This is a genomic window from Streptomyces sp. NPDC003456 (assembly GCF_042878735.1).
Lineage (GTDB): Bacteria > Actinomycetota > Actinomycetes > Streptomycetales > Streptomycetaceae > Streptomyces.
In genome coordinates this window covers 1-56,057 of the sequence record NZ_JBIAOK010000009.1, presented here as the reverse complement: position 1 = coordinate 56,057, position 56,057 = coordinate 1, and the positions used below count along the sequence as shown (strand labels likewise).

Sequence of the window (56,057 nt, the reverse complement as noted above, 5' to 3'; positions counted from 1 at the left end):
CACCACCAGTTCGGGCACCACCGAGGCGTCCGCGCCCCGCAGCGGCTCCTCGCCCGTCCGCAGCCGGGCCACCTGCTCCACGGCCAGCCGTCCCAGCCGCACCTTGTCGATGTGCAGGGTGGTCAGGGCGGGCTCCACCAGTTCGCCCAGGGAGAGTCCGTCGAAGCCCAGGACGGCCAGGTCGCCCGGGACCTGCCGGCCGTGGCGGCGGGCGGCGCGCATCGCCCCGACCGCGATGAGGTCGTTGAAGCCGAACACGGCGGTGATCCCGGGCCGTGCCCGCAGCAGCCGCTCCATACCGGCCTCACCGCCCGCCACGCTGTGCTCCGGGCACGTCACGACCCAGTCCTCGTCCACCGGCAGCCCGAGCCGCCGTACCTGATCCAGGAAGGCCTGCCGCCGGGGCCCGGGCCCGTGCACGCCGTCCAGCATGCCGATCCGACGGTGCCCGGTGCGGTGCAGATGCCCGAGCCCCGCGGCGACCCCGCCGGCGGCGTCGATCCCGACGCCGGCGAACCGGGTCTGCCGGGGCCCGCGCTCCAGCAGCACCAGCGGTACGCCGCCGATGTGCCGGGTGAGGACCTCGTCCGGGTCCCTGAAGTAGCCGATGACCGCGTCCGCCTGGTGGGAGAGCACGTCGAGGGCCTGCCGCTCGCGGGCTTCGTCGATCCGGGAGTCCCACACGACGACCTGCCAGCCGCGCTGCTCGGCGGCCTCCAGCACCCCGGCGGCGACCTCCGGGAAGAAGGGGTTGCGCAGGTCGGGGATGACCAGGCCCGCGGTGACGGCGCCCTTCTGCACCAGGCCGCGCGCGAACCGGCTCGGCCGGTAGTCCAGGAGCCGCACGGCCTCCAGGACCCGCTCCTTGGTACCGGGATCTATCTCGCCCTGGTCGTTGACCGCCCGGGAGACCGTCTGGCGGGACACACCGGCCATGCGGGCGACGTCGTGGATCGTGGCCCGGCGCCGCGCACCGCCGGGCCGTTCGGCTCCCGGCTCCGCGCGCTGGTCGTCGGTCCACACGTCCAGCACTGTATCCGGCGCCGGGCACCCGCCGGCAGGGACGGCCGGGCGGGCCCGTCAGTCGCCGAGTTCGGTGAACAGCGTCAACTGCAGGGCGCCCGGGGCTTCGAGCCGGGCGTTGAGGGAGTTCCACGGGGTGCGGACCGGCTCGGCGACGACCTCGGCACCGGCGGCCTCCAGCCGGGCGGTGACGGCGGCCGAGTCGTCCACCTCGAAGGCGACGCGGATGTGCCCGGCCACGCGCCGCCCCACCTCCACGTCGTCGATGAACGCGGCGTGGTGCGGATCGGTCAGCTCCAGGGTGGCCCGCCCGGCCTCCAGGATCGTGACCCGGCCGCCCTCGGAGGCGAACGCGCCCCGCTCGGGCAGGCCGAGGACGTCCCGGTAGAAGTGCAGGGCGGCCTCGTAGTCGTCCGCGGTCACGACCAGGCGGAGCTCCCGGACGGCGGGTGCGTCGGACATGGCGCCTCCTCGGCGACGTCGGCTCACCGCCGGCGGCCGCGGCGGTGTCGTCCCGCCGCTGACAACGCACCCGCCGTCCGGCCGATTCCCGCAAGGCCCGCAAGGCCCCTAGAACAGGGCGCTGTAGGCGTTCAGGGCCGGCTGCCCGCCGAGGTGGGCGTAGAGCACGGTCGCGTCGGGGCCGATCTCGCCCCGCCGTACCAGGTCGACCAGGCCGGCCATGGACTTGCCCTCGTAGACGGGGTCGGTGACCATCCCCTCGGTGCGTGCGGCGAGGCGCATGGCGGCCAGGGTGGTCTCGTCGGGGACGCCGTAGACGCCGGCGTGGTACCGGTCGTCGAGTTCGACGTCGGCCTCGGTCAGCTCGCGGGCGACCCCGATCAGCCGCCCCGTGCGGTCGGCGATCCGGGCGATCTGCGTACGGGTGGCGGCGGGTGCGGCCGAGGCGTCGATGCCGAGCACGCGCCGGGACCGTCCCCCGGCCTCCTCCAGCGCGGCGAAGCCGGCGACCATGCCGGCCTGGGTGGACCCGGTCACCGAGCACACGACGACGGTGTCGAAGAAGACACCCAAGTCCTGTTCCTGCTGCGCCACTTCGTGGGCCCAGGCGGCGAAGCCCAGTCCGCCGAGGGGGTGGTCGGAGGCGCCGGCGGGGATGGCGTAGGGCTTCCCGCCGGACTCCTCGACCTCGCGCAGCGCCTGTTCCCAGCTCTCCTTGAAGCCGATGCCGAACCCGGCCTTCACCAGCCGTACGTCCGCCCCGGCGAGCCGGCTGACGAGGATGTTGCCGACCTTGTCGTACACCGCGTCGGGCCAGTCGACCCAGCTCTCCTGCACGAGCACGCACCCGAGTCCGGCGCGGGCGGCGACGGCGGCGACCTGGCGGGTGTGGTTGGACTGCACGCCCCCGATGGACACGAGGGTGTCGCAGCCCTGGGCGAGGGCGTCGGCGACGAGGTACTCCAGCTTGCGGGTCTTGTTGCCGCCGTAGGCGATGCCGGAGTTGCAGTCCTCGCGCTTGGCCCACAGGGCGGCGCCGCCGAGGTGGGCGGTGAGCCGTTCCAGCGGGTGCACGGGCGACGGGCCGAAGAGCAGGGGGTAACGGGCGTACGAGGAAAGGGACATGGGTCCTCCCGGTCGGGTTCCGGTCCGTCAGTCGGCGAGTTCTTCGAGCCCTCGCCAGATCTCCGCCGTGACGCGGACCGCCCCGGCCGCGTCCCCGGCCTCGCACGCCTCGATGAGCCGCTCGTGCAGCCCGGCCGAGCGGCAGCTGCCGCCCTCGCCGAAGCGCCGGCGTTCCAGGCGGCGGATGAGCGGGGTGTAGCGGGCGGCGGTCGCCGCGGCCGCGCGGTTGCCGCCGGCGCGGACGAGGACGTCGTGCAGGGCGTCGTCGGCGCGCAGGGCCGCCTCGACGTCCCCGCTGTCCACGGCCGCGGCGAACCGCTCGTTGGCGGCGCGCATGGCGGTGATGTCGGCGGCGGTCAGCCGGGGCACGGCGGCCCGGGTGGCGAGTTCGTGCATGGCCCCGACGACGGCCGCGGCGTCCCGGACATCGGCGGCCACCAGCGGGGTCACCCGGGTGTAGCTCTGCGGTTTGCTCTCCAGCAGCCCCTCGTCGACGAGCCGGGAGAAGGCGTCGCGCACCGGGGCGCGGGACAGCCCGAGCCGCTCGGCGAGGTCGGCGTCCCGCACCACCGCACCGGGTTCGATCTCCCCGGCGACGATGGCGTCCCTGATCGCCTCGTAGGCCCGGTCCCTGAGCAGGGTGCGGGGCACGGGCCGGATGGCTTCCACGACTGAAATGTTAGATGTCAACGCAGGACCGGACAAGAGGCCGTCCGCCACCGGCGAGGCTGCGGGAGCGGCGGGGCGGCCGGGGCCCGCACTCCCCACGCGGTGCGGGCACCGGCCGCTCAGGCCGCCCAGGGCCAGTCGGCGTCCCGGGCGGCCTCGATCAGCGGGACCATGCCGAACGCGGCGTCCGACAGGCCCCCGAAGGTGTGGCGGTTCGCCGCGCCCGACGGGCCGTGGCCCGCCGGGTGTCCGGCCAGGTTCCAGGTGTAGAGCGGCACGTCGGCCGGCACCTGTTCGGCCGGGCCGCCGCGGTGGTGGTGCGTGTACTGCTCGTCGGTGACGATCAGCACCCGGTCGTGCCCGTCGTAGTACCGGCGCACCGCTTCGGTCGTGTCCGTCCCGCCGAGGCTGTGGAAGCGGTCGAGGACCTTCAGCACCGACTCGCCCGTGCGGAACGGCACGCGGTCGCTGGTGGAGCCGAACTCGACCAGGTCCGCGCGCTCGGCCCGCAGCGCGACGGCCGTGCCGAACACCGCGGCCGCGTCCGCCCAGGTGAGCGCCGAGCGGTCGGTCAGCCGCGACCAGAACATCGAACCCGAGCGGTCCACGAGCACCAGCGTCCGGCCGGGCAGCGCCGGCACGTTGGCCAGCGAGTGGCCGAGCGCCCGCTCCAGGGCGTACGACCAGCGCAGGGAGGGCGCGTGCTGGTGGGCGGCGAGGTAGCGGAAGGGGAACTGCCGCGAGCGGGCGACCTCCGCCGGGTCGCTGATCCGTGCGCAGACCCGCTCGGCGACCTCGTCGCAGACACCGGCCTCGTCGAAGTTGCGCAGGTTGCGCAGCAGTGCCATCGGCCCCATGGACGGGATGACGGCCTCCCAGGCGGCCTTGTCCATCGGCCCCTGCAGCCAGCCCGCCAGCGCCTCCCAGGTCATGCCGGCCTCGGCGAGCCGCTCGGCCGCGTCCTCGGCGGTCACGACCGCGCGCCGCTGCGCCACGGGCAGGGCCGTCAGCGCGCGGTGCGCGGTGAGGACCGGCTCGGAGGCGGGCGGCACGGCGGTGTCCGGGTGGTGCCGGCGGTCGAGGGCGTGGCGGAACAGCTCGCCCTGCCACGGCTTGTCCGGATCCGGAGCCGCGTGCACGAGGTTGAGGATGTCCCCGAAGCGGTAGCCCCTGGAGGCGGTGTCGTACTTCAGCAGCGCCTTGCCGTGGTAGAGGCGGCGTACGGCGTCGGCGACGCCGCGCTTGACCGGCTTGGGCACGCTGCGGCCGTACGTCGTGGTCCAGTAGGCGAGCAGTTCACCGGGCTCGTCGGGCCGCCGCAGCACGGAGTCGACGACCTGCCGGTTGGACGGGCCGCCGGTCGCCCCGGCGTCCAGGCGGGCCTTGACGTACTCGGCGGCGCCCACGACGGAGGCGGTGCGGAGGTTGCCCGCGCCGCGCAGCCAGCCGAGCAGTCCGGCCGTCCACTGCGGGTCGGTGACGGCCAGTTCGCGCACGAGCCGGCGGAACCGGTCGTCGCGGTCGGCACCGGTCTCGTAGAAGCTCCGCTGGGAGACGAGGTGGGACACGGCGAGCAGGAACAGCTCCGAGCGCGGGTCGCGCTCGGCGCCCCGGCCGCCCTCGTAGGTGCGCAGCACGCGTCCCGTGGAGGTGACCCGCGAGGCGGGACGGGCCCGCGCCGCCTTGCCATTGAATCGTGCCATGGTGAATTCCCCCGAATTCTTCTCGTGTTCGAGGGAGTCGCGGCAGAAAGGGGGTGGGTGCCCGAGGACAGAAGTCGGCGACGGACTTTTCAGGCGCTCTGCCATTTGAGCTACGGCGACCCGAAGTCGCCGACGGGACTCGAACCCGCAACCGCCCGATCCCAGGAAGTAGCCGTTGCCTGCGCACCGGGCACCCACCGTGCCGCGCCTCCCGAGATCAAGTCGGCGGCGGCGTCGGATTCTTCGGAAGAGAAGGAGCCGCTGCCATCGCACCGGGAGGTGCGTGACGTCGTGATCTCACTGTAGGAGGCGCGCGGCGGCGGCTGCGAACGAATTTAGCGCTTCTTCTGCCGCTTCCAGGGACCGGTGATGGCGAGCAGGATGCCGGGCGTCTGGATGCTCGCGAAAAGGGTCCGGCCGTCGGGCGAGAAGGTGACTCCGGCGAACTCGCTGTACTCCGGCTCCTCCTCGGTGCCGAGGTTCAGCTCGTTGCGGGCGATCGGGTAGGTGCGTCCGCTGTCGGTGGCTCCGAACAGGTGCTGCACGCCCTCGCCGTCCTCGGCGATGACGAGACCGCCGTACGGGGAGACGGTGATGTTGTCGGGGCCGTCGAGCGCGCCGTCCGCGGACGGGTCGGGGTTCACACCGAGCAGGACCTTCAGCGTCAGGGTGCGGCGCTTGGGGTCGTAGAACCAGACCTGGCCGTCGTGCCGGACGGGGCTCTCGTCACGGGCGTAGGAGGAGACGATGTAGGCACCGCCGTCGCCCCACCACATGCCCTCCAGCTTGCGGGCGCGGGTGACGTCGCGGTCGCCGAACTGCTTGCGCACGGGGGTGGTGCGGGCGTCGCGGTCGGGGACGTCCACCCAGTCGACGCCGTAGACCGTGCCGATGCGCGTGGCGCGGGACAGGTCGTCGACGAACCTGCCGCCGGAGTCGAAGCACTTGGGCGCCTGCAGGACGCCGGCGTCGTCGGCGAGCGTGCGGAAGGTGCCGGGGCCGTAGGCGAAGCCCTTCGGCGGGGTCCAGCGGAAGAACAGGCCGTTGGGGCCGGAGGCGTCCTCGGTGAGGTAGGCGTGGCCGCGCTTGGGGTCGATGACGACGGCCTCGTGGTCGTAGCGGCCGAAGAACTTCAGCGGCTTGGGGTCGCGGTTGGCGCGGCGGTCGCTCGGGTCGACCTCGAAGACGTAGCCGTGGTCCTTGGTCATGCCGTTGACGCCGGCCTTGTCGGAGTTCTCCTCGCAGGTGAGCCAGGTGCCCCAGGGGGTGCGGCCGCCGGCGCAGTTGGTGGAGGTGCCGGCGATGCCCACCCACTCCGCGACGCGTCCGTCGGGGCGCACCTCCACGACGGTGCAGCCGCCGGCCGCGGCCGGGTCGTAGACCAGGCCCTCGGTGAGGGGCACGGGGTGCGCCCACTTGGCGCGCGGGCCCTTCAGCTCGTGGTTGTTGACGAGCAGGGTGGTGCCGCGGGGTCCGGCGAAGGCGGCGGTGCCGTCGTGGTTGGAGGGGGTGAACTCGCCCGACTCCAGCTTGGTCTTGCCGCTGTGGGTGAGGACGCGGTACGTGAAGCCGGCGGGCAGGGCGAGGATCCCCCGGGGGTCGGGGACGAGCGGCCCGTAGCCGACGCCGTGCCGGACGTCCGCGGCGCCCTCGGCACCCTCGGCGCTGTCGGAGTCGTAGGACGCGAGGGCGTTCGGGGCGGTGGCGAGGGCCCCGACACTGCCCGCCAGGGCGACACCGGCACCGGTGATCGCGGTGTTCCTGGCGAAGTCCCTACGGGTGAGCGGCATGGAGTCTCCTGAGACGGTGAGGGTGCCGTGGGAGGTGGCGGACCTCGTTCGGCCATACCGTCCCGCTCAGCCGTGAACGCGAGTTGAACTCCGCCCGAAGGGGCGCGGGGCACTGTGCGACCAGCCACAGCACCGCCGCACCCGGACCGCGGTCTCAGCCGCCCTGCTGCGACCGCGCCTTGAACGCGGCCTTGCGTGCTTCCTTCGCGACCTTCTTGTCGGGGTGCAGCCGCCCCATCGCCTCCAGCACGTCGGCGGTCGCCGGGTGCTCGACCCGCCACACGGCGGAGAAGAACCCGCTGTGCTGCTGGGCCAGCCCGGCCACCAGGGCCCGCAGTTCCTCGGAGTTGCCCTCGGCGGCGAGCTGCGCGGCGACCGTGTCGATGGTCAGCCAGAACACCATCGCCTCGGAGGGCGCGGGCACGTCGGCCGCGCCCTGCTCGGTCAGCCAGACACGGGCGAGCCCGCCCAGCTCGGCGTCGTCGAGCACCTCGCGCAGGGCGGGTTCGGCGGAGGGTCCCACCAGCGACAGGGCCTGCTGGCAGCGCAGCCGCCGCAGCGGCGCCCCGGCGTCGGAACCCCGCGCCGCCGCCAGCAACTCCCGCGCCGCGTCCAGCGGTTCGCGCCGCTGGAGCCACTGCTCGGTCTCGGCCTGCGCGGCCCCGGGCGGGTAGGCGGCGGTGCCGTCGAGCAGCGCGTCGGCCCCCTTGTCGGCGAGGCCGCCGACGGCGGGCGCGTCGAACCCGGCCTCCAGCAGCCGGGCGCGCATCCCGTAGAGCCCGAGCGGGGTGAGCCGGACCATGCCGTAGCGGGAGACGTCGGTGTCGTCGACGGGCGCGGCGGGCTCCTCGTCGGCGTCGGCCATCAGCGCCTCGTCGACCGGCTGGTACGCGACGAAGCCGACCGGCTCCAGCATCCGGAACTGGTCGTCCAGCCGCATCATCGCGTCCGACACCTGCTCCAGGACGTCGTCGGTGGGCTCGCCCATGTCGCTCGGCACGATCACCGAGGCGGCCAGCGCGGGGAGGGGCACGGGGGCGCCCGGGGTGTCCTCGCCGGCGGTCAGCAGGTAGAGGTTGCCGAGGACGCCGTCGAGGAACTCGGCCTCGGCCTCCGGGTCCCAGTCCAGGGCGGAGAGGTCGATCTCGCCGCCCTCGTCGAGGAGTCCGTCCAGGTCGGGCACGCTCGCGTCGGCGAGCACGGTCTCCAGGGCGGCCAGCCAGACGGCCAGGACGTCCTGCGGGGAACCGCCGGTGAGCAGCGCGAGGTCCTCGCCCGCCGTGACGGTCCCCTCCTCCTCGTCGACGACCTCGACGAGACCGGCGTCCACGGCGACCCGCCAGGCCTCGCTCGCGTCGGCCGCGGCGTCGTCGCCGCTCAGCCCGAGCGCCTCGGCGGCGGCGGGAAGCTGCTCGTCGACGAGACCGCCCCCCGCGTCGACGCGGGTGTCCGGCCCGGCCCAGCGGGCGAGCCGGGCGGCCCGGGACAGCAACGGTGTGGACAGCGCGTCGCGCGCCAGCTCCGCTTCGCTGTGCAGCCGCACGGGCGGCAGGGGGGAGCTGTCTGACATCGGCTGGTTCTCCTAGCGCGCCTCAGGTGACTCAACCGCTCAGCCTAGACGGATTTCCACCCATGCCGCCCACTTCATCTCCCCGACAGCCTCCGTACATGGCCGAAACCTTGACAAGTGACATGAACAGGCTGGAGATTGACGCGCGTAGAAGTCGGCGGACACTTGTTCACCGGACCGACCCCACCCCGTCCACGCCTCCCGCCACCGTCTACGCGCGTCACCGCCCCCGCCCCACCGGGAGCGGCCAGCAGTCGTCCCACTCGTTCGCCCTCGTCCCGGCGCCCTGTCACGTCCCCGGAGGGAATCCCGTTGCCGAGCAAGTCGTCCGCGCGCCTCGCCGCGCTCACCGTCGCCGCCGCCTGTTCCGCGGCATCCACGATCGTCCTCACCACCCCCGCGCACGCGGAGTCGGTCCGCATCCACGACATCCAGGGCAGCACCCGGACGTCCCCCTACGCGGGCAAGCAGGTCACCGACGTGGCCGGAATCGTCACCGGCGTCCGGACCTACGGCTCTTCGCGGGGCTTCTGGATCCAGGACCCGGACCCGGACGCCGACGCGGCCACCAGTGAGGGCGTCTTCGTCTTCACCAGCTCCACCCCCAAGGGTGTCGCCGTGGGCGACTCCGTGACGGTGAGCGGCACGGTCACGGAGTTCGTCCCGGGCGGCGCGAACTCCGGCAACCAGTCCGTCACGCAGATCACCAAGCCGACGACCACCGTCGTCTCCGGCGGCAACGCCCTCCCCGCCGCGACGGCGATCACCTCGGACTCGGTCCCGGCGGCCTACGCCCCGGCCGGTGACGCGGCCGCCGGAGGTTCGGTCAACGCCCTTCCGCTGCAGCCCGGCACGTACGCCCTGGACCACTACGAGGCGCTGGAGGGCATGACCGTCCGGGTCACCGACACCCGGGTGGTCGGCGCCACCGACCCGTACACCGAGCTGTGGGTGACGGTGAAGCCGCAGGAGAACCCCAGCCGCCACGGCGGCACGGTCTACGGCTCCTACGAGGACCAGAACACCGGCCGTCTGCAGATCCAGTCGCTCGGCACGCCCGCCGCCTTCCCCAAGGCGAACGTGGGCGACACCCTCGCGGGCAGCACGGCCGGCCCCCTGGACTACAACCAGTTCGGCGGCTACACCCTCGTCGCGAGCGAGCTCGGCACGCTGGAGAGCGCGGGTCTGGAGCGCGAGACGACCCGCAAGCAGCGGTCCGGCGAACTCGCGGTCGCCACCTACAACGTCGAGAACCTCGACCCGTCCGACGACACGTTCGCCGCGCACGCCGCCGCGATCGTGAACAACCTCCGGTCGCCCGACATCGTGTCCCTGGAGGAGATCCAGGACAACAACGGCGCGACGAACGACGGCACGGTCGCCGCCGACCAGACCCTGAAGAAGCTGATCGACGCGATCGCCGCGGCGGGCGGCCCGGCGTACGACTGGCGCGCGATCGACCCGGCCGACGGCACCGACGGCGGCGAGCCGGGCGGCAACATCCGCCAGGCGTTCCTGTTCAACCCGGAGCGGGTCTCCTTCGCGGACCGCGCGGGCGGTGACGCCACGACGGCCACCGGCGTGACGAAGATCCGCGGCAAGGCGCACCTGACGCTGAGTCCGGGCCGGGTCGCGCCGGCCGACGCGGCGTGGAAGAACAGCCGCAAGCCGCTGGCGGGCGAGTTCGTCTTCCGCGGCCGCACGGTCTTCGTGATCGCCAACCACTTCAACTCCAAGGGCGGCGACCAGGGCTTCACCTCCCAGTACCAGCCCCCCGCGCGCAGCTCCGAGACCCAGCGCCACCAGCAGGCCACGGTGGTGAACGCCTTCGTCAAGGACATCCTCGACACCCAGAAGAACGCGGACGTCATCACGCTGGGCGACATCAACGACTTCGAGTTCTCGAAGACCGCGCAGCTCCTGGAGGGCCGCGGCGAGCTCTGGTCGGCGATCAAGTCGCTGCCGCGCAGCGAGCGTTACTCGTACGTCTACCAGGGCAACAGCCAGGTCCTGGACCAGATCCTGGTCAGCCCGTCGATCCGCCGCGGCTGCGACCTGGAGTACGACAGCGTGCACATCAACGCGGAGTTCCACGACCAGATCAGCGACCACGACCCGCAGATCCTGCGGTTCCGCCCGTGACACCGCGCGTGGGGCCGGCCGCGCCGGCCCCACGCCCCTCACCCGGGCACCAGCCCCAGCGCGTGCGTGTAGCGGCTGCCGACGACACGCGCCACGCCGTCGTGGGTCCGCACCCGTTCCCAGGTGTCGGTGGACGGCGCGGCCAGGGCCCGGTCGTAGGCCGCGGCGCTCTCCCACTCGGCGTAGTTCAGCACGTGCCCGCCGTCCGTGCTCAGGTGGAAGTGGGCGGACACCAGTCCGGCGTGGCCCTCGGCGTCGTCCTCCAGGGCCTTCAGCACCAGGTCGACCCACTCCTCGCGGCGTCCGGCGGCCGCGAAGTCGATGCGCACGGTGACGATCAGGCCCGGGACCCGCGCCTCCCCCGCCGCTCGCTCCCGGCTGCGGTACCGGCGGTACCGCCTCAGCTCCACCCGTTCGATCCCCGGCACCGCCGTGTCGATCTCGTCGACGCGCTCCTGCCGGTGCGTCTTGACGAACGCCTCGTAGTCCTGCTCGCTGCTCCACCGGGAGTGGTGCAGCAGCGTCGACCCGTCGAGCCCGGTGTACACGTGGTAGCCCAGCAGCCCGTTCGCGGGCCAGGGCCGCCGTTCCCAGGTGCGTGCGACGGCCTCCACCGTCAGCCGCTGCCGCTCGGGCGTGCCGACCCGCCAGGTGCTGAAGAAGGGGGCACCGACGCGGGGGTCGGTGAGGTCGGGGTGCTCTCGGGTTCGCATGGACCACTCCAGTCGTAGCGCCGCTCGGTGTGCACCCCTCACCCTGCGACCTCGACCGTGCTTGAGGTCAAGGACACCGGAAGCCGCCTGCCACCGCGTGCGCGTACGCGTCGACGCCCGTGGCGGATCGGGGCGGAGCACGCGCACCCGCACCCGCTCCGCGGCGGACGCGCCGCCCGCCCACGATCCGCTCGGCCGACCGGCCCCGTCGTCAGTGGTGGCCGTGGACGTGCCTCCAGCGCAGCACCCCGACCGCGACCACTCCGGCGGCCGCCCCGGCCACCAGCACCGGCCGCGGATGGCGTACCCCCGCCTGCACCAGCGTCCGCACCGGGCCCGGCCCGGCGTGTGCCGCGCGTTCCTGCACCGCGTGCCCCGCCTGCGCCGCGCTGCTGCGCAACTGCACCGACATCGCCCCGGCCTTGTCCCGCAGGTCGGCGGCCCGGGCGAGGGCCCGCCCCTTCACATCGGCCTTGCCGGCCAACTCCTCCACCGTGTTGCCGAGTTCACCGCGCGTCTGCTCGATCTGCCGCCGCAGTTCGTCGGGCCCCTTGGCCCCGCCCGTCGGCTTGGTCATCGGTGCGCCCTTTCCTTGATCTCCTCCACGTCGGCCTTGACGCTGCCGATCGCCCTCTCGGGCGTCGGTGGCGCGGCCTGCCGCAGCTGCCCCCGCCCGAGGGCGGCCAGCACACCCGCGATCACGAACAGCACCCCGGTGACGATCAGCGCCGCCGCCCACACGGGCAGCACCAGGGAGAGCGCGGCGACCCCCGTACCGGCCAGCGCGATGAACCCGGCGTACGCGACGGCCCCGGCCGCGCCCAGCAGCCCGCCGCCGCGCCCCGCCCGGCGGCCTTTCTCGGCCAACTCCTCCTTGGCGAGCGCCACTTCCTGCCGTACGAGCCGGGAGGCCTGCTCGGCGGCCTGGTTGACGAGTTCACCCACGGAGCGGTGCCCGTCGCTCACGACTCGATGATCCATGGTCCCGGTCACGCTTCCGCCTCCTCTCGAACGCCTCTCGGAGCAGCAAGCCGAGTACCCGGCCGCCCGGTCCGCTACCCCTGCGGTCCGGCGCCTTCACCCCGTCCGCCGACCCGGGCGGGCCGTACGCGCCACCCGGCTCTCACCTCGCAGCAGCACTGAAGAGTATCCGGTAGAAGATTTAAGTGGAGCTACACAATGAAGGGGACGACACTACTGCCATGACGTCACCTTTCGGCCGCGCGCTCTGCGCGATGATCACCCCCTTCACCGAGTCCGGGACCCTCGATCTCGACGGCGCCCAGCGGCTCGCCGCCCATCTGGTCGCGGGCGGGTGCGACGGCCTCGTCCTGTCCGGCACGACGGGTGAGTCCCCGACCACCACGGACGCCGAGAAGTCGGCCCTGATCACCGCCGTGCGCGAGGCCGTCGGGGACCGGGCGGCGATCGTCGCGGGCGTCGGCACGTCCGACACGCGCCACACCGCGGAGCTGGCGGGAGAGGCGGAGAAGGCGGGGGCGGACGGCCTGCTGGTGGTCGCGCCCTACTACAGCCGCCCCCCGCAGGACGCGATCGAGGCGCACTTCCGCGAGATCGCCGACGTGGCGGGGCTCCCGCTCATGCTCTACGACATCCCCGCGCGCACCGGCGTCCGCATCGAGGCCGAGACGCTCCTGCGCCTTTCCGCGCACCCCCGCATCACCGCGGTCAAGGACTGCTCGGGCGACTTCCTCGCCGCGCAGAAGGTGCTGTCCCGCACGGACCTGGCCTACTACGCGGGCTGCGACGAGCACAACCTCGCCCTGTACGCCGTGGGCGGCGCCGGTTACGTCAGTACGGTCGCGAACGTGGTCCCGGACCGTCTGCGGGCCGTGCTGGACGCCTTCGACGCCGGCGACACCGCGCGGGCGGCCCGCCTGCAGCAGCGTGCCACCCCGCTCATCGAGGCGATGATGGCAGCCGGCCTGCCGGGCACCGTCACCACCAAGTCCCTGCTGAACGCCCTGTCCCTGCCGGCGGGCCCGGTCCGCCCTCCCCTGTGCGCCGCGGACCCGGACACGGCCGCCGATCTCGCCGCGCTGCACGCGGAGCTGCGCGCGGCCTGAACCGGCCGACGGCCGACGGGGACGGCCCGTGCCGCCGGTGTGCGCGGCACGGGCCGTTCCCGTCGGCAGTGCCGCCGGCTCAGTTCCAGGCGTACCCGTCACCGAACAGCAGCGTGTGCTCCAGGACGTCCTCCGCCGGATCGTCGATCTGGCCGACCTCGACGTTGAGCAGGCCGATCCGGTGCCCGTTGCGCGAACCGGTGTTGGTCTCGTCGGCGTGCGCGCCGCCCACCGGCACCCAGCACACCGCCAGTGCCGCGACGGCCACCGCCAGACGGCGCGCCACGGCCCGCCCCCGCTCGTTCCTCATGTCCCGGTCCTCGTTTCGTCGTTTCGGCTGCTGATCGGAGACTGCCTCCACCCGTTCATCTGCCGAAACCACCGCGAGGTCACGCCGGGTCATCCGTACGGGAAGGCCCGGGCCGGCCGGAGACCGCCCCGGGCCGCCCGGGGCGTCAGTTGTGGCTGAACTGAGCGCAGTCAACACGGGGCGAAGCGCTGCCCGACGGCAGTGACGGCAGCGCTGACGGCAACGACGGCGGACGGCAGCATCACTCAGCGGCCCAGCACGGTGCCAACGTAAGCCGATCGGGTGCATCTACCAGGGCATGCCCGCATCTTCTAAGCGCTTGGCCGCAGGTTCGAGTCCTGACTCTCGGTCGCGTCGGCCGCAGGAATGCCCTGGTCGCTCTTGGAGAGCAGCTCGGTGAGCTTCTTCCGAGCCTCCTCCCAGGTATGGCCGGAGACCCGTCGGCGCGTTGAGTACTGCAGTCGTGTCACGTCGGCCGGTCCGCCCCGATAAGACACGGACGCCTCACCGCAACGCCGAGCACCCTTCCGGGTCGTGCCGCCCTTGGGGCGTGGAAGGGCGTTCGGTGCCGACCAACGACACAAGCCCCGACATGCCCGTACACGCGCTATTCCCTCGCGCACCCAGGCCGCCTATCCTCGCGATCACGCAACCTGGGGGGGTGGCATGGCTGCAGAGGCGACGAGCTGGCAGAAGGAGCAGGTAAGTCGTGCGTACGTGCATGCCTTAGCCACGCAAGGCGGGTACACGCTCTGTGACTGGAATGTGGACAAAGACGGCGTAGACGTCACTCTCCGCTCACGAGGCCTTATGGTCGACATTCAGCTCAAGTGCACCCAGAGCCCGCGCACTGTGCGGAGCGGCTACAGCTTTGACCTGGACATCGAGACCTACGACAAGTTGCGTGACCCGGAGCGCTCAGCACCTGGGCACTTGGCCCTACTCATCGTTCCGCCCGACATAGGGCGGTGGGTCACCCATCAGTCCGACTCGATAGTCCTTGCCTGCCACGGCTACTGGGCCTCTCTCCATGGCATGGGACATGCTGCCGGCAGCTCCACCACCGCAATTCACCTTCCTGAGCACCAGGAGCTCACCGTGAAGGCCATGGGCACCATGTTCGATGCGGCGCGACGCATGACCAACAGCGCTGGTCTGGGGTTGAACTGACATGGTGGACAACGGCCCAGACTTTGGCCCCGGAGAGATCCGCAGCTACTTGAAGGTCACCGGGTGGGCTCCCGTATCGGGCGGAGACGTCGCCGAGCTGTGGAGCCTCCCCGGGCCGGCGGATGAAGTCGTCCTAGTCCCAATGAAGCCCGGCGCACCAGACTTCGCTAAGCGGACACGGATCCTCCTCCAAGACTTGGCAAGGGTCGAGTCCGAGGAGGTTCAGACCGTCCACGACGCCATTGCCACCGTTTACCACGACGTCACTGATCTCAGAGCGTCTCACCCATCACTGAGCGACGGGTCCATCCCGCTTGAATCCGGCTACGAGCTCTTTGTCTCTGCCAAGCGCCTTCGTGTCGCTTCCGCTGCAGCAACCATCCGGCGTCAAGGACATTTCCGGAACTTCCCGACCCGGGCGCGTGACCAAGCGCGAGAAGTCCGTCTAGGCCAAACCCGCCGCGGCTCCTACATCGTGCCTATTATCAGCCAGGCGCGGTCTCAAGAGGATGTATATTCACCACGTCAAGACCACATCGACGTGCAGGTAGAAGAGACTCTCTTCGACCGCCGAGTAACTGCCACCATGTCCCGTGCACTAGGCGTACTAGAGGACATGGCAGGCGCCGAGCGTGAACCGACCCGGAGTGAAATCAACGACTCCATCGGCGAGGGAGTTTCCTACGAACTGTGCCAGGCTCTAACCAGGGTTGTGAATACCGAGTCCGTAAGCGCAATTGACGTATCTTTCAACTGGTCTCGCGTCGCCGCCCCACCGCCTGGCACTCCGGCACGGGTTGAATTCAACGGCGATGCGATCAATATCGTCGACCGCGTGTCGGAGCAGCTCAAGACCAAGGTTTACACGAGTGAGCATGTGATCTACGGCGTGGTCACCGATCTCAGCCGCCACCCTGAGGACGACACTGGTCGCGTCGGAGTGAAAACGCTCATTCAGCGCCGGAGCCGCACTGTATGGATGAATCTAGCTGACGGCGACTACCACACGGCCGTGCGCTGCCACGACGCAGGAATTCCCGTTCGCGTGCGCGGGACATTGACGAGTCCTCCTGGGGGCCAGGCTCGAATGAATGTGGCTGGCTTCGGCCCTGATCCATCTTTGGGAGCGGACGACTAGGCACGGGCCGTCCTCGGGCCGTGGAAGGGCGCTCAACGTTGACCAACGTCAACAACTACCGACAGCTCAGCAGAGCCACAACTGATCACCCACGGCCGTGACCTGCGGTGCTGAACGTCACGGATGCCGGGAGATGGCTACGGCGAGTGGCGCCAGCGAGCAGGCGCATCAGCCGAGCCGGCACGCTGCATGATCGGGACCAAGCCGTCAGCTGGGCTGCTGGGCGGCGAGCGATTCGATGATTGACTTCTGGCGGCGAATGTCGGCGGCTTGGTCGGGAGTGGCCTCGTAGCCGGACAGGCTGCCGATTTCGGCCCGGGCGGCGGCGATGTCTCCGAGCCACGCGAGGACGACCGCACGCTGGGACCGCAGGCCGACCATCATCTCCTGCAGGTTGAACTCCTTGGCCATCGCAAGTAGGCGGTTGAGGATGCTCAGAGCCTGCTGCATATCGCCAGCGTTCATCAGGATGTCAACCACTTCTTGTCCAGAGTCGACGGCCTGACGCCAGCAGCCAGTGAGTTGGTACAGATGCATTGCTGGGATGGCCGAAAGAGTCTCGGGGCCACTGACCACGCCCTGACTGCGACGGGCCCTGACGGACAGCGAGAGACAGTCGGCGAGCCGCTTGTAGTCGTCCGGGTCCTCGCTGGAGCCGACCCGTGCCTCCAGACCAATGATTGGTCCGGTGAGCTCGCTGGGGCTGAGACCGAGGTAGGCGCAGTAGTCTGCAGCCAACCTGGTCGCCACCACGTCAGCACGGTCGAACTCACCCGCTTGGTACAAGCCGTTGGCGAAGTTGTAGCGCAGAGCATGCTCCTCCCGCGATCCGTTAACCACTTGAGCCAGGCCAGCGGTGAACGCCGCCGTCAGGCGATGAGCATCTTGGGCGCGGCCGTAGAGGATGAACTGGCGAATGGCCAGGAGGACTCTCTCCCGCGGGCCGATGCTGCTGTCACCGCCCTCTGCGGCCAGCTGTTCCATGACGTTCACGTGACTGGCGTACGCCTCCTGGTCACCTTCGGAGTAGGCCAAGGTTGCCAGGGCGTTGTGGGCTTCGAACCGGATGCAGTTGTCCTGGGCGGGATCCTGGGCGGTCTGCGCGATCGTGGCGTGGATCTCGCGGGGGTACCCACCCTCGTAGAACGCCTCCATCGTGGTGAGGTCGAGCAGTTGCTCGATCCGGCCCGTCTCGGCCAGCAAACGCATCCAGCGTCCGACCTGCGGAAACCCGCGCTGTCCTTCCAGGAGGTCGAGGAGTGCTTCGCGTACCCGCTGGGCGGCCTCATCGGGTAGGTCCTCCGAGGCGGACAAGGCCACGGGACGCACCGCATCGTGCAGCGTCACCCTGCCATCAGCGAAGTCCTGCGTGAAGCCCCAACCAGACAGGTCACGCACAGCCTGCGCGGCATGAGTAGGGCGCATGGAAACCGCTTCCGCGAGCCGCTGGAGCTCGGTGCCGGTGAGAGGCACCTCCGCGACCGCGAGGATTCCGGCAACGGCTCGTGAACGCGGCGCAAGGCGGTCGAGTACCTGCCTCAGGATCATTTCCTGGGCCGTGGCCTTGCTGTGCGTCTCGGCCTGCACGGAGTCGCAGAAGGCGGCACCGTCTCCGGCGTATGCAGTGCGGGTCAACTGTGCGGAGTTGAGCACGTACAGGGGGAGGCCTGCCGTGAGGGAGAGGACACGTTGAGCGGTGCCATAGTCCAGGATGCAGCCTTCGCTGTCGAAGACCGCGGCGATGGTGTCGATGCCCCAGCCGTCCAGCGACTCCGTGGTTATGCCGAGGTGTGCGGCGAGAGGGATCTGTTCCGGTCGGGGATGCCCCAACATGATCAGCCGGGCCGTCGGCAAGGCATCGACCAGCAGTCGCACATCCTCGATTTCGAGCAAGTGGACGTTGTCTACGACGACAGCGACCTCAATTTCTGCCTGGACGAGCAGGGTATGCACAGCGCGCAGCACCTCGATGCCCGCAGCGGCCGGCAAGGAACCGGCCTCGGGCCTGAAATGCCGGGCGGCTAGCTCCCGCGCCAGCGCGCCCGGCACGGAGGCGGCCTGGTATCCGGCGACGTCGAAGTAGGTCACCTGCTGGGGACAGTGTGCGGCAGCGTTCGCCGCCCACGTGGTCTTGCCGGCCCCCGAGAAACCGACCACCAACCTCACGGAATCGTCGTTCGCGAGCTCCGGCTCACCGCTACGGTGCCGGTAGATTGCGGGCAACTGGGGAAACGCCTGCAGTTCCTCCACGAATTGCTCGTACAACTGCGGCAAGTCTGCGGCAGCGAACTCATGGCCGTGAGCACCGGTGCACGCGTACTGAACACGTGCGGCGAGCTTCCACACCAGGGTTTCGGCGCTCAGCGACCCGAAGGGAATGTGCTCAGCCTGGTCAGTGCAGTTCTGCAACATGGCAGCTAGGTCGCTCCCTGGGGCCGGCAGCCACGTCTCTGCGGGGTGAGGCCTACCGGGCCCAACAATCGCCACGTCCACAGGCCAAGACGCTTTTCGCGTCCTGGTGAGCAGGTCCGGCCCCAAGCCCGCGTTGGTTACCACGACCAGGTGCGGGGTGCCAGAGCGGCGGCCCGCCGTGTGCTCGTCCCGAATGCTGCGGAACTGGTCGACCGCACCTTCCACGTCGCCCCAGGTCAGGTTGCCTCGACGAGTCTTGACCTGTAGGTAGAGCCAGCGGTTGTCGAATTCGACTTCCACGTCTTCGTCGCGTTCTACGCGCAGGCGCCGGACCTCCGCCGCCTGTAGCCGCAGTAGGCAGCCGACGGCGTACAGATGCTGGTAGGTGAACCCGCGATGCAACGATGTGATTCGCCTCAGTTGTTCGGCGCTGAGCACATCATTCTGCGGTTCGGCGCCTGCGGCTGCCTCAAGCGATCGATCTTCCGCCACCGCCCCAGAGTAGTGGCCGCGCACCGGCACAGCCCCGTTCTCGCTCCGCCAAGCGAGCCCTGTGACTCATAGCTATGAGGCCCTGGCTGCACTCCGCTTCGGCGGACAGGCCGATGCCCAGCGGGGGAGCGGCCGGCACGGGATGGCCGGGCGGCTTCGGACGCCGGTCCGCAGGGCAGGGCCAACTGAGGGGGCACGCGGGCTAGGCCCGGGAGGCCGCTGTCTAAACCAGGCCAGGTTCAAGAGCGGGCACCATCGCTGTGGCTACTGCCTCAGGAAGGACAGCTCGTCGTTGTCCAGGATGGCGCGCAACAGCTTCATCGCAGCCCCTTCCCACGCAGTACGGCCTGCTGCCAGCTTTCCGGTCGCAGGCTCGATAAGGGTGCCGACGAAGATGCTGTCGTCTTCGGTCAGCGGCTCGTCCGCGGTGGCCTTCTTGATCTTTTCTTCAGGGATGCGCGCAAAGTCGACGTCGTCCAGCGCCCTGATGGCCAGCGGGATGGTGTTTTCGATCTTCTCCTTGAGGTCCGCGTCAGCGGAGTCAGTCATGAGCGATGCCACACCGTTGGCCGTGTAGACGGCGAAGGCGATGGCGTAGAGCACGCCGGCCGAAAGCAGGTAGGTCGCCTCCCGGAGTTCCGCGCCCTTCACTTCGCCCTCGATCACGTCAGCGAACCTCGCCATCTCACCCAGGGCGGTCCAGAAGGCGATCAATTCGGCACGTGCCTCCGTCGCGCTGTCCCCCTCGAAGCGAGCATTGACCGCCTTGTCCATTGTCGTGGGCGTTCGGTACTTGTTGCCCACCAGCAGGAGCCCGGACACGTAGCGGACGGTCTTGAAGGAGAACAGCTTCGCGGAGAGCTTCCCGGGGTTGTCCTTGAGGTACTCGACCCGATCCTCAAACACGGGGATGGTGTCGAACAGGTCGCTGAGCTCCCGGTTGATCGGCTGACGGCGGTCCATGGACTGACCGAGCGACTGAGTCGGGGCCTTGACGTTGCGCTGAAGGTCGGCAAAGTCCTGCGCCCGGCGCTTGTGGTCGTCTTCGATGACGATGATCAGAGGTTGGCCTGAGTCCTTGAGCCGCTCAATGATCGGGTCATCGTCGTCACGGCTCTGCACAATGTCCTCGTACGCCCCGATGCGGTGCTGACCATCGCCGATATCGAACTTGGCACCGATATCCACAGAGAGAAGCCCGACCTGGGCTGCGTCATACTCCGTCGTAACACCGGGGATCGCGTGTGGCGTGAACGAGGCCTCCTTGGACGTCAGGTAGAGCACCGCGGCACCAAGGACAAAGTGCTCCTCATCCTCCAGGTACTTCACGATGCCCTTGAGGTGAGCGGTGTCGCGAGGACGGTTACCGTGAGCGTCCGTCTTGACCGGGTTCCATGCGGCCGGCTTCGTCACCATCGTCACCAGGTCGGGCGCGCTCATCGCGGTCGTCATCATCTGACGCCCACCCTGCATGTAGCCGATCACGGGAATGTGGATCTTAGGCAAGGTTCCCCCTTGAGCACGCCAACGGAGCCCCCCTCGGGAACTGATTTGCCGTCAGCGCGTAGGCGTGAAGCTACAACGCAAGAAGTACATCAGCAAGTCACCTTTTGCTATTGATCGATTGATGGCCGGCTTCGATCACAACGCGGCAAGTCTGGCGTAGGTTCACCTACTTCCTGCGTAGTCGATTGAGATTCCTGCGTAGCACGCCTATGTTGACGCTCGGAGCTGATCGGTCCACAGGTGGACGACTGCGGCCGACCGGTGACGCTCCTTGGAACCCCAGACCTGCCCCGCGGGTCTCGGCGACCCTTGCACCCACGGTTCACATCGAGGGTGACTGCGGTGCTTGGTGCCCACGAGGCGCCGTTCGTGTCCCGCAGACAGCGCCCCACCTACAGTCAGCCACTAGATGTAGTAGGCGGATATGGAGTAGCCACCACATGTTGTGGTGACTGGCGATGCTTGTGGTGTAGCTTGCTGCTAACGGCTCGTCATATTGTAAGTGAGAGGAGTGAGATGCCTGCGCGTCGGCTCGTTCGGGCGTACGTAGACGAAACTGGCGATCGCGGGCTATCCCCCACGGCGTCTCAGTTCTTTTCCTTTGCTGCTGTGCTGGTCGCTGACGAAGATGAACCCGCCATGCGTGCAGCGCTGTCGCAGCTTCGACGGGACCTGAGGGTGCCGCACGGCAAGGCGTTGCACTGGAAGGATCACGTCAAGGTCTACCCTCGTCGCCAGTACGTGACGACGAAGCTTGCGCAGCTCACGGGTGTTCAGATCACCTATGTCGTCGTTGAAAAGGCGGCGATCCCGGCACATGCGGGGATGCGGCGCGACCAAGTGATCTTCTACAACTTTGCTGCCGGCATCATTCTCGAGCGACTTCTCCTTGCGGCGCGAGACTGGCCCGGAGGAAGTCGTGACCTTCTCATCAAGTTCGGGCATGTGCGAGGCTTTGATCACCGCACTACTTGCGAATACTTCAAGATCAAGCCTCAGCTGGGGCCTGGGTGGGTGCCATGGGGCCTGCTTCAGGGACAGCCGACTTTCCAAGATCAAGCCAAGTGGGATGGTCTCCAGGCCGCTGATCAATATGCAGGTATGCTGAGCGCCGCGATCCGGTCTGATCAGTACGGCGGCTATGAGCCGTCACATCTGCTCGGGGTGCGGCATCAGATTCGCCGCAGTGCCCAAGGGGTCAGCCGTAACTACGGCTTCAAGATCCTTGGCAACGAGGCAACCTTTACATCCTTGCCCTGGTGGCCCCCTGAGGGGCTGTAGTTGAGACATGCAAGGGCCACCTTAGAGGCCCGGGGCGCTTCAACCGACATATCGGAAGGGTCTGGCAGCAGACCAAGCGTTCTCCCCGCGACCACTTAGGTGGCCCTTGCATGTCTCCTAGCCTACCGGATTCGCTTCTCCAAGCCCACACCGCGTACGCGACGAGTCCCAATTTTGATGCCTGAGTGCGTCTGCCAATGCGCACAGGGTGACTCGCCGTGATGGTGTGGCGCAGGGCCCTGGAGGAGTCGCCGTGCGCGCCCCAGCATCACTTCCCGCTGCGTACCTCTGACGCCCGAGCGCCCTCCCGGGCCGTCCTGGGGCCGTGGAAGGGCGCTCAACGATGACCAACATCGACAGCTACCGACAGCTCATCAGCAGGTCAGGGCGTTGATCGATAAGACGGCTGCAGGTCACGACCGCCTGTGATCAGTTGTGGCTGTGCAGGATCTCGTTCAGGCCGCCCCACACCGCGTTGTTCGGCCGGGCCTCGACGGCGCCGGTGACCGAGTTGCGGCGGAAGAGGATGTTGGAGGCGCCGGACAGCTCGCGGGCCTTGACGATCTGGCCGTCGGGCATGGTGACGCGGGTACCGGCGGTGACGTAGAGGCCGGCCTCGACGACGCACTCGTCGCCGAGGGCGATGCCCACGCCCGCCTCGGCGCCGATCAGGCAGCGCTCGCCGACGGAGATGATGACGTTGCCGCCGCCGGACAGGGTGCCCATGGTGGAGGCGCCGCCACCGATGTCCGAGCCGTCACCGATGACGACGCCGGCGGAGATGCGGCCCTCGACCATCGACGTGCCGAGCGTGCCGGCGTTGAAGTTGACGAAGCCCTCGTGCATGACGGTGGTGCCCTCGGCGAGGTGCGCGCCGAGGCGGACCCGGTCGGCGTCGGCGATCCGCACGCCCTTGGGGGCCACGTAGTCCGTCATGCGCGGGAACTTGTCCACGGAGGTCACCTGCAGGTGCAGGCCCTCGGCGCGGGCGTTGAGCCGGACCTTCTCCAGGTCGTCGACGGCGACCGGGCCGAGCGAGGTCCAGGCGACGTTGGCGAGGAAGCCGAAGATGCCGTCCAGGCTCTGGCCGTGCGGCTTGACCAGGCGGTGGGAGAGCAGGTGCAGGCGCAGGTAGACGTCGTGCGCGTCGATCGGCTTCTCGTCGAGCGAGGCGATGACCGTGCGGACCGCGACCACCTCGACGCCGCGGCGGGCGTCGGGGCCGACCGCGGCGGTGGCGCCGCCGCCGAGCAGCTCCGCGGCACGCTCGGCGGACAGTCGCTCGGTGCCGGACGGGCCGGGCTCGTCGACGAGCTCGGGCGCGGGGAACCAGGTGTCGAGAACGGTGCCGTCGGCGGCGATCGTGGCGAGGCCGGCGGCCACGGCGCCGGTGGTGCGGGGAGCAGTCGTGTCGGTCATGAGGGCAACCTAACCGGCGGACGCCGCTCGATGCGAACCGGTCCCCGGACGTCTCACGAGCCGGTCCCCCGGCCGGGCGGACCTGCACCGACCGCCCCGGGCACCCGGGCGACCGAGCCCGCCGCGCGGGGGCTGCCGGCCGGCGGCACACGCGTTCCCCGGGCACCCGGCCCGCCCCTGCCCTCGCCGCCTCAGCCGATCACCCGCGACAGGATCCCTCGCGCGTACTCCTCGTCGTACGGCACCCCCGTCAGCAGCACCTGGAGGCAGATCCCGTCGACGACCGCCACGAGGGCCCGCGCGGTGACCGGATCCGTACGGCGGGACAGCTGCTCGGCGACGCTCTCGGCCCACTCGGCGGCGACGGGCCGCAGCGCGGGCCGGCGCAGCGCGGCCAGGTACAGCTCGTACTCCAGCTCCACGCCCGTGCGGTCGCCCGACAGCCACTGCCCGATCCACCCGGCGAGGGCGGCGGCCAGGTCGGTCCGGTGGTCGTCCAGGTCACCGCACGAGGCGATCACCTCGGCGAAGCCCTCGTTGGTCTGCCGCAGTGCGGCCACCAGCAGTTCGTCGAGGGTCGCGAAGTGGTACGTCGTGGAGCCGAGCGGGACGTCGGCCTCGGCGGCGGCGCTGCGGTGGCTGAGACCGGCGATGCCCTTGGCCCCGACGACCCGGATCGCCGCGTCGATGATCCGCTGCCGCCGCTCGGGGTCGTGCCGCCGGGGCATCAGTGCGCACCCCCCAGATTCAACACCACGACCCCGATGATGATCAGCGCGATCCCGGCCGCCTTGGCGAGGGTGAGCCCCTCCCCCAGGAAGGCGATGCCGATCGTGGCGATGGCGGCGGTGCCGACCCCGGCCCAGATGGCGTAGGCCGTGCCGACGGAGACGGTCTTCAGCGTCTGGGCGAGCAGCGCGAAGGAGACGACGTAGCCGAGGAGCGTGAGCAGCGAGGGTCCGAGCCGGCTGAACCCGTCGCTGTACTTCATGGCGGTGGTCGCGCCGACCTCCGCGGCGATGGCCCCGGCCAGCAGCAGGTATCCCATGTGTACGAGCGTACACATCATCTGTACGGGCGTACACAAGCGCGGTACGGACCTGTCGGCAACGGCTTGATATCGGCGGGAAACCGCTCTCCCCAAAGGAGTCTCGGCGGTCTCACCCGTCCATTACGGTGTCACCGATCACACGCCGGGCCGCCACAACTGCGCCGCCGTCAAGGGTGCCCGGCCGGAGGAACCGCGCATGTCGGAAGAGAAGTCCCGCCCGCCCCAGGACCGCCCCTGGGAGAGCGGCTGGGCCCCGGACACCGCCCGGGCCCCGGGAACGCGACGGCTCTGGCTGGCGGGTGCGCTCGCGCTGGCCACGGTCGGCGCGTGCGTCACCGCCGTCGCCCTGACGGGGAACGGGTCGGCGGAGCCGGTCGGCCGGCCGGACCGGCCCTCCGCCCTCGGCGGCTCGGCCCCCGGTGGCCTGATCTCCTTCGCCACGCCCTCGAAGAGCGGGAGCGCGTCCCCGGGCGCGCGGACCGGCAGTCCGTCGGCCGCGCCGACGGCGAGCCCGTCCGCGCGGAGCGGTTCCCCGAGCGCGGAGTCCGGGAAGCGGACGCCGGCGCCGTCCGTGACCCCCCGCCCGTCGAAGCCCGCCGCGCCCGGGCCCCCGGCCGCGGGCGGCATCTCCGTACGCTCGGTCAACTACCCCGACCACTACTGGCGGCTGCGGGACGGCTCCGTCCGCCTGGAGCCGGCCGGCCGGGGGCGGCGCGAGGACGCCACCTTCCGGCGGGTGGCCGGTCTCGCGGGTGCCTCCTGCTGGTCCTTCGCCACGGCGGACGGCCGCTACCTGCGCCACCGCGACTTCGTCCTGGTCGCCGGCGCCGACGACGGCTCCTCCCTCTTCCGGCAGGACGCCACCTTCTGCCCGCACGTCCGGTCCCGGTCCGGCGCGCTCCTGCTGGAGTCGCTCAACTACCCGGGCCACTTCCTGCGCCACCGCGACTTCCAGCTCCGCCTCGACCCCTACGACCACAGCCGCCCGTACCGGGCGGACGCATCGTTCCATCTGGTCACCGGGCTGGGCTGAACGCACCTGAGGGCGGCACCCGGCAGGGGTGCCGCCCTCAGACGTGTCAGCGGGCCCCGGTCGAGGCCCTTCGACGTGGATCCCGGACGTCCGTGTCAGACGTTGAAGCCGAGCGCGCGCAGCTGCTCGCGGCCGTCGTCGGTGATCTTGTCGGGGCCCCACGGGGGCATCCAGACCCAGTTGATGCGCAGTTCGCTCACGAGGCCGTCCGTGGCCGACTTGGCCTGGTCCTCGATGACGTCCGTCAGCGGGCAGGCCGCCGAGGTCAGGGTCATGTCGAGCGTCGCGATGTTCGCGTCGTCGATGTGGATGCCGTAGATCAGGCCGAGGTTGACGACGTCGATGCCCAGCTCGGGGTCGACGACGTCGTACAGCGCCTCACGGACCTCTTCCTCCGAGGCCGGCTTCATCTCAACGGTCTCGCTCATGCCGTCGTCTCCTTCTCGGCGTCGGCTCCGCCCAGCACCTGGGCCGTCGCGTCCTTCCAGGCCATCCAGCTCAGCAGGGCGCACTTGACCCGGGCCGGGTACTTGGACACCCCGGCGAACGCCACCGCGTCCTCCAGGACGTCCTCCATCGCGTCGTCGGGCTCGATCCGGCCCTTGGACTGCATCAGCTCCAGGAAGGTCTCCTGGATCTTCCGCGCGTCGGACAGCTCCTTGCCGACCAGCAGCTCGTTCAGCACGGACGCCGAGGCCTGGCTGATGGAGCAGCCCTGGCCCTCGTAGCTGACGTCCTCGATCGTCGTGCCGTCGTACTTCACGCGCAGCGTGATCTCGTCGCCGCACGTCGGGTTGACGTGGTGCACCTCGGCGTCGCCATCCCTCAGACCACGCCCGTGCGGGTTCTTGTAGTGGTCCAGGATGACTTCCTGGTACATGGAGTCCAGCTTCACTGTCTCAGCTCACGCCCTTCAGCCGAAGAAGTTCCGAACGTGCTCCAGGCCGTCGACCAGCGCGTCGATCTCGGCCGGCGTGGAGTACAGATAGAACGACGCTCGCGTGGTCGCAGGAATTCCGTACCGCAGGCAGACCGGCCGCGCGCAGTGGTGACCGACCCGGACCGCGATGCCCTGCTCGTCCAGGACCTGGCCCACGTCGTGCGGGTGGATGTCGCCGAGCGTGAAGGAGATCGCGGCGCCCCGCTCCTCGGCCGTGGTCGGGCCGATGATGCGCAGGTCGGGGACCTCCAGCAGCCGCTTGACCGCGTACTCGGTCAGCGCGTGCTCGTGGGCGAGGATCTTCTCCATGCCGATCGACTCGAGGTAGTCGATCGCCGCGCCGAGACCGACCGCCTGGGCGATCGGGGGCGTGCCCGCCTCGAACTTGTGGGGAGCCGGCGCGTAGGTCGAGGAGTGCATCGACACCGTCTCGATCATCTCGCCGCCGCCGAGGAACGGAGGCAGGTCCTCCAGCAGCTCCTGGCGGCCCCACAGGACGCCGATGCCGGTCGGCCCGCACATCTTGTGGCCGGTGAAGGCCACGAAGTCGGCCTGGAGGGCCTGCACGTCCAGCGGCATGTGCGGGGCGGCCTGGGAGGCGTCGACGCAGACCAGGGCGCCGACCTCCTGGGCGCGGCGCACGATCGCCTCGACCGGGTTCTGGGTGCCGAGGATGTTGGAGACCAGCACGAAGGAGACGATCTTCGTCTTCTCAGTGATGACCTCGTCGATGTTCGACAGGTCCAGGCGGCCGTCGTCGGTGAGGCCGAACCACTTCAGCTTCGCGCCCGTGCGCTGCGCGAGCAGCTGCCACGGCACGATGTTGGAGTGGTGCTCCATCTCCGTGATGACGATCTCGGTCTCGGAGTCCACGCGGTAGGGCTCGTCGGCCCAGCCCAGCATGTTCGCCACGAGGTTCAGCGACTCCGAGGCGTTCTTGGTGAAGATCACCTCGTCGCGCGAGGGCGCGTTGATGAACTCCGCGACCTTGTCGCGCGCGCCCTCGTACAGCGCCGTGGCCTCCTCGGCGAGCACATGCACACCGCGGTGGACGTTGGCGTTGTAGCGCTCGTAGTACTCACTGAGTGCGTCCAGCACCTGGCGCGGCTTCTGGCTGGTGGCCGCGTTGTCCAGGTACACGAGCTTCCGGCCGTCGTGGACCTGGCGGTCCAGGATGGGGAAGTCCTTGCGGATCGCCTCGGTGTCGAGGAGGCCCGGCAGCTGTGTCACGCGGATGCGCCACCCTTCGTGTATGCCTCGTAGCCCTCGTTCTCCAGCTTGTCCGCGAGCTCGGCACCGCCGGACTCGACGATCCGGCCGCCGGAGAAGACGTGCACGTGGTCGGGCTTGATGTAGCGCAGGATGCGCGTGTAGTGGGTGATCAGCAGGGTGCCGACCTCGCCCGTCTCGCGAACGCGGTTCACGCCCTCGGACACGACGCGCAGGGCGTCGACGTCCAGGCCGGAGTCGGTCTCGTCGAGGATGGCGACCTTCGGCTTGAGCAGCTCCAGCTGGAGGATCTCGTGGCGCTTCTTCTCACCGCCGGAGAAGCCCTCGTTGACGTTGCGCTCGGCGAAGGCGGGGTCCATGTTGAGGCGCTCCATGGCCTCCTTGACCTCCTTCACCCAGGTGCGCAGCTTGGGGGCCTCGCCGCGGACGGCGGTGGCGGAGGTGCGCAGGAAGTTGGAGACGGAGACGCCGGGGACCTCGACCGGGTACTGCATGGCGAGGAACAGGCCGGCGCGGGCCCGCTCGTCGACGGACATCTCCAGGACGTCCTCACCGTCGAGGGTGACGGTGCCGCCGGTGATCGTGTACTTCGGGTGACCGGCGAGGGAGTAGGCGAGGGTCGACTTGCCCGAGCCGTTGGGGCCCATGATGGCGTGCGTCTCGCCCTGCTTCACGGTGAGGTCGACACCCTTGAGGATCTCCTTCGTGCCGTTCTCGACCTCGACGGTGACGTGCAGGTCTCGGATTTCAAGCGTAGCCATGGGTGCCTCAGGACTCCTGGGTGAGGGAGACGAGCACGTCGTCCCCATCGATCTTTACGGGGTATACGGGGACGGGGCGCGTCGCCGGGAGGGCGTCGGGCTTGCCGGAGCGCAGGTCGAAGCGCGAGCCGTGCAGCCAGCACTCGATGTGGCAGTCGTCGACCTCGCCCTCCGACAGGGAGACGTTCGCGTGCGAGCAGATGTCGTGGATCGCGAACACCTCGCCCTCGGTCTGCACGATGGACACGGGCGTGCCGTCGAGCTCCACCCGCTTGGGGGTGTCCTCCTCCAGCTCGCCCAGTCCGCAGGCGCGTACGAAGGTCATGCGACCGCCGCCTCCAGCTCCTCCTCGATCTTGCTGATCAGGCGCTCCTCGATGTCGGCGACCCCGATCTGCTGGACCAGCTCGGCGAAGAAGCCGCGGACCACCAGACGGCGGGCCTCGTACTCCGGGATGCCGCGCGCCATGAGGTAGAAGAGCTGCTCGTCGTCGAAGCGGCCGGTCGCCGAGGCGTGGCCGGCGCCGACGATCTCGCCGGTCTCGATCTCCAGGTTCGGTACGGAGTCCACGCGCGCCCCGTCGGTGAGGACCAGGTTGCGGTTCATCTCGTACGTGTCGGTGCCCTCGGCCTTGGCCTCGATGAGCACGTCACCGATCCACACGGCGTGCGCCGCGTCGCCCTGGAGGGCGCCCTTGTAGACGACGTTCGACTTGCAGTGCGGGACGTTGTGGTCGACCAGGAGGCGGTGCTCCTGGTGCTGGCCCCGGTCGGTGAAGTACAGGCCGAACAGCTCGGCCTCGCCGCCGGGCCCGGCGTACTGCACGCGCGGGTGGAGCCGGACGACGTCGCCGCCGAAGGTGACGACGACCGACTTGAAGGAGGCGTCGCGGCCGACGAGCGCGTTGTGCTGCGCGACGTGCACGGCCTTGTCGTCCCAGTCCTGCACGGAGACGACGGTGAGCTTGGCGCCGTCGCCGAGCAGGTAGTCGACGTTGGCGGCGAGCACCGCGTCACCGGTGTGGTCGATGACCACGACGGCCTCGGCGAAGGCGCCCAGCTCGATCACCTGGTGGCCGAAGGCGGTGCCGCCCTCGCCGTGCACCGCGATGCGGATCGGCTCGGTGAGGACGGTCTCCTTGGGGACGGTCACGACCGAGGCCTTCTCGAACGCCGAGTAGGCCTGGGCGGCGACGCGGTCCACCGGGGTGCCGGCCTTGCCGAGCCGCGCGTCGTCGCGGCCGACGGCCTCGACGGTGACGCCCTCGGGGGCCTGGACCTCGACCTTGACGCCGTTGCCGGTGGCGACGGCGGTGCCGTCGTGCAGGCCGCGCAGGCGCTCCAGCGGGGTGAACCGCCACTCCTCCTCGCGGCCGTGCGGGACCGGGAAGTCCGCGACGTCGAAGGACGGCGGCGCGCTCATGCGCGTGGCGACGGTCGACTCGGCGGCCACCGCGATCGAGCCCGCGGTGGTGGAGCCCACGGGGATGTTCTGAGCCTCAGCCATGGCTGTCGTAATGCTCGCTTTCGTTGCGTAAGGGGCGTGACGGGGGCGGGGCGGCGGGGGTCAGCCGACCGCGCCCTCCATCTGCAGCTCGATCAGCCGGTTGAGCTCCAGCGCGTACTCCATGGGGAGCTCCTTGGCGATGGGCTCGACGAAGCCGCGCACGATCATCGCCATGGCCTCGTCCTCGCTCAGGCCGCGGCTCATCAGGTAGAAGAGCTGGTCCTCGGAGACCTTGGAGACGGTCGCCTCGTGGCCCATGGACACGTCGTCCTCGCGGACGTCCACGTAGGGGTAGGTGTCCGAGCGGGAGATGGTGTCCACCAGCAGCGCGTCGCACAGGACGTTCGACTTGGAGCCCGGGGCGCCCTCGCCGATCTCGATGAGACCGCGGTAGGAGGTGCGGCCGCCGCCTCGCGCCACCGACTTGGAGACGATGTTGGAGGAGGTGTTCGGGGCCATGTGGACCATCTTGGCGCCGGCGTCCTGGTGCTGGCCCTCGCCCGCGAAGGCGATGGACAGGGTCTCGCCCTTGGCGTGCTCGCCCATGAGGTAGACGGCCGGGTACTTCATCGTCACCTTGGAGCCGATGTTGCCGTCGATCCACTCCATGGTCGCGCCCTCGTACGCCACGGCGCGCTTGGTGACCAGGTTGTAGACGTTGTTCGACCAGTTCTGGATGGTCGTGTAGCGGCAGCGGGCGTTCTTCTTGACGATGATCTCGACGACCGCGGAGTGCAGCGAGTCCGACTTGTAGATCGGGGCGGTGCAGCCCTCGACGTAGTGCACGTAGGCACCCTCGTCGACGATGATCAGGGTCCGCTCGAACTGGCCCATGTTCTCCGTGTTGATGCGGAAGTAGGCCTGGAGCGGGATCTCCACGTGCACGCCCTTCGGCACGTAGATGAAGGAGCCGCCCGACCACACGGCGGTGTTCAGAGCCGCGAACTTGTTGTCACCGGCGGGGATGACCGTCCCGAAGTACTCCTTGAAGAGCTCCGGGTGCTCCTTCAGCGCGGTGTCGGTGTCGAGGAAGATGACGCCCTGCTCCTCCAGGTCCTCGCGGATCTGGTGGTAGACGACCTCCGACTCGTACTGCGCGGCGACACCGGCGACGAGGCGCTGCTTCTCCGCCTCGGGGATGCCGAGCTTGTCGTAGGTGTTCTTGATGTCCTCGGGCAGGTCCTCCCAGGACTCCGCCTGCTTCTCCGTGGAGCGCACGAAGTACTTGATGTTGTCGAAGTCGATGCCCGACAGGTCCGAGCCCCAGTTCGGCATGGGCTTCTTCTCGAACAGGCGCAGGCCCTTGAGGCGGAGCTTGGTCATCCACTCCGGCTCGCTCTTCTTGGCGGAGATGTCCCGGACGACGTCCTCGTTGATGCCGCGCTTGGCGGAGGCGCCGGCCGTGTCGGAGTCGGCCCAGCCGTACTCGTACTTGCCCAGGCCCTCCAGCTCAGGGTGGGCAGTCTCCGTGGGGAGAGTCATGCGGGGTTCCTCCCGGCCGTGCTTGCAGATGCGTTGTGGGAAATCTTGGGGATGAACGTCGTGCAGACGCCGTCGCCGTGGGCGATGGTGGCGAGCCGCTGGACGTGCGTACCGAGCAGCTCCGCGAAAAATTCCGTCTCCGCCTCGCACAGCTGCGGGAACTGCTCGGCGACATGGGCGACCGGGCAGTGGTGCTGGCAGAGCTGTTCACCCTGTTGCGGGTGGGGCGCGCTGCGCGCCGTAGCAGCGTACCCGTCGGCGCTCAGCGCCTTGGCCAGGGCTTCGGTCCGCTCCTCGGGGGAGGCGGACTCCACCGCGGCGCGGTAGGCGCCGGCCTGTGCGGCGATCCGGGCGCGGGCGAACGCGGCGATCGCCTCGCCGCCGCCCTCGCGGTCGGCGATCCAGCGCAGGGCGTCCGCCGCGAGCTTGTCGTAGGACTGGTCGAAGGCGTCCCGGCCGCAGTCCGTCAGGGCGAACACCTTGGCCGGGCGGCCGCGGGTGCGCGTGCCGTAGACCCGCCGCTCGCGCGCCTCGACCACGCCGTCGCCCGCGAGGGCGTCGAGGTGGCGGCGCACGGCCGCCTGGGTCAGCCCGAGGCGCTCGGCGAGCTCCGCGACGGTCGAGGGGCCGTGGTCCAGGACGGACCGCGCGACCCGGTTGCGGGTGGACCGCTCCCCGGTCGCGAGCTCCTCCTGCGGGGCCCCCGTGGGGGTCTCCCGAGCCTCGCCGACGTTTTTCACAACGCCATTGTTGCGTAATTCACCGGAGCCGGGCAAGCGGCCTGCGCGGCACCCGACGGTGCCCTGCGTCACTTAGGTAAACCTAAGCCGACCTGCGGAAACGATCTCTGATCGATCAAAGCGGTGGCATGGCGCAGCCCCTTCGGGGACACTCCACAACCATGCCGACACCCCCTCCGACCGGCCCACTCGTCACCCGCGAGACACTCCGCGACGAACTGCGCGAACTGGGCGTGCGCCCCGGCGAGACCCTCCTGGTGCACTCCTCGCTGCGGGCGCTCGGCTGGGTCAACGGCGGACCTGTCGCGGTGGTCCAAGCACTCCTCGACGTCCTCGGCTCCGAGGGCACGCTGGTGGTCCCGACCCAGACCGGCGACCTGTCCGACCCGGCGCTGTGGAGCAACCCGCCCGTGCCCCCGCAGTGGTGGCCGGCCATCCGCGCCACGATGCCCGCCTACGACCCGGCCGTCACACCCTCGCGCGGCGTCGGCATCGTCCCGGAGACCGTGCGCACCTGGCCGGGGGCGCTGCGCAGCGCCCACCCGCAGACCTCGTTCGCCGCGCTCGGGGCCCGGGCGGCCGAGGTGGTCGAGGGGCACGCCCCCGACTGCCGGCTGGGCGAGCGCAGTCCGCTGGCGACCCTGGAGGCGATGGGCGCGCGGGTGCTGCTGCTCGGCGCGGGCTACGCCTCCTGTACGAGCTTCCACCTCGCCGAGTACCGCATACCGTCCCCGCGGGTGGCGGTGGGCAGGCCCGGCCCGGACGGCTGGGAGACCGTGGTGGAAGTGTCGATCAGCTCCGACCGGTTCGACGAGCTGGGCTACGACTTCGAGCGGGACCGCCCCGTGCTGCGCGGCAGGGCCGGCGGCGCCGAGGTGCGCCTGTTCCCGGTGGCCGACGCGGTGGCGTACGCCGAGCGCTGGCTGGCCGTGCACCGGCCGCGCGAGGAGGAGATCCCGCCCGCCGCGCCGCTGCCGGGCCCGCCCGCGCCGGGGGACCCCCGGGCCTGAGCCCCCGCGCGCCTCCCTAGACTCTGGACCCATGCGAAGTGAGCCCGTGGTCCAGGTCCAGGCCCTGGTGAAGCGGTACGGCACGAAGACCGCGGTGGACGGGCTCGACCTGGAGGCCCGGGAAGGCGTGACCGCCGTCCTCGGCCCCAACGGGGCGGGCAAGACCACCACCGTCGAGACCTGCGAGGGGTACCGCACGCCGGATTCCGGCACCGTGCGCGTCCTGGGCCTCGACCCGGTGCGGGACTCCGCCGGCCTGCGGCCGCGCATCGGCGTGATGCTCCAGTCCGGCGGTGTCTACTCCGGCGCCCGCGCCGACGAGATGCTCCGCCACGTCGCGAAGCTGCACGCCCACCCCCTCGACGTGGACGCCCTCATCGAGCGCCTCGGCCTCGGCTCCTGCGGGCGCACGTCCTACCGGCGGCTGTCGGGCGGCCAGCAGCAGCGGCTCGCGCTGGCGATGGCCGTGGTCGGCCGCCCCGAGCTGGTGTTCCTGGACGAGCCGACCGCCGGGCTCGACCCGCAGGCCCGCCGGGCGACCTGGGACCTGGTCCGGGACCTGCGCGCCGACGGCGTGTCGGTCATCCTCACCACCCACTACATGGACGAGGCCGAGCAGCTCGCCGACGACGTGGCGATCATCGACGCCGGCCGGGTCGTCGCCCAGGGCTCCCCCGAGCAGCTGTGCCGCGGCGGCGCCGAGAACACCCTGCGCTTCACCGGCCGGCCCGGTCTCGACGTCGGCTCCCTGCTCAAGGCCCTGCCCGCCGACTGCTCCGCCGCCGAGCTGACGCCGGGCTCCTACCGGGTCGTCGGCAAGGTCGACCCCCAGCTGCTCGCGACGGTCACCTCCTGGTGCGCCCAGCACGGGGTCATGCCGGAGCGGATCTCGGTGGAACGGCACACCCTGGAGGACGTCTTCCTGGAACTGACCGGCAAGGAGCTGCGTTCATGACCGCCACCGGCACCTACTCCCCCCGGCCCGGTGCGGCGCCCCTGCCCCGCATGATCGCCGCCCAGGCCGCGCTGGAGACGAAGATGCTCCTGCGCAACGGCGAGCAGCTGCTGCTCACCGTCGTGATCCCGGCGCTGCTGCTGGTCCTGTTCAGCACCGTGGACATCGTCGACACGGGCTCCGGCGAGGCGGTCGACTTCCTCGCTCCCGGCATCCTCGCGCTGGCGGTGATGTCGACCGCGTTCACCGGCCAGGCCATCGCGACCGGCTTCGAGCGGCGCTACGGGGTGCTGAAGCGGCTCGCCGCCTCCCCCCTGCCGCGCTGGGGCCTGATGACGGCCAAGACGCTGTCGGTGCTGGCCGTCGAGGTGCTGCAGGTGCTGCTGCTCACCGTGATCGCCCTCGCGCTCGGCTGGTCCCCGCACGGCAACCCGTTCGCCGTGCTGCTGCTCCTCGTGCTCGGCACCGCCGCCTTCTCGGGCCTCGGACTGCTGATGGCCGGCACGCTGAAGGCCGAGGCGACGCTCGCCGCGGCCAACCTGGTGTTCCTGCTGCTGCTCGTCGGCGGCGGGGTCGTCGTCCCGCTCGACAAGTTCCCCTCCGGCGCCCAGGACGTCCTCGCTCTGCTGCCCGTCGCCGCGCTGTCGGACGGGCTGCGGGACGTGCTGCAGCACGGGGCCGCCATGCCCTGGGGCGACCTGGGGATCCTCGCGGTCTGGGCGGTGCTCGGGCTCGCCGCCGCCGGGCGCTTCTTCCGCTGGGAGTGACGCTCGCCACCGCCGGGCGCGCCCGCCCCAGCTGGGACAAGGGCCGGGCCCGACCCTCGTGAAAGCGTGCACAAGCGGCGTCCTACGATGGGACGCGTGCCAAACGTGACCCGTGCCGACGCCCAGGCGGCCCTGCGCAACCCGCTCGCCTTCATCGCCGCGCGCTGGACCCCGGACCCCCGGACCGTCCGGCGCGCCGCCCTGTCCGCACTCGTGATGTCGGTGCTCATCGTGGTCACCGGCGGCGCCGTGCGGCTGACCGGCTCGGGCCTGGGCTGCCCGACCTGGCCCAAGTGCACCGACGACTCGATCACCTCGACCGCCGAGATGGGCGTCCACGGCGCCATCGAGTTCGGCAACCGGATGCTGACCTACGTACTGTGCGCCGCCGTCGGCTGGGCCATCATCGCGGCGCGCGCGACCAAGCCGTACCGGCGCGGGCTGACCCGGCTGGGCTGGGCGCAGTTCTGGATCGTGATGAGCAACGCGATCCTCGGCGGCATCGTGGTGCTGGTCGGTCTGAACCCGTACACGGTCGCGGCGCACTTCGTGGCGACGTCCGCGCTGATCGCGGTGGCGACGGTCATGTGGCACCGGGCGCGCGAGGGCGACGGGGAGCCGCGCCCGCTGGTGGGCAGCGCCGTGCGGCAGCTGGTGTGGTTCCTGGTCGCGGCATCGGTGCTGCTGATCCTCGTCGGCACGGTGGTCACCGGCGCGGGCCCGCACGCGGGCGACTCCAGCGAGGTCGAGCGGATGCCGGTCGACTGGGAGACGGTGAGCAAGCTGCACGCCGTGCTGGCCTGGATCGTGGTGACGCTGACCTTCGCCCTGTGGTTCGTCCTCAAGGCGGTCGACGCGCCCAGCGGCCCGCTGCACCGCACCCGCGAGCTGTTCCTGATCCTGCTCGCACAGGGCGCCATCGGCTACGTGCAGTACTTCACCGACCTGCCGGAGATCCTGGTCGGCCTGCACATGTTCGGTTCGGCCGTGATGTGGATCTGGGTCCTGCGAGTCGTGCTGTCGCTGCGCGAGCGGCCGCAGCTCGTGACGGACGTGCCCGGGCCCGCCGTCGAGCCGAACCTGACCAAGGCCTAGAGCAGGGCCCGCTCCCGCTCCCGACCGGGCAGGGGCCCCGCCGCGCGGGGCGCCTCGGCGAGCCCGTACACCCGCAGGGCGTTCGCCGAGGCCAGCATGGCCGCCACCCGCTGGGCGTCGCCGAGGGACCAGGCGCCCTCGGTGACCCAGGTGCCCAGCACCCGGCCGAGGGCCTCGCGGAACAGGCGGGCGCCCACCACGTGCAGTTCGGGAAGCCCCCGGGCGCCGGTGGAGAACAGGACCTTGCCGAACGGCGCCAGCTCCAGGATCTCCGCGAGCACGGCCGCGGCCCGGGCGCCGGTGCGCACCAGGGCGGCGCCGCAGTCGACGTGGACGTGCGGGAAGGCCCCGGCCAGATGGGCGGCGTGCCGGTGGTAGGGGTAGCCGTGCAGCAGGACCAGGTCCGTGCCCAGCCCCGCGGTGGCGCGGACGAAGTCGGTGAGCAGCACCGGGTCGGTCCGGTCGATGCGCAGGTCCGGTGCGCCCAGCCCGGCGTGCAGCTGCAGCGGCAGGCCCGAGGCGACGGCGCTCCACAGCAGGTGCCGCAGCAGCACCGGATCGCTCAGCTCCCCGCCGACTTCGCGCCCGGCGAGCCAGCGGCCGGCCGCCCCGCGGACCTCCCCCGGCCCGGGCGGCTCCGGCGCGAGCGCGAGGCCGTGCCGTGCACCGGCGACGGAGGTGAAGGCGACGGCGTGCGCGGCGGCGGCGTGCACGGACTCGGCGAGGTTAGCGAGGAAGGACTCGACGGTTCCGGAGGTGTCGGCGACCTGCTCGGCGAGCAGCTCCAGCCGGACGATCTCGTGGGCCTCGGCGGATCCGGCGGAGGCCAGCTCCTGCGGGCCGGTCAGATCGCCCGGGAGACCGGTGTCGACCAGGTAGGTCGTGATGCCGCTGCCGCTCAGGAGTCTTCGGCCGGCCTCCAGGACGCCGAGTTCACGGCGACGGGCGAGGTACCGGGCGGGCGGGCAGTGCGGTTCCAGGCCGAGCAGGGGCGGGCACCAGCGCCGCACGGCGAAGCCGGTCTGGGTGTCGAAGTGGGTGGTGCCGGGGGCGGGCGGCCCCTCGGTGGGGGCGAGGTGGGCCTCGAACGTGCCCAGGCCCAGCTCCGTGCGCAGCACTCCGTGGCAGTACTGGTCCACCAGCGACGGCGTTTCGATCATCCGGGCCTCCCCGTGGACCGCGTTCTCCTACGGGTCCTAACGGGTGAGGCGGGCAGGAAGTCGCGGGGCCGCCGCGGGGTACCGGGGCGTGCGGCGGTCCGAGGGCCGGGGGGCCGTCGGCGCCCGGGCGGGTGCGGGGCCGTCGTGGCTGGTCGCGCCCGCGCGGCGGAGCCGCGGACCGTCGCGGCCCCCGCGCCCTCCGGGAGAACCGGTCAGTCGTTCTTCGGGCCGCCGACCTGGATGCCGGCCATGCGGCTCCACTCGTAGCGGCCGGTCTTCACCTTGGCCGCGAACTCGCCGTCGAAGGACTCGTGGCGGGTGATGCCCGCCTTCTCGACGGCCTTCTCGGCGATCGCGTAGCTCGGGGCCACCAGGTCGCCCCAGTGGCCGTCCTCGCCGACCAGGACGATGCGGGCGCCGCGCTCGCCGAGGTAGGCGACCTGGCCCTCGGCGCCGCCGTGGGCCTGGGAGAAGGAGGTGATCTGCTGGGCCAGCCGGGCCGCCTTGCGCTCGGCCTTCGGGTCTGCCTGCTGCGTCTCTGCCATGACCAGGATGCTACTCACGGGTAGATCGACTCGCGAGAGCAGGGCGGTGTGACGTACGTCAGCGCAGGAACGGGTCCACCGCGACGGCGACGAAGAGCAGCGACACGTAGGTGATCGACCAGTGGAACAGGCGCATCTCCTTCAGCTTCGCACCCGTCACCTCCGCCTTGGCACGGTTCTGCAGGCCGTGGGCCTCCCACAGCCAGAAGCCGCCCGCCAGCAGGGCGACCGCCGTGTAGAACCAGCCGGTGTAGCCCAGCGGGGTCAGCAGCAGCGAGACGCCCACCATGACCCAGCTGTAGATCACGATCTGCTTGGCGACGACCTTGTTGGAGGCCACCACCGGCAGCATCGGCACGCCCACGCGCGCGTAGTCCTCCTTGACCTTCATGGACAGCGGCCAGTAGTGCGGCGGCGTCCAGAAGAACATGACGAGGAACAGGATGATCGGCGCCCAGGACATCGAGTTCGTGACCGAGGACCAGCCGATCAGCACCGGCAGGCAGCCGGCGATGCCGCCCCAGACGATGTTCTGCGAGGTCCGGCGCTTGAGGATCATCGTGTAGACGACCACGTAGAACAGCAGTGCGCCGAGGGAGAGCCAGGCGCTCAGCCAGTTCACGGTGAGGCCGAACAGCAGGGTGGACGTGATCGCCAGGGTGATGCCGAAGGCGAGGCACTCGCGCGGACTGACCATGCCGGTGACCAGCGGGCGCTGGGACGTGCGGTCCATCAGCGCGTCGATGTCGCGGTCGATGTACATGTTGAGGGCGTTGGCGCCGCCCGCGGACATGTAACCGCCGACGCAGGTCAGCAGCACCAGCGTCAGGTCGGGCACGCCCTGCTGCGCCAGGAACATCACCGGCACCGTGGTGATCAGCAGCAGCTCGATGATCCGCGGCTTGGTGAGAGCCACGAACGCCTTGACACGGGCCCCGAACGGCCGGTGGGCCGGGCTCTGGTCCGTCCCGAGCATCCCCGCTGGACGGGATTCAACGGCCGTCACGCACACCCCTACAGAGACAGTCCAGCGAGCCCCACCGTGTGAAGTGACGGTAAAGGCTCGCGCGTACCACGCCACTTTAGACGTTGCCCAGAGTCGGACATCCGCGGGGGTCGCCTCGTGTTGGGGGGAGGCTTCCGACGGGCGGTCCCCAGCTCGATTGAGCACCCGGATGAGCGGCTCCGTATTCACCTGTCGAATGCGGTACGGCCCAGTCAGGAGGCGGATCGGGACGACGCCCGGCACTCTGGAGTGACTCGGAAAATCGCACGTCCCACGGGGGTAGGCTCGGCTGCGGCCGGTGGGCGCCCCGATACACCGGCATCCGAACATGTGGAGAGGAGCCCTGACCCAGGGTGAGCATCAAGCCGACCACCACAGACCTCGAGTGGACCGAGTTGGACCAGCGGGCCGTCGACACCGCGCGTGTCCTGGCCGCCGACGCCGTACAGAAGGTCGGCAACGGCCATCCGGGTACGGCGATGAGCCTGGCGCCCGCCGCCTACACCCTCTTCCAGAAGGTGATGCGGCACGACCCGGCGGACGCCGACTGGGTCGGGCGCGATCGCTTCGTGCTGTCCGCCGGCCACTCGTCCCTGACCCTCTACACCCAGCTCTACCTGGCCGGCTTCGGCCTGGAGCTGGACGATCTGAAGTCCTTCCGCACCTGGGGTTCCAAGACCCCCGGTCACCCCGAGTACGGGCACACCACCGGTGTGGAGACGACGACCGGCCCGCTGGGGCAGGGTGTCGCCAACGCGGTGGGCATGGCGATGGCCGCCCGCTACGAGCGCGGCCTGTTCGACCCGGAGGCCCCGCAGGGCGAGTCCCCCTTCGACCACTTCATCTACTGCATCGCCGGTGACGGCTGCCTCCAGGAGGGCATCTCCTCCGAGGCGTCCTCCCTCGCGGGCCACCAGAAGCTCGGCAACCTGATCCTGCTGTGGGACGACAACCACATCTCGATCGAGGGCGACACCGAGACGGCCGTCTCCGAGGACACCGTCAAGCGGTACGAGGCCTACGGCTGGCACGTGCAGCGGGTGCAGCCGCAGGAGAACGGCGACCTGGACCCGGCCGCGATCCACGAGGCGATCCAGCAGGCCAAGGCCGTCACGGACCGGCCCTCGTTCATCGCGATGCGCTCGATCATCGCCTGGCCGGCCCCGAACGCGCAGAACACCGAGGCAGCGCACGGCTCGGCGCTCGGCGACGACGAGGTCGCGGCCACCAAGCGCGTCCTCGGCTTCGACCCGGAGCAGTCCTTCGAGGTCTCCGACGAGGTCATCGCGCACACCCGCAAGGCCCTGGAGCGGGGCAAGGCCGCCCGCGCGGTGTGGGACAAGGCCTACCAGCAGTGGCGGGACAACAACCCCGAGCGCGCCGCCGAGTACGACCGCATCGCCAAGGGCGAGCTGCCCAAGGGCTGGGAGGAGAAGATCCCGGTCTTCGAGGTCGGCAAGGGCGTCGCCACGCGCGCCGCGTCCGGCAAGGTGCTGCAGGCCCTCGGCGAGGTCGTCCCGGAGCTGTGGGGCGGCTCGGCCGACCTGGCCGGCTCCAACAACACCACGATCGACAAGACCAGCTCCTTCCTCCCGGCGGACAACCCCCTGCCGGAGGCGGACCCGTACGGCCGCACGATCCACTTCGGCATCCGCGAGCACGCGATGGCCGCCGAGATGAACGGCATCGCGCTGCACGGCAACACCCGCATCTACGGCGGCACCTTCCTGGTGTTCTCCGACTACATGCGCAACGCGGTGCGGCTGTCGGCGCTGATGCACCTGCCGGTGACGTACGTGTGGACGCACGACTCCATCGGTCTCGGTGAGGACGGCCCGACGCACCAGCCGGTCGAGCACCTCGCCTCGCTGCGCGCCATCCCGGGCCTGAACATCGTGCGCCCGGCCGACGCCAACGAGACCGCCATCGCCTGGCGCGAGATCCTGCGGCGCTGGACCAAGGAGTTCGGCAAGGGCCAGCCGCACGGCCTGGCGCTGACCCGGCAGGGCGTGCCGACCTACGAGCCGAACGACGACGCGGCCAAGGGCGGCTACGTCCTGTTCGAGGCCGAGGGCGGCGACGCCGAGGTGATCCTGATCGCCACCGGTTCCGAGGTGCACGTCGCCGTCGAGGCGCGCGAGGAGCTCCAGGGCGCCGGCGTGCCCACGCGCGTGGTGTCGATGCCGTCCGTGGAGTGGTTCGAGCAGCAGGACCAGGGGTACCGGGACAGCGTCCTGCCGCCGTCCGTCAGGGCTCGTGTGGCGGTGGAGGCCGGGGTCGGCCTCACCTGGCACAAGTACGTGGGGGACGCCGGCCGCATCGTTTCCCTGGAGCACTTCGGTGCTTCGGCCGACGGCAAGGTGCTGTTCCGGGAGTTCGGCTTCACCGCGGAGAACGTCGCGGCCGCCGCCCGGGAATCGATCGCCGCAGCTCAGCGCTGACGCTCATATACGACACGTAGGAGATGGAATTTCCATGACAGACGCACTCAAGCGCCTCTCCGAGGAAGGCGTCGCGATCTGGCTGGACGACCTGTCGCGCAAGCGGATCACGTCCGGCAACCTCGCCGAGCTGATCGACCAGCAGCACGTCGTGGGCGTCACCACCAACCCGTCGATCTTCCAGAAGGCGATCTCGCAGGGGGACGGCTACGACACGCAGCTGACCGACCTGGCCGCCCGTGAGGTCACCGTCGAAGAGGCCATCCGCATGATCACCACGGCGGACGTCCGCGACGCCGCCGACGTGCTGCGCCCGGTCTTCGACGCCACCGGCGGCAAGGACGGCCGCGTCTCGATCGAGGTCGACCCGCGCCTGGCGCACAACACCCGGGCCACGGTCGCCGAGGCCAAGCAGCTCGCGTGGCTGGTGGACCGGCCCAACACCCTCATCAAGATCCCGGCGACCGAGGCCGGGATCCCCGCGATCGCCGAGACCATCGGCCTGGGCATCAGCGTCAACGTCACGCTGATCTTCTCCCTGGAGCGCTACCGCAAGGTGATGGACGCGTTCCTGACCGGTCTGGAGAAGGCCAAGGAGCGCGGCCTGGACCTGTCGCAGATCCACTCCGTGGCGTCCTTCTTCGTCTCCCGCGTGGACACGGAGATCGACAAGCGGATCGACGCGCTGGGCACCGACGAGGCCAAGGCGCTGCGCGGCAAGGCCGCCGTCGCCAACGCCCGTCTCGCCTACCAGGCGTACGAGGAGGTCTTCTCCTCGGACCGCTGGAACGCCCTGGAGAAGGCCGGCGCCAACAAGCAGCGTCCGCTGTGGGCGTCGACCGGCGTGAAGGACAAGGCGTACAGCGACACCATGTACGTCACCGAGCTGGTCGCGCCGAACACGGTGAACACCATGCCCGAGGCGACCCTGTTCGCCACCGAGGACCACGGCGAGATCACCGGCGACACCGTGACGGGCACCTACGAGCAGGCCCGCGCCGACCTCGACGCGGTCGAGCGGCTCGGGATCAAGTACGACGAGGTCGTCCAGCTCCTGGAGAAGGAGGGCGTCGAGAAGTTCGAGGACTCCTGGAACGACCTGCTGAAGTCGACCGAGGCCGAGCTGAAGCGCCTCGCCCCCTCGGAGGGCTGAACAGGTGTCGAGCAGCAATCCGCTGCGTGACCCCGCGGACCGACGGCTCCCGCGCATCGCGGGGCCGTCGGGCCTGGTCATCTTCGGCGTCACGGGCGACCTCTCCCGCAAGAAGCTGATGCCCGCCGTGTACGACCTGGCCAACCGCGGCCTGCTGCCGCCGGGCTTCTCGCTGGTCGGCTTCGCCCGCCGCGAGTGGGCGCACGAGGACTTCGCGCAGGAGGTGCACGACGCGGTCAAGGAGCACGCGCGCACGCCCTTCCGCGAGGAGGTCTGGCAGCAGCTCATCCAGGGCATGCGGTTCGTGCAGGGCACGTTCGACGACGACGACGCCTTCGAGCGGCTGCGGTCGACGATCGAGGAGCTGGACAAGGCCCAGGGCACGGGCGGGAACTTCGCGTTCTACCTCTCGGTGCCGCCGAAGTCCTTCCCCGTGGTCATCCAGCAGCTGAAGAAGCACCAGCTGGCCGACCAGACCGGCGGCTCCTGGCGGCGCGCGGTCATCGAGAAGCCGTTCGGCCACAACCTGGAGTCGGCCGAGGAGCTCAACAAGGTCGTCCACGAGGTCTTCGCCCCGGACCAGGTCTTCCGCATCGACCACTACCTGGGCAAGGAGACCGTCCAGAACATCCTGGCGCTGCGCTTCGCCAACACGATGTTCGAGCCGATCTGGAACCGGTCCTTCGTGGACCACGTGCAGATCACCATGGCCGAGGACATCGGCATCGGCGGCCGGGCCGGCTACTACGACGGCATCGGCGCCGCCCGCGACGTCATCCAGAACCACCTGCTCCAGCTGATGGCGCTCACCGCGATGGAGGAGCCCGCCTCCTTCGACGCGGACGCGCTGGCCGCAGAGAAGACCAAGGTGCTCGGGGCCGTGCGGCTGCCGCAGGACCTGGGCCGCGACACCGTGCGCGCCCAGTACGCGGCCGGCTGGCAGGGCGGCACCAAGGTGCGCGGCTACCTGGAGGAGGACGGCATCGACGCCTCCTCCAAGACCGACACCTACGCCGCCGTGAAGCTGGAGATCGACAACCGCCGCTGGGCGGGCGTCCCCTTCTACCTGCGCACCGGCAAGCGGCTCGGCCGCCGGGTCACGGAGATCGCGGTCGTCTTCCAGCGGGCCCCGCACTCCCCCTTCGACTCGACGGCCACCGAGGAGCTCGGCTCCAACGCCATCGTCATCCGCGTCCAGCCGGACGAGGGCGTCACGGTCCGCTTCGGCTCGAAGGTGCCCGGGACCTCCATGGAGATCCGGGACGTGTCGATGGACTTCGCCTACGGCGAGTCCTTCACGGAGTCCAGCCCGGAGGCGTACGAGCGGCTCATCCTGGACGTCCTGCTCGGGGACTCGAACCTCTTCCCGCGCACCGAGGAGGTCGAGCTGTCCTGGAAGATCCTCGACCCGATCGAGGAGTACTGGGACACCAACGGCAGGCCCGCCCGGTACCCGGCCGGTACCTGGGGGCCTGTCGAGGCGGACGAAATGCTCGAGCGACACGGACGGAGCTGGCGCCGGCCATGAAGATAGACCTGACCGACACCACGGCCAGCAAGATCAACAAGGCGCTGGTGCAGGGCCGCCGGGCGATCGGCACCCCGGCGGTCGGCATGGTGCTCACGCTGGTCATCGTGACGGACGAGGAGAACGCCTACGACGCGCTGAAGGCCGCGAGCGACGCCTCGCGCGAGCACCCCTCGCGCACGCTCGTGGTCATCCGGCGCGTCTCCCGCTCCCCCCGAGACCGCACGCAGTCCCGCCTCGACGCGGAGGTCCGGGTCGGCGCGGAGGCCGGCACCGGCGAGACCGTGGTGCTCCGGCTGTACGGCGAGGTCGTGGACCACGCCCAGTCGGTGGTGCTGCCGCTGCTGCTGCCGGACGCCCCGGTGGTGGTCTGGTGGCCGGTGAACGCGCCGCTCGACCCGGCGAAGGACCCCCTGGGGGCCCTCGGGCAGCGCCGTGTCACCGACACCTACGCCTCCGAGCAGCCGGTACGGGACCTCGCCACCCGGGCGGGCACCTACACCCCCGGTGACACGGACCTGTCCTGGACCCGCATCACGCCCTGGCGCTCGATGCTGGCGGCGGCGCTCGACCAGGTCACCTGCGAGGTGCAGGCCGTCGAGGTGGAGGGCGAGGAGTTCAACCCGAGCTGCGAGCTGCTGGCGATGTGGCTCGCGGACCGGCTGGACGTGCCGGTCAAGCGCTCTCTGTCCGGCGGGCCCGGCCTGACGGCGGTCCGCATGGACACCGACTGCGGCCCGATCCGGCTGGACCGGGCCGACGGCTCCCTGGCGACGCTCACCATCGAGGGCCAGCCGGCCCGGGCGGTGGCGCTCAAGCGCCGGGAGACGGCCGAGCTGATCGCGGAGGAGCTGCGGCGGCTCGATCCGGACGACACGTACGCCTCGGCGCTGCGCTACGGGGTGGACCGGCTGAAGGACCCGGGGACGGCGTCGGCCTCGCGGGGCTCGCGGGAGCGGGCGGTGGCCAAAGGAGACCGGGGTTCCGGCGGACAGCCCGGACAGGGCCGGCTCGGCGTCCCCCTCCCCGTCGAGGAGGCTGCGAAAGCTCCCGCTGCGCAGGCGACGGCGCAGGCACCGGTGAAGCAGGGCCCGCCCACACCGGAACCGGTGCGGAAGGGGGACCCGGCATGAGCACGGCACCCCAGCTGGTCGTCCACCGCGACAAGGAGCTGATGGCGCAGGCCGCGGCGGCGCGGCTGATCACCCGGATCGTGGACGCGCAGGCCTCCCGGGGCTCCGCGTCGGTGGTCCTCACGGGCGGCCGCAACGGCAACGGCCTGCTGGCCGCGCTGGCGGCGGCGCCCGCCCGGGACGCGGTCGACTGGTCGCGGCTGGACCTGTGGTGGGGCGACGAGCGCTTCCTGCCCGAGGGCGACCCGGAGCGCAACGTCACCCAGGCCCGTGAGGCGCTGCTCGACGCGGTCCCGCTCGACCCGAAGCGGGTGCACGCGATGCCCGCCTCGGACGGGCCGTACGGCGACGACGTGGACGCGGCGGCCGCCGCGTACGCGGAGGAGCTGGCGGCGGCGGCCGGGCCCGAGGACCACGGCCCGGTGCCCGCGTTCGACGTGCTGATGCTGGGCGTCGGCCCGGACACGCACGTGGCGTCGCTCTTCCCGGAGCTGCCGGCGGTGCGTGAGACGGAGCGCACGGTCGTCGGCGTCCACGGCGCGCCCAAGCCGCCGCCGACCCGGGTGACGCTGACGCTCCCGGCGATCCGCGCGGCCCGCGAGGTCTGGCTCCTGGCGGCCGGCGAGGACAAGGCGCCGGCGGCGGCGATCGCGCTGTCCGGCGCGGGCGAGATCCAGGCCCCGGCGGCGGGCGCCCACGGCCGCGGCCGCACCCTGTGGCTCCTGGACACCGCGGCGGCCTCGCAGCTCCCGCGGTCGCTGTACCCGCCGGCCTAGGTCGCCGCCCGCCCGCCACCGGTGTCAGGACGGTGGCGGGCGGGCGAACCCGCGGGGCGCCGGGGCTACTTGACCGACCCCGCCATCACGCCCTGGACGAAGTGCTTCTGGAAGGCGAAGAAGACGACGACCGGGACGATCAGGGACAGGAACGCGCCGGGGGCCAGGACGTCGATGTTGCTGCCGAACTGGCGTATCTGGGACTGCAGTTCCACGGTCAGCGGCTGGGAGGCGCTGTCCGCGAAGAGCAGGGCCACCAGCATGTCGTTCCACACCCACAGGAACTGGAAGATGGCGAGCGAGGCGATCGCCGGGCGGCCGACGGGCAGGACCAGGCGCGTGAAGATGCGCCACTCGCTGCCGCCGTCCATCCGCGCGGCCTCCAGCATCTCCTTCGGCATCTCGGCGAAGTAGTTGCGCAGGAGGAACACGGCGAACGGCAGTCCGTAGGCCACGTGGAAGAGGACGACTCCCGGGATCGTGCCGAACAGGCCCAGCTGGCCGAAGAGTTTGGCGACCGGCAGCAGGCCGATCTGGACGGGCACCACCAGCAGCGCCACCACCACCAGGAAGACCGGCTCCCGCCCGGGGAAGTCCAGCCAGGCGAAGGCGTATCCGGCGAGGGCCGCGACGACCACGACCAGCACCGTCGTCGGCACCGAGATCAGCACCGTGTTCCAGAACGCCTGGGTGATGCCGGCGTTCTGCAGCAGCGAGGAGTAGTTGTCGAAGGACAGCTGCCCGGGGGTGGAGAACACCGTCCACCAGCCGCCCTCGGCCGTGTCCTCGGCGGACCGCAGCGAGGAGAGGAACAGTCCGGCCAGCGGTGTCATCCACACCAGGCCGACCAGGACGAGGAAGGCCTGGACGACGCCGTTGCCCAGGGAGCGCCGTACCGCGTTCATCGCTGACTCCTTCGGAAGCGGCGGACGTTGAAGACCATGGCGGGGACGACCAGCAGCAGGAGCAGGACGCCGAGCGCGCTGCCGAGGCCCTGGTTGTTGCCGCCGCCGAACGACACCAGCCACATCTGCGTCGCGAGCACGGTCGCGTCCTCCTGCACGGGCCCGGGCGCGATGATGTAGACGAGGTCGAAGACCTTCATCACGTTGATCACGAGCGTGACGAAGACGACGGTGAGGACCGGGGCGAGCAGCGGGACCGTGATGCGGCGGAAGATCTGCCACTCGTTGGCGCCGTCCATCCGCGCCGCCTCCAGGGCGTCCCGGGGCAGGGTGGACAGGCCCGCGCCGATGAGGACCATCGCGAAGCCGGTCCAGATCCACAGGTAGGCCCCGATGATCGCCGGGGTGACCAGCGCCGGGCCCAGCCAGGAGACGCCCTCGTAGGGCGGGGCGAAGTTCGACGACGGCAGCCTCACCGTGTACGAGCCCGGTTCGAGGCCCTCGAAGCGGAAGGAGCCGTCGGAGGTGGTGGTGGCCGTGGCGACCGCCTCGCCGCCCCGGACCGCCTCGACCTCCATCTGCGGCAGTCCGCTCTCCCGCGGGTCGACCTCGCCCTGCTTCCCTCCCCCGCCGGGGGTGAAGTCCAGGTAGACGACACCGCGCAGTTCGTCCGTGGCGGCCTTCCGCCCCACCGCCCCGGACGCGGGCCGCGCGTCGCCGGGCAGGTCCCCGGGCTGGACGCCGACCAGGCCGAGCGTCACCGCGTCCCCGGGCGAGACGGAGGCGCTCGTGCGGTAGGAGCCGTCCTTCTCCTTCGTCAGGCCCTGCCCGTCACGCGCCCGGGCCGTCGGGTAGGAGGAGCGGCCCTCGAAGGCGTCGTGGACGGAGACGACCGCCGCGTTCAGCACGCCCTTGTCGGGGTCCTCGTCGTAGGCGAGGCGGAAGATGATGCCGGCGGCGAGGAAGGAGACCGCCATCGGCATGAACAGGAGCAGTTTGAAGGCGGTGGCCCAGCGGACCTTCTCGACCAGGACGGCCAGGATCAGGCCGAGTCCGGTGAGCAGGGCGGGGGCCACGACGACCCAGATCGCCGTGTTGCGCACGGCCTTGAGGGTCGCCGGGTCGCGGAACATCTCGGTGTAGTTGTCGCCGCCGACGAAGGTCGTCCCGGAGGCGTCGAAGAGGCTGCGGCCGACGCTGAACAGCACGGGGTAGACGACCAGCGCCCCGAGCAGCAGCAGTGCGGGCAGCACGAACAGCGTGGCGACGACCTTCCCGCGCCGCCGCAGGCGCCGGGTGCGGTCGGCGACCGGGGTCGGCGGCGGGGAGCTCGTCTCTTTCACGAGGGTCGCGGTCATCGCGTATCAGCCCTGGTACGCCTTGGCCGCCGCGGCCTCCAGCTTCGCCGCGGTGCCCTTCGGGTCGGAGGGGTCGCGCAGGAAGTCCTGGAGCAGCTTCCACTCGCCGGTGCCCTTCGTGCCGCCGAAGGCCGCGGGGGCCTGGTCGGACATGTCGAAGCGGACCGAGTCGCCGGCCTCGACGAGGGACTCGGCGGTGGCGCGGGTGACGTCGTCGCCGTAGGCGGCGAGGTCGAGCTTCTTGTTCGGGGACAGGAAGCCGCCTGCCTCGGCCCACACCGCGGACGCCTCGGGGGTGGCCAGGTACTCCAGCAGGGCCTGGGCGGCCTTCTGGTTCTTGCCGTCCTTCAGGACGACGGCGGCGTCACCGCCGCTGACGACCGGGGCCTCGCCCGCGCCGACGGCCGGGAAGGGGAAGAAGTTCGCGTCCTCGCCGACCTTCCTGCCGAACTGGTCCTTGGCGACACCGGCGACGAAGTCGCCCTCGTAGACCATGCCGGCCTCGGGCTTGGGCCCGAACACCTTCTCCACCGAGCCGGGGAAGTCCGTGTTCAGCGCGCCCTTCTGGCCGCCGGCGATGAGCTGCTTGTCCTTGAACAGCTTGCCGAGGGTGGTGAGGGCCTCGACGACGGAGGAGTCGGTCCACTTCAGCTCGTGCGCGGCGAGGGCGTCGTACTTCTCCGGTCCGGCCTGGGAGAGGTAGATGTTCTCGAACCAGTCGGTGAGGGTCCAGCCGTCCTGTCCGGCGACGGAGAAGGCGGCGAGGCCGGAGTCGGAGACGGTCCGGCCGGCCTTGAGCATGTCCTCGTAGGTCTTCGGGGGCTTCACGCCGGCCTGGGCGAGGGCGTCGGGGCTGTACCAGACGGTCGACTTGTGGGCGGCCTTGAAGTACAGGCCGTACAGCGTGCCGTCGACGCTGCCGTAGTCCTTCCACACCGGCGCGTAGCCCGCGTCGACGGCCTGCTCGGTCTTCTTCGACAGCGGCTTGAGCCAGCCCTTCTGCGCGAACTGCTTGAGCACGCCGACCTGCGGGACCATCACGACGTCGGGGGCGTTGCCGCCCTCGATCTTGCTGCCGACGACGGTGGAGACGTTGTCACCGGTGGACGTGAACTGCGTCTTGGCGCCGGTCTTCTCGGTGAAGGCGTCCAGGACCTTCTGGAAGTTCTTCTGCTCGGTGCCGGACCAGACGCCGGCCACCGTGACGGTCTGGCCGCCGAGGGCCTTGTCGCCGCCGCCGGCGGAGACGGGGCCGCCGCCGCAGGCGGTCGCGCCGAGCGCCAGCACGAGGGCGGTGCAGCCGGTGAGCAGGGTGGTACGTCGCATCATCGTCGATGTCCCTTCGGAGGGTTCGCTTGCGGGGAGTTCGCTCGCGCGGATGTTGCTTACGCGGGTGTCGGCCGCGCGGGTGCGGCTTGCGCGGGTGTCACGCGTGTGGTGTCGCTTGCGGAGTGGTCAGGTACGGATCCACCAGGCGGCCGTCGAGCCGGAGAGGACTCCGGGCGGGCAGGAGCCGCTGGCGAGCAGGGGGGCGCCGGGGACCGGCGCGGGGGTCGGCGCGGTGCCGAAGTTGACGGCGCAGACCAGGTCGCCGCGCTCGAAGGCCAGGACGCCGGGCGGCGCGTCCAGCCAGCGCAGCGTGCCCTCGCCCAACTGCGGCAGGGCGGCGCGCAGTTGCAGTCCGTCGCGGTACAGGTGCCAGAAGGAGCGGGTGTCGGCGAGGGCCCGGTCGGTGGCGTACTCGGCGAAGTACTCCGGCTGCGGCAGCCACGGCTTGGCGCTCTCGGCGCCGGGGGTGAAGCCGAACGGCGAGGCCTGCCCCGACCAGGGCAGCGGCACGCGGCAGCCGTCGCGGATGCGGGCCCTGCTGCCGGTGCGGCGGAAGATCGGGTCGGTGAGCACGTCGTCCGGCAGGTCCACGACCTCCGGCAGGCCGAGCTCCTCGCCCTGGTAGATGTAGGCGGCGCCGGGCAGGGCCAGCATGAGCAGCGCTGCGGCGCGGGCGCGGGCGGCGCCGAGGCCGCTGCCCTCGGTGGCGGGTTCGCCGTAGCGGGTGACGGTGCGGACCTGGTCGTGGTTGTTGAGGACCCAGGTGACCGTCGAGCCGGTGCCGGCGATGTCCTGCATGGCCTCGGAGATGACCTTGCGGAAGGCGTCCGGGTCCCAGGGCGCGCTGAGCAGGTCGAAGAAGAAGGCCTGGTGGAGTTCGTCGGGGCGTACGTACCGGGCGTGCTCGCGTGCGGTCGGGACGGAGACCTCGCCGACGAGGAGGCGCTCGGAGCCGTCGCGCCCGGTGTACTCCTCGCACAGGGAGCGCCAGCGGCGCCACACCTCGTGCACCTCGGGCTGGTTCCAGGCGAGGGGGTTGACCGAGTCGCGGGTGCGGGCGTCGGCCTCCGGGTCGTCGGAGTCGGGCAGCTCCGGGTGCTTGAAGAGGCCGGCGGCGACGTCGATGCGGAAGCCGTCGATGCCCCGGTCGAGCCAGAAGCGCAGGATCCGCTCGAACTCGGCGGGGATCTCCGGGTTGCGCCAGTTCCAGTCCGGCTGCTCGGGCGCGAACATGTGCAGGTACCACTGGCCGGGCCGGCCGTCGGGCTCGGTGATCCGGGTCCAGGCGGGGCCGCCGAACATGGAGTGCCAGTTGTTGGGCGGCTCGCACCCGTCGGGGCCGCGGCCGTCGGCGAAGTGGAAGCGGGCCCGGGCCGGGCTGCCGGGCGGGGCGGCGAGCGCCTCGCGGAACCAGGGGTGCTCGCTGGAGCAGTGGTTCGGGACGATGTCGAGGAGCACCTTGACGCCGAGCCGGTGCGCGGAGCCGACCAGCAGGTCGAACTCGCCGAGGTCCCCGAAGACCGGGTCGACGTCGCAGTAGTCGGCCACGTCGTAGCCGTGGTCGTGCTGCGGCGAGGGATAGAAGGGGCTCAGCCAGATCCCGTCGACGCCGAGCTTCTTCAGGTAGGGCAGTCCCGCGCGGACGCCGGCGAGATCGCCGACGCCGTCGCCGGTGCTGTCCAGGAAGCTGCGGACGTAGACCTGGTAGATCACTGCGTCACGCCACCAGTGGTGCCTGTTCAACCCATCGACCTGTCTCTGAGAGGGGCAGCGGTTATGCATGCATGTTAAGTAGGCGTGTCGAGAGGGTGTCAATGAAAAGGCAGAAGCTACCGGGCAGTTGACATGGGGCAAACCGGAAGGAATGGGGCACATCGCGGCCAGTTGAGACGTCCGCGTTACCTAACAAGTAAGTAGAAGAGCCGGGGGTCGGCTGCCCGGGTCCGGCTAGCGGCGGGAGATGAGGGCGAGTTCGCGCGCCAGCCGGCGCACCGCCGCCTCGGGCGTCTGGTGCCCGGCCATCGCGTCGTGCACGACCGCCTGGACGACCAGGCTGACCTGGTCGTAGCGCGGGCTCTTGGGGCGCGGCTCGGCCGCGATCACGCTCTCGCGCAGGGTCGGCAGGTACGGGAACCGGCGGATCAGGCCGGGGTCCCGGTAGAGGTCGGCCCGGACGGGCGGCAGCGCCCCGCGCGTGAGGACCTGGCGCTGCACGGGTTCGCTGGTGAGGTAGGCGATCAGCCGGGCCGCCGAGTCGGGGTGCCGGGCATGGGCGCTGACGGCCAGGTTGGAGCCGCCCAGGACGCTCGTCCCGGGCCCGTCGCGGCCGGGCAGCGGGACGGCGCCGATCTTCCCGGCCACCCTGGAGCCCGGGGCGGAGGCGCCGACGTAGGCGTAGGGCCAGTTGCGCAGGAAGAGCAGCCGGCCGTCCTGGAAGGCCTGCTTGGACTCCTCCTCCTTGTACGCCAGGGCCTTCTGCGGGATCCAGCCCTCGCGCACGCCGCGTGCCAGGAATCCGATGCCCTCGCGGGCCGCGGCCGAGTCGACGGTGACGCGCTCGCCCTCGTCGCCGAGGATCGAGCCGCCCGCCGAGTACACCGCCTCCGCCGCGTTGACGGTGAGGCCCTCGTACGGCAGGAACTGCCCGGCGTACCCGTCGAGCCCGTGCTCCGGGGCGATGGTCTTCGCGTAGCGCTCCAGCTCCGCCCAGGTGCGCGGCGGATCGACGCCCTCCTCGGCGAGGACGTCCTTGCGGTACAGCAGCAGGCCCGCGTTGGTCACGTAGGGGACGGCGTAGAGCCGGTCGTCGTAGGTGGCGGTGTCCACGACCGGCGGGAGGAACGTCTTCAGCGGGAACCGGTCGCGGGGAAGCGGCCTGATCCAGCCCGCGGCGGCGAAGTCCGAGGTCCAGTTGACGTCGATGTTGAGCACGTCGAAGCGGCTGCGGTCGCCGTCGCGCAGATCGGTGATCATCTGCGCCTGGGTCTCGTCGGCCGAGTCGGGCAGTTCGACGAGGGTCACCTTCTCGCCGGGATGGGTGCGGTTCCAGCCCTCCAGCAGGGGGCCGAGGTAGCCGGTGAGGTCCCCGGCGGTGGCCAGGGTGAGCGGACCGCGGCCGCCCCCGGAGGGCTCACCCGCCTGTGCTCCGGCGGCGACGTGACCGGTCAGGACCACGACGAGAACGAGAAGGCCCCTACCGGCGGCGTGGATCCACCGCATAGGTTCCTCCCTGTACCCCGGCGACGGGCACCCTTGCCCGGATCAGAGGCCATGTATACCTGTTAGGTATGGGCGATACTAGGGCCTGGAGCACATTGGACCGGACAGGAGGACTGCACGCGTGCGCCTGCCCCTCCTGGCTCTCCTCGCCCGCGGACCCGCCCACGGATACGAGCTCAAGCAGGACCTTGAGCAACTGCTGGGCTCCGCGTACCCTCAGCCGAACGTCGGCCAGGTCTATGTGACCCTCGGCCGCCTCGAGAAGTCGGGACTGATCGAGGGCGAGGACGTGGCACAGTCCAGCCGGCCCAACAAGAAGGTCTACCACCTCACCGAAGCCGGGCGGGAGGCGCTGCGCGCCTGGTTCGAGGAGCCCGAGGACGAGCCGCGGGTGCGGGACGAGTTCTTCATGAAGCTGGCGCTCGCTCCGCAGACCGGACTCGCCGACCAGGTGGCCCTGATCAACCAGCAGCGGCGCCAGTACCTGAACACCATGCGGCAGCTGTCCAGGCTGGCCGCCGCCGAAGACCGCGACAACCGCATCGCCCACCTGCTCATCGAGGGCGCGATGCTGCACCTGCAGGCCGACCTCGACTGGCTGGAGCGGTGCCAGGAAGAGCTGGAGGAGCTGGAGTGAGCGACGACCGTCCCGCTCCTGTGCTGCGCGCCGAGGGCCTGGTGAAGACGCACCACGGCGAGGGCGCGCCCGCCCGCGCGGTGCGCGGGGTCGACCTGTGCGTGCGGCGCGGCGAGTTCGTCGCGATCACCGGCCCCTCCGGCGCCGGCAAGTCGACGCTGCTGCACCTGCTCGGCGGGCTCCAGCGGCCCGACGCGGGCCGCATCTGGCTCGACGGCGAGTGCACCGACACCTACGGCGAGGCCCGCTGGGCCGTGGAGCGCCGCAAGCGCATCGGGATCGTCTTCCAGTTCTTCAACCTGGTCTCCAACCTGTCGGTCGCCGACAACGTGGAGCTGCCCGCCCTGCTCGCCGGGACCTCCGCGAAGCAGGCGCGCGCCGAGCGGCAGGCGCTGCTGGCCGAGCTGGGCCTGACCGGCAAGGAGCGCAGCATGCCGGGCGAGCTGTCCGGCGGTGAGCAGCAGCGCGTGGCCCTGGCCCGTGCGCTGGTCAACCACCCGCCGCTGCTGCTGGCCGACGAGCCCGCGGGCAGTCTGGACAGCAAGGGCACCCGCGAGGTGATGCGGCTGCTGTCCCGCTTCCACCAGCGCGGCCAGACGATCCTGCTGGTCACGCACGACGCCCGGCTGGCCAGCGCGGCGGACCGGGTGATCAGCTTCTTCGACGGCCGGATCGCCGACGACGCCGAGCTCGACGGCGGCACCGCTGCGCCGCGCCGCGCCGGGACGTCCGGCGTGCTGGAGCTGCGGGACTGACATGCGCGTGTACGACGACCCCCGGAAGGGCTGACCCGTATGCGAGCCACCCTGCGCTGGGCCCAGTCCGATCTGCGCACGCACCGCGGCGAGGCGCTCTTCCTCGTCCTCGCCACCGCGGGCATCGTCGCCTCCCTGCTGCTGGCCACGGCCCTGTTCGGGTACGCGACCAACCCCTGGCAGCGCGTCTTCACGCAGTCGCAGGGCGCGCACGTGTGGCTGCACACCGACTCCTCCGCCGACGCGGGCCGGCTGGCCGCGCTGGACGGTGTCGACGAGGTGGCCGGGCCGTATCCCACCGCGGCCACCACCGTCTCCGCCCGCGGCAGCCGGGCCTCGGTCGAACTGCGCGCCACCGCGCAGCGCCCGTCCGTCGGCCGCCCGCCGCTCGTCTCCGGGCACTGGCTGGACCCCGCGGCGCCCGACGGCGTGGTCCTGGAGAGCCGCCTCGCCCGCGCGCTGCTGGTCCAGCCCGGCGACACCCTGGACGTGCCCGGCACCGCCCGGGAGCTGACCGTCGTGGGCCTCGCCGACAGTGCCGAGCCCCGCTACCGGCCCGGTGAGCAGCCGGGTCTGGTGTGGGCCCTGCCGTCGGCCGTGCCCGACCCCAGGGGCCAGGTCATCGGGCTGCGGCTGACCGACCCGGGCGACACGTCCTACCTCGTGCAGCGGGCCGTGACCGTACTGGGCGCCGGCGCGATCGGCGAGGTCTCCACCTGGCAGCAGGCCCGCGCCGAGGCCCAGGGGGACAACCGGCTCCTCGGACAGGTGCTCGGGCTGTTCGGCCTGGGCGCGCTGGTCGCCGCCGGCTTCGCGGTGCACGGCGCGATCGGCACCCGCATCCGGGGCCATCTGCGGGACCTGTCGGTGCTGAAGGCGATCGGCTTCACGCCGGGCCAGGTGGTCCGTGTCTTCCTGTTGCAGCACCTCGCCTACGCCCTGCTCGGCGCGGTGTCCGCCGCCGCCCTGGCCGAGGCCCTGGGCAGCCGGATCCCGGGGCGGCTCGGCGACGCGGTCGGAGTGTGGCAGGGACTGCCCGGCCACACCGCGGCGCTGCTCGTGGTCCCGGCGGGGGCGGTGCTGTTCATCGGCGCGACCACCTCTCTCGCCGCCTGGCGGGCCGGGCGGGTGCCGCCGGTGCCGGTGCCCCGGCCCGCCGCGACCGCGGGCGGGCGGCTGTCCGGCGTGGCCCGCCGGGCGCTCGGTGTGCGGATGCCGCCCGCGCTGGTGCTGGGCTGGCACAAGGCCTTCACCCGGCGCCCCCGCTCACTGGCCACGGTCGCCCGCCTGACGCTGCCGCTGCTGCTGATCGTGGTGGCGGTGAGCGCCTGGACCACCCTCGACCGCTTCCACAGCCGGCCCGAGCAGGTCGGTCTGCCCACCACGCTGAGCGTCCGCGCCGACGCCGGAGCGGACGAGCCGGGTGTCCGTGCGCTCCTGGAGGACGACCCGCAGGTCGCCGCCGCCTACCCGGGCGTCGAGACGGCCGCCCTGGTGCCGGGCCAGACCGCGACCATCGCCCTGCGCGGCCTCGGCACCCACGAGGAGCCCTACCCGTACACGCTCGCCGAGGGCCGCCCGGCCCGGGGCGCCGACGAGGCCGTGGCCGGGCAGGGGCTGCTGGACCTGCTGGACGTGCGCGTCGGCGACTGGGTGCGCATGACCGTCGGGGACCAGCCGCAGATCCTGCACATCGTGGGCCGCAGCATCGAGCCGGAGAACGCCGGCCGGGTCATCTCGACGTCCCTCGACACCCTCCGCGCCAACGACCCCGGGCTCCGCCCGACCCTCCACGAACTCCGGCTGAAGCCCGGCGCCGACCCCGCGGTGGTCGCCGAGCGGCTCACCGCGGCCGGGCACGGCCGGCTCGACGTGCACGCCGTGACCAACCCCGCCGACGGCCTCTCCCCGCTGCGGGCCGTGGTCGCCGGGCTGATCGCCGTCCTCGCCCTGATCGGGCTGATCGAGCTGCTGACCGCGATCGGCGGCACCGTCCGCGAGGGTGAACGGGACCTGCTGGCGCTGAAGGCCATCGGCCTGTCCCCCCGCCAGATCACGGCGATCACCGTCACGGCCACGGGACTCACCGCCCTCGCGGCCGTGCTCGCCGCCACCGCCCTGGGTCTGCCCCTGGCCCACTGGCTGATCGACGCCCAGGGCAGGTCGAGCGGTATCGGCGCGGGCATCGCGCAGGGCCCCTCCGCGCTCCTGGTGGTGCTGCTCGGAGCGGCGGCGGTGCTCTGCGCGGCCGCGCTGGCCGCCGTCCCCGCCGCCCGCTCGGCCCGCCGGCGCCTCGCGGACACCCTCAGCGCGGTGGCCTGACGCCACATCGCGAGGTCCGGCGGGAAGCGGCCGGCGCACTGCCGCCCGCTTCCCCCGTCCGGCGACGGTCACCGCCGACGTGCCGTGCCCGTCACCGCCGGTCGCGCAGCTCCCGGTAGGCGGCCACCAGTGCGGCCGTGGAGGGGTCGAGACCGGGGACGTCCGCGCCCTGGGTCAGGGCGGGCTCGATGCGCTTGGCGAGGACCTT

50 protein-coding genes (1 of these 50 running past the window's edge) are annotated in these 56,057 nt (G+C 71.1%); 18 read left to right on the top strand and 32 right to left on the bottom strand.

Going from position 1 to position 56,057, the window contains the following annotated elements; all coding sequences use genetic code 11:
- The 7 genes from ACFYWG_RS31815 to ACFYWG_RS31785 form a co-directional block, all read right to left on the bottom strand.
- On the bottom strand, window positions 1-1,023 hold the 5' portion of the coding sequence (locus ACFYWG_RS31815; protein ID WP_389204366.1) for a LacI family DNA-binding transcriptional regulator. Its footprint begins 15 nt before the window's first position; the window shows 1,023 of its 1,038 coding nt (coding positions 1-1,023); it begins with the start codon at window positions 1,021-1,023; its stop codon lies off the left edge, out of view.
- A gap of 57 nt (window positions 1,024-1,080) precedes the next feature.
- Entirely contained in the window at window positions 1,081-1,485 is a 405-nt protein-coding gene (locus tag ACFYWG_RS31810) for a VOC family protein (protein WP_383504089.1), read from the bottom strand.
- Window positions 1,486-1,593: 108 nt separating this feature from the next.
- Window positions 1,594-2,610 (bottom strand): 1-aminocyclopropane-1-carboxylate deaminase, encoded by a 1,017-nt coding sequence (locus ACFYWG_RS31805; RefSeq protein WP_385419396.1) that lies wholly within the window; start codon window positions 2,608-2,610, stop codon window positions 1,594-1,596.
- 27 nt (window positions 2,611-2,637) lie between these two features.
- A complete protein-coding gene (locus ACFYWG_RS31800; protein ID WP_385419399.1) occupies window positions 2,638-3,279 on the bottom strand; it encodes a GntR family transcriptional regulator in 642 nt (213 codons plus the stop codon).
- Between the two features lie 119 nt (window positions 3,280-3,398).
- A complete protein-coding gene (locus ACFYWG_RS31795; protein WP_389204365.1) occupies window positions 3,399-4,982 on the bottom strand; it encodes a TROVE domain-containing protein in 1,584 nt (527 codons plus the stop codon).
- Between the two features lie 335 nt (window positions 4,983-5,317).
- Window positions 5,318-6,772: an alkaline phosphatase PhoX gene (locus ACFYWG_RS31790; RefSeq protein ID WP_389204364.1), complete on the bottom strand. Its 1,455-nt coding sequence runs from the start codon at window positions 6,770-6,772 to the stop codon at window positions 5,318-5,320.
- A 154-nt stretch (window positions 6,773-6,926) separates the two neighbouring features.
- On the bottom strand, window positions 6,927-8,342 hold the full coding sequence (locus ACFYWG_RS31785) for a hypothetical protein (RefSeq protein ID WP_385419406.1): 1,416 nt from the start codon (window positions 8,340-8,342) through the stop codon (window positions 6,927-6,929).
- A gap of 312 nt (window positions 8,343-8,654) precedes the next feature.
- On the opposite strand from ACFYWG_RS31785, the gene ACFYWG_RS31780 reads away from it, so the two are divergent.
- The gene (locus ACFYWG_RS31780) at window positions 8,655-10,484 is read left to right on the top strand and encodes an endonuclease/exonuclease/phosphatase family protein (protein WP_383504083.1); all 1,830 of its coding nucleotides are present in this window, start codon (window positions 8,655-8,657) and stop codon (window positions 10,482-10,484) included.
- A 38-nt stretch (window positions 10,485-10,522) separates the two neighbouring features.
- Here ACFYWG_RS31780 and ACFYWG_RS31775 read toward each other — a convergent pair whose 3' ends face one another.
- From ACFYWG_RS31775 to ACFYWG_RS31765, 3 genes are all read right to left on the bottom strand, one after another.
- Entirely contained in the window at window positions 10,523-11,197 is a 675-nt protein-coding gene (locus tag ACFYWG_RS31775; protein ID WP_389204363.1) for an antibiotic biosynthesis monooxygenase, read from the bottom strand.
- A 211-nt stretch (window positions 11,198-11,408) separates the two neighbouring features.
- A complete protein-coding gene (locus ACFYWG_RS31770; protein WP_376326032.1) occupies window positions 11,409-11,774 on the bottom strand; it encodes a DUF3618 domain-containing protein in 366 nt (121 codons plus the stop codon).
- Window positions 11,771-12,190, bottom strand: a complete 420-nt coding sequence (locus tag ACFYWG_RS31765) for a phage holin family protein (RefSeq protein ID WP_376326033.1) — start codon at window positions 12,188-12,190, stop codon at window positions 11,771-11,773. Before ACFYWG_RS31765 ends, ACFYWG_RS31770 begins: the two co-directional genes overlap by 4 nt.
- Window positions 12,191-12,399: 209 nt before the next feature.
- On the opposite strand from ACFYWG_RS31765, the gene dapA reads away from it, so the two are divergent.
- A complete protein-coding gene (gene dapA, locus ACFYWG_RS31760; RefSeq protein WP_389204362.1) occupies window positions 12,400-13,284 on the top strand; it encodes a 4-hydroxy-tetrahydrodipicolinate synthase in 885 nt (294 codons plus the stop codon).
- 79 nt (window positions 13,285-13,363) lie between these two features.
- On the opposite strand, the gene ACFYWG_RS31755 is transcribed toward dapA, so the two are convergent.
- Window positions 13,364-13,594 carry a hypothetical protein gene (locus ACFYWG_RS31755; RefSeq protein ID WP_383686511.1) on the bottom strand — a complete coding sequence of 77 codons (231 nt, stop codon included), beginning with the start codon at window positions 13,592-13,594 and terminating at the stop codon, window positions 13,364-13,366.
- Between the two features lie 666 nt (window positions 13,595-14,260).
- On the opposite strand from ACFYWG_RS31755, the gene ACFYWG_RS31750 reads away from it, so the two are divergent.
- Both ACFYWG_RS31750 and ACFYWG_RS31745 read left to right on the top strand, forming a co-directional pair.
- On the top strand, window positions 14,261-14,764 hold the full coding sequence (locus ACFYWG_RS31750) for a DUF4365 domain-containing protein (RefSeq protein ID WP_190898855.1): 504 nt from the start codon (window positions 14,261-14,263) through the stop codon (window positions 14,762-14,764).
- A gap of 1 nt (window position 14,765) precedes the next feature.
- Window positions 14,766-15,902, top strand: a complete 1,137-nt coding sequence (locus ACFYWG_RS31745; protein ID WP_389204361.1) for a hypothetical protein — start codon at window positions 14,766-14,768, stop codon at window positions 15,900-15,902.
- A gap of 207 nt (window positions 15,903-16,109) precedes the next feature.
- On the opposite strand, the gene ACFYWG_RS31740 is transcribed toward ACFYWG_RS31745, so the two are convergent.
- Both ACFYWG_RS31740 and ACFYWG_RS31735 read right to left on the bottom strand, forming a co-directional pair.
- A complete protein-coding gene (locus ACFYWG_RS31740) occupies window positions 16,110-18,806 on the bottom strand; it encodes a hypothetical protein (RefSeq protein WP_389204360.1) in 2,697 nt (898 codons plus the stop codon).
- A gap of 264 nt (window positions 18,807-19,070) precedes the next feature.
- Window positions 19,071-20,291 carry a DNA sulfur modification protein DndB gene (locus ACFYWG_RS31735; protein WP_389204359.1) on the bottom strand — a complete coding sequence of 407 codons (1,221 nt, stop codon included), beginning with the start codon at window positions 20,289-20,291 and terminating at the stop codon, window positions 19,071-19,073.
- A gap of 537 nt (window positions 20,292-20,828) precedes the next feature.
- Between ACFYWG_RS31735 and ACFYWG_RS31730 the strand changes: the two genes are divergently transcribed.
- Window positions 20,829-21,593, top strand: a complete 765-nt coding sequence (locus tag ACFYWG_RS31730; protein ID WP_190898847.1) for a DUF3800 domain-containing protein — start codon at window positions 20,829-20,831, stop codon at window positions 21,591-21,593.
- 429 nt (window positions 21,594-22,022) lie between these two features.
- Here ACFYWG_RS31730 and dapD read toward each other — a convergent pair whose 3' ends face one another.
- The 3 genes from dapD to ACFYWG_RS31715 form a co-directional block, all read right to left on the bottom strand.
- The gene (gene dapD / locus ACFYWG_RS31725) at window positions 22,023-23,012 is read right to left on the bottom strand and encodes a 2,3,4,5-tetrahydropyridine-2,6-dicarboxylate N-succinyltransferase (RefSeq protein WP_376326036.1); all 990 of its coding nucleotides are present in this window, start codon (window positions 23,010-23,012) and stop codon (window positions 22,023-22,025) included.
- 191 nt (window positions 23,013-23,203) lie between these two features.
- Window positions 23,204-23,740, bottom strand: a complete 537-nt coding sequence (locus ACFYWG_RS31720) for a TetR/AcrR family transcriptional regulator (protein ID WP_389204358.1) — start codon at window positions 23,738-23,740, stop codon at window positions 23,204-23,206.
- Window positions 23,740-24,060 carry a DMT family transporter gene (locus ACFYWG_RS31715; protein ID WP_376326039.1) on the bottom strand — a complete coding sequence of 107 codons (321 nt, stop codon included), beginning with the start codon at window positions 24,058-24,060 and terminating at the stop codon, window positions 23,740-23,742. Before ACFYWG_RS31715 ends, ACFYWG_RS31720 begins: the two co-directional genes overlap by 1 nt.
- A gap of 199 nt (window positions 24,061-24,259) precedes the next feature.
- Here ACFYWG_RS31715 and ACFYWG_RS31710 point away from each other — a divergent pair, with 199 nt between their 5' ends.
- The gene (locus ACFYWG_RS31710; protein WP_389204357.1) at window positions 24,260-25,096 is read left to right on the top strand and encodes an AbfB domain-containing protein; all 837 of its coding nucleotides are present in this window, start codon (window positions 24,260-24,262) and stop codon (window positions 25,094-25,096) included.
- Window positions 25,097-25,191: 95 nt separating this feature from the next.
- On the opposite strand, the gene ACFYWG_RS31705 is transcribed toward ACFYWG_RS31710, so the two are convergent.
- From ACFYWG_RS31705 to ACFYWG_RS31670, 8 genes are read right to left on the bottom strand one after another with little or no spacing between them, the layout of a single operon-like run.
- Window positions 25,192-25,524: a metal-sulfur cluster assembly factor gene (locus ACFYWG_RS31705; RefSeq protein ID WP_028809645.1), complete on the bottom strand. Its 333-nt coding sequence runs from the start codon at window positions 25,522-25,524 to the stop codon at window positions 25,192-25,194.
- Window positions 25,521-25,991 (bottom strand): Fe-S cluster assembly sulfur transfer protein SufU, encoded by a 471-nt coding sequence (gene sufU / locus ACFYWG_RS31700; RefSeq protein ID WP_333936304.1) that lies wholly within the window; start codon window positions 25,989-25,991, stop codon window positions 25,521-25,523. Before sufU ends, ACFYWG_RS31705 begins: the two co-directional genes overlap by 4 nt.
- Window positions 25,992-26,009: 18 nt before the next feature.
- Window positions 26,010-27,266, bottom strand: coding sequence for a cysteine desulfurase (locus ACFYWG_RS31695; RefSeq protein ID WP_376326043.1), 1,257 nt, complete (start codon window positions 27,264-27,266; stop codon window positions 26,010-26,012).
- Entirely contained in the window at window positions 27,263-28,027 is a 765-nt protein-coding gene (gene sufC / locus ACFYWG_RS31690; protein WP_383505542.1) for a Fe-S cluster assembly ATPase SufC, read from the bottom strand. Before sufC ends, ACFYWG_RS31695 begins: the two co-directional genes overlap by 4 nt.
- Window positions 28,028-28,034: 7 nt before the next feature.
- Window positions 28,035-28,352, bottom strand: a complete 318-nt coding sequence (locus tag ACFYWG_RS31685) for a non-heme iron oxygenase ferredoxin subunit (RefSeq protein ID WP_309095074.1) — start codon at window positions 28,350-28,352, stop codon at window positions 28,035-28,037.
- The gene (gene sufD, locus ACFYWG_RS31680) at window positions 28,349-29,533 is read right to left on the bottom strand and encodes a Fe-S cluster assembly protein SufD (protein ID WP_376326046.1); all 1,185 of its coding nucleotides are present in this window, start codon (window positions 29,531-29,533) and stop codon (window positions 28,349-28,351) included. Before sufD ends, ACFYWG_RS31685 begins: the two co-directional genes overlap by 4 nt.
- A gap of 60 nt (window positions 29,534-29,593) precedes the next feature.
- On the bottom strand, window positions 29,594-31,015 hold the full coding sequence (gene sufB, locus ACFYWG_RS31675; RefSeq protein ID WP_376326047.1) for a Fe-S cluster assembly protein SufB: 1,422 nt from the start codon (window positions 31,013-31,015) through the stop codon (window positions 29,594-29,596).
- Window positions 31,012-31,755 carry a helix-turn-helix transcriptional regulator gene (locus tag ACFYWG_RS31670; protein ID WP_376326049.1) on the bottom strand — a complete coding sequence of 248 codons (744 nt, stop codon included), beginning with the start codon at window positions 31,753-31,755 and terminating at the stop codon, window positions 31,012-31,014. The genes sufB and ACFYWG_RS31670 overlap by 4 nt, the downstream gene beginning before the upstream one ends.
- Window positions 31,756-31,916: 161 nt before the next feature.
- On the opposite strand from ACFYWG_RS31670, the gene ACFYWG_RS31665 reads away from it, so the two are divergent.
- The 4 genes from ACFYWG_RS31665 to ACFYWG_RS31650 all read left to right on the top strand — a co-directional run bounded on the left by ACFYWG_RS31665 (window position 31,917) and on the right by ACFYWG_RS31650 (window position 35,582).
- Entirely contained in the window at window positions 31,917-32,765 is an 849-nt protein-coding gene (locus tag ACFYWG_RS31665) for an aminoglycoside N(3)-acetyltransferase (protein WP_385419433.1), read from the top strand.
- 31 nt (window positions 32,766-32,796) lie between these two features.
- A complete protein-coding gene (locus ACFYWG_RS31660) occupies window positions 32,797-33,720 on the top strand; it encodes an ABC transporter ATP-binding protein (protein WP_376326051.1) in 924 nt (307 codons plus the stop codon).
- Complete coding sequence (locus ACFYWG_RS31655; protein WP_376326053.1) at window positions 33,717-34,487, top strand: ABC transporter permease; 771 nt, start codon at window positions 33,717-33,719, stop codon at window positions 34,485-34,487. The genes ACFYWG_RS31660 and ACFYWG_RS31655 overlap by 4 nt, the downstream gene beginning before the upstream one ends.
- Before the next feature lie 87 nt (window positions 34,488-34,574).
- Window positions 34,575-35,582, top strand: coding sequence for a heme A synthase (locus ACFYWG_RS31650; protein ID WP_376326054.1), 1,008 nt, complete (start codon window positions 34,575-34,577; stop codon window positions 35,580-35,582).
- Here ACFYWG_RS31650 and ACFYWG_RS31645 read toward each other — a convergent pair.
- The 3 genes from ACFYWG_RS31645 to ACFYWG_RS31635 all read right to left on the bottom strand — a co-directional run bounded on the left by ACFYWG_RS31645 (window position 35,579) and on the right by ACFYWG_RS31635 (window position 38,263).
- Entirely contained in the window at window positions 35,579-36,742 is a 1,164-nt protein-coding gene (locus ACFYWG_RS31645; protein ID WP_383505530.1) for an amidohydrolase family protein, read from the bottom strand. The genes ACFYWG_RS31650 and ACFYWG_RS31645 overlap by 4 nt on opposite strands.
- Before the next feature lie 212 nt (window positions 36,743-36,954).
- Window positions 36,955-37,287 (bottom strand): hypothetical protein, encoded by a 333-nt coding sequence (locus ACFYWG_RS31640; RefSeq protein ID WP_389204356.1) that lies wholly within the window; start codon window positions 37,285-37,287, stop codon window positions 36,955-36,957.
- 58 nt (window positions 37,288-37,345) lie between these two features.
- On the bottom strand, window positions 37,346-38,263 hold the full coding sequence (locus ACFYWG_RS31635; RefSeq protein WP_376326059.1) for a heme o synthase: 918 nt from the start codon (window positions 38,261-38,263) through the stop codon (window positions 37,346-37,348).
- 383 nt (window positions 38,264-38,646) lie between these two features.
- Between ACFYWG_RS31635 and tkt the strand changes: the two genes are divergently transcribed.
- From tkt to pgl, 5 genes are read left to right on the top strand one after another with little or no spacing between them, the layout of a single operon-like run.
- Window positions 38,647-40,734, top strand: a complete 2,088-nt coding sequence (gene tkt / locus ACFYWG_RS31630) for a transketolase (RefSeq protein ID WP_389204355.1) — start codon at window positions 38,647-38,649, stop codon at window positions 40,732-40,734.
- A gap of 34 nt (window positions 40,735-40,768) precedes the next feature.
- Window positions 40,769-41,887, top strand: a complete 1,119-nt coding sequence (tal, locus tag ACFYWG_RS31625) for a transaldolase (RefSeq protein WP_383505521.1) — start codon at window positions 40,769-40,771, stop codon at window positions 41,885-41,887.
- 4 nt (window positions 41,888-41,891) lie between these two features.
- Window positions 41,892-43,415 (top strand): glucose-6-phosphate dehydrogenase, encoded by a 1,524-nt coding sequence (gene zwf, locus ACFYWG_RS31620; RefSeq protein ID WP_376326065.1) that lies wholly within the window; start codon window positions 41,892-41,894, stop codon window positions 43,413-43,415.
- The gene (gene opcA / locus ACFYWG_RS31615) at window positions 43,412-44,548 is read left to right on the top strand and encodes a glucose-6-phosphate dehydrogenase assembly protein OpcA (RefSeq protein ID WP_376326066.1); all 1,137 of its coding nucleotides are present in this window, start codon (window positions 43,412-43,414) and stop codon (window positions 44,546-44,548) included. The genes zwf and opcA overlap by 4 nt, the downstream gene beginning before the upstream one ends.
- On the top strand, window positions 44,545-45,324 hold the full coding sequence (gene pgl, locus ACFYWG_RS31610) for a 6-phosphogluconolactonase (RefSeq protein ID WP_376326068.1): 780 nt from the start codon (window positions 44,545-44,547) through the stop codon (window positions 45,322-45,324). Before opcA ends, pgl begins: the two co-directional genes overlap by 4 nt.
- A 65-nt stretch (window positions 45,325-45,389) precedes the next feature.
- Here the strand turns inward: pgl and ACFYWG_RS31605 are convergent, their stop codons facing one another.
- From ACFYWG_RS31605 to ACFYWG_RS31585, 5 genes are all read right to left on the bottom strand, one after another.
- Window positions 45,390-46,229 carry a carbohydrate ABC transporter permease gene (locus tag ACFYWG_RS31605; RefSeq protein ID WP_376331872.1) on the bottom strand — a complete coding sequence of 280 codons (840 nt, stop codon included), beginning with the start codon at window positions 46,227-46,229 and terminating at the stop codon, window positions 45,390-45,392.
- The gene (locus ACFYWG_RS31600; protein WP_389204354.1) at window positions 46,226-47,587 is read right to left on the bottom strand and encodes an ABC transporter permease subunit; all 1,362 of its coding nucleotides are present in this window, start codon (window positions 47,585-47,587) and stop codon (window positions 46,226-46,228) included. Before ACFYWG_RS31600 ends, ACFYWG_RS31605 begins: the two co-directional genes overlap by 4 nt.
- 6 nt (window positions 47,588-47,593) lie before the next feature.
- Window positions 47,594-48,916 (bottom strand): ABC transporter substrate-binding protein, encoded by a 1,323-nt coding sequence (locus tag ACFYWG_RS31595; protein ID WP_376331876.1) that lies wholly within the window; start codon window positions 48,914-48,916, stop codon window positions 47,594-47,596.
- A gap of 126 nt (window positions 48,917-49,042) precedes the next feature.
- Window positions 49,043-50,698, bottom strand: a complete 1,656-nt coding sequence (locus tag ACFYWG_RS31590) for a glycoside hydrolase family 13 protein (protein WP_389204353.1) — start codon at window positions 50,696-50,698, stop codon at window positions 49,043-49,045.
- 165 nt (window positions 50,699-50,863) lie between these two features.
- Window positions 50,864-52,135 carry an ABC transporter substrate-binding protein gene (locus ACFYWG_RS31585; protein WP_389204352.1) on the bottom strand — a complete coding sequence of 424 codons (1,272 nt, stop codon included), beginning with the start codon at window positions 52,133-52,135 and terminating at the stop codon, window positions 50,864-50,866.
- Between the two features lie 121 nt (window positions 52,136-52,256).
- Between ACFYWG_RS31585 and ACFYWG_RS31580 the strand changes: the two genes are divergently transcribed.
- From ACFYWG_RS31580 to ACFYWG_RS31570, 3 genes are read left to right on the top strand one after another with little or no spacing between them, the layout of a single operon-like run.
- The gene (locus ACFYWG_RS31580) at window positions 52,257-52,772 is read left to right on the top strand and encodes a PadR family transcriptional regulator (protein WP_376331881.1); all 516 of its coding nucleotides are present in this window, start codon (window positions 52,257-52,259) and stop codon (window positions 52,770-52,772) included.
- Window positions 52,769-53,527: an ABC transporter ATP-binding protein gene (locus ACFYWG_RS31575; protein ID WP_389204351.1), complete on the top strand. Its 759-nt coding sequence runs from the start codon at window positions 52,769-52,771 to the stop codon at window positions 53,525-53,527. Before ACFYWG_RS31580 ends, ACFYWG_RS31575 begins: the two co-directional genes overlap by 4 nt.
- 39 nt (window positions 53,528-53,566) lie before the next feature.
- Entirely contained in the window at window positions 53,567-55,849 is a 2,283-nt protein-coding gene (locus ACFYWG_RS31570) for an FtsX-like permease family protein (RefSeq protein WP_389204350.1), read from the top strand.
- Window positions 55,850-56,057: the final 208 nt, after the last annotated feature.

Coding starts and splice junctions, on each gene's coding strand:
- ACFYWG_RS31655 (WP_376326053.1), top strand. CDS start 33,717: ATGACCGCCACCGGCACCTACTCCCCCCGGCCCGGTGCGGCGCCCCTG.
- ACFYWG_RS31810 (WP_383504089.1), bottom strand. CDS start 1,485: ATGTCCGACGCACCCGCCGTCCGGGAGCTCCGCCTGGTCGTGACCGCG.
- ACFYWG_RS31600 (WP_389204354.1), bottom strand. CDS start 47,587: ATGACCGCGACCCTCGTGAAAGAGACGAGCTCCCCGCCGCCGACCCCG.
- ACFYWG_RS31595 (WP_376331876.1), bottom strand. CDS start 48,916: ATGATGCGACGTACCACCCTGCTCACCGGCTGCACCGCCCTCGTGCTG.
- ACFYWG_RS31645 (WP_383505530.1), bottom strand. CDS start 36,742: ATGATCGAAACGCCGTCGCTGGTGGACCAGTACTGCCACGGAGTGCTG.
- ACFYWG_RS31665 (WP_385419433.1), top strand. CDS start 31,917: ATGCCGACACCCCCTCCGACCGGCCCACTCGTCACCCGCGAGACACTC.
- tal (WP_383505521.1), top strand. CDS start 40,769: ATGACAGACGCACTCAAGCGCCTCTCCGAGGAAGGCGTCGCGATCTGG.
- ACFYWG_RS31745 (WP_389204361.1), top strand. CDS start 14,766: ATGGTGGACAACGGCCCAGACTTTGGCCCCGGAGAGATCCGCAGCTAC.
- ACFYWG_RS31705 (WP_028809645.1), bottom strand. CDS start 25,524: ATGAGCGAGACCGTTGAGATGAAGCCGGCCTCGGAGGAAGAGGTCCGT.
- ACFYWG_RS31635 (WP_376326059.1), bottom strand. CDS start 38,263: ATGCTCGGGACGGACCAGAGCCCGGCCCACCGGCCGTTCGGGGCCCGT.
- ACFYWG_RS31750 (WP_190898855.1), top strand. CDS start 14,261: ATGGCTGCAGAGGCGACGAGCTGGCAGAAGGAGCAGGTAAGTCGTGCG.
- ACFYWG_RS31650 (WP_376326054.1), top strand. CDS start 34,575: ATGGGACGCGTGCCAAACGTGACCCGTGCCGACGCCCAGGCGGCCCTG.
- ACFYWG_RS31590 (WP_389204353.1), bottom strand. CDS start 50,698: ATGCATAACCGCTGCCCCTCTCAGAGACAGGTCGATGGGTTGAACAGG.
- ACFYWG_RS31570 (WP_389204350.1), top strand. CDS start 53,567: ATGCGAGCCACCCTGCGCTGGGCCCAGTCCGATCTGCGCACGCACCGC.
- ACFYWG_RS31585 (WP_389204352.1), bottom strand. CDS start 52,135: ATGCGGTGGATCCACGCCGCCGGTAGGGGCCTTCTCGTTCTCGTCGTG.
- ACFYWG_RS31710 (WP_389204357.1), top strand. CDS start 24,260: ATGTCGGAAGAGAAGTCCCGCCCGCCCCAGGACCGCCCCTGGGAGAGC.
- sufD (WP_376326046.1), bottom strand. CDS start 29,533: ATGGCTGAGGCTCAGAACATCCCCGTGGGCTCCACCACCGCGGGCTCG.
- dapA (WP_389204362.1), top strand. CDS start 12,400: ATGACGTCACCTTTCGGCCGCGCGCTCTGCGCGATGATCACCCCCTTC.
- sufB (WP_376326047.1), bottom strand. CDS start 31,015: ATGACTCTCCCCACGGAGACTGCCCACCCTGAGCTGGAGGGCCTGGGC.
- ACFYWG_RS31795 (WP_389204365.1), bottom strand. CDS start 4,982: ATGGCACGATTCAATGGCAAGGCGGCGCGGGCCCGTCCCGCCTCGCGG.
- ACFYWG_RS31755 (WP_383686511.1), bottom strand. CDS start 13,594: ATGAGGAACGAGCGGGGGCGGGCCGTGGCGCGCCGTCTGGCGGTGGCC.
- ACFYWG_RS31775 (WP_389204363.1), bottom strand. CDS start 11,197: ATGCGAACCCGAGAGCACCCCGACCTCACCGACCCCCGCGTCGGTGCC.
- ACFYWG_RS31785 (WP_385419406.1), bottom strand. CDS start 8,342: ATGTCAGACAGCTCCCCCCTGCCGCCCGTGCGGCTGCACAGCGAAGCG.
- ACFYWG_RS31715 (WP_376326039.1), bottom strand. CDS start 24,060: ATGGGATACCTGCTGCTGGCCGGGGCCATCGCCGCGGAGGTCGGCGCG.
- ACFYWG_RS31660 (WP_376326051.1), top strand. CDS start 32,797: ATGCGAAGTGAGCCCGTGGTCCAGGTCCAGGCCCTGGTGAAGCGGTAC.
- ACFYWG_RS31790 (WP_389204364.1), bottom strand. CDS start 6,772: ATGCCGCTCACCCGTAGGGACTTCGCCAGGAACACCGCGATCACCGGT.
- opcA (WP_376326066.1), top strand. CDS start 43,412: ATGAAGATAGACCTGACCGACACCACGGCCAGCAAGATCAACAAGGCG.
- pgl (WP_376326068.1), top strand. CDS start 44,545: ATGAGCACGGCACCCCAGCTGGTCGTCCACCGCGACAAGGAGCTGATG.
- ACFYWG_RS31605 (WP_376331872.1), bottom strand. CDS start 46,229: ATGAACGCGGTACGGCGCTCCCTGGGCAACGGCGTCGTCCAGGCCTTC.
- sufC (WP_383505542.1), bottom strand. CDS start 28,027: ATGGCTACGCTTGAAATCCGAGACCTGCACGTCACCGTCGAGGTCGAG.
- ACFYWG_RS31805 (WP_385419396.1), bottom strand. CDS start 2,610: ATGTCCCTTTCCTCGTACGCCCGTTACCCCCTGCTCTTCGGCCCGTCG.
- ACFYWG_RS31685 (WP_309095074.1), bottom strand. CDS start 28,352: ATGACCTTCGTACGCGCCTGCGGACTGGGCGAGCTGGAGGAGGACACC.
- ACFYWG_RS31730 (WP_190898847.1), top strand. CDS start 20,829: ATGCCTGCGCGTCGGCTCGTTCGGGCGTACGTAGACGAAACTGGCGAT.
- dapD (WP_376326036.1), bottom strand. CDS start 23,012: ATGACCGACACGACTGCTCCCCGCACCACCGGCGCCGTGGCCGCCGGC.
- ACFYWG_RS31770 (WP_376326032.1), bottom strand. CDS start 11,774: ATGACCAAGCCGACGGGCGGGGCCAAGGGGCCCGACGAACTGCGGCGG.
- ACFYWG_RS31720 (WP_389204358.1), bottom strand. CDS start 23,740: ATGCCCCGGCGGCACGACCCCGAGCGGCGGCAGCGGATCATCGACGCG.
- ACFYWG_RS31640 (WP_389204356.1), bottom strand. CDS start 37,287: ATGGCAGAGACGCAGCAGGCAGACCCGAAGGCCGAGCGCAAGGCGGCC.